The sequence below is a fragment of the Streptomyces sp. x-80 genome (assembly GCF_046549095.1).
GTDB lineage: Bacteria > Actinomycetota > Actinomycetes > Streptomycetales > Streptomycetaceae > Streptomyces > Streptomyces celluloflavus.
Map to the genome: position 1 here is coordinate 339,765 of NZ_JAJPWM010000002.1, position 55,192 is coordinate 394,956.

At 71.5% G+C, this 55,192-nt stretch carries 53 protein-coding genes, 1 tRNA gene and 1 pseudogene (2 of these 55 only partly in view); 22 read left to right on the forward strand and 33 right to left on the reverse strand.

Annotated features, from left to right (window positions below):
- The 3 genes from ACLJWH_RS04265 to ACLJWH_RS04275 form a co-directional block, all read left to right on the forward strand.
- Positions 1-79, forward strand: partial view of a CaiB/BaiF CoA transferase family protein gene (locus ACLJWH_RS04265; protein ID WP_411140186.1) — the 3' portion only. Its footprint begins 1,148 nt before the window's first position; the window shows 79 of its 1,227 coding nt (coding positions 1,149-1,227); its start codon lies off the left edge, out of view; the stop codon is at positions 77-79.
- Positions 80-162: 83 nt separating this feature from the next.
- Positions 163-1,497: a L,D-transpeptidase gene (locus ACLJWH_RS04270; RefSeq protein WP_411140187.1), complete on the forward strand. Its 1,335-nt coding sequence runs from the start codon at positions 163-165 to the stop codon at positions 1,495-1,497.
- Between the two features lie 504 nt (positions 1,498-2,001).
- Positions 2,002-3,204, forward strand: a complete 1,203-nt coding sequence (locus tag ACLJWH_RS04275) for an acyltransferase family protein (protein ID WP_411140188.1) — start codon at positions 2,002-2,004, stop codon at positions 3,202-3,204.
- A 34-nt stretch (positions 3,205-3,238) separates the two neighbouring features.
- Here ACLJWH_RS04275 and ACLJWH_RS04280 read toward each other — a convergent pair whose 3' ends face one another.
- Entirely contained in the window at positions 3,239-4,813 is a 1,575-nt protein-coding gene (locus ACLJWH_RS04280; protein ID WP_411140189.1) for an MDR family MFS transporter, read from the reverse strand.
- Positions 4,814-5,015: 202 nt separating this feature from the next.
- Here ACLJWH_RS04280 and ACLJWH_RS04285 point away from each other — a divergent pair, with 202 nt between their 5' ends.
- On the forward strand, positions 5,016-5,780 hold the full coding sequence (locus tag ACLJWH_RS04285; RefSeq protein ID WP_411140190.1) for a TetR/AcrR family transcriptional regulator C-terminal domain-containing protein: 765 nt from the start codon (positions 5,016-5,018) through the stop codon (positions 5,778-5,780).
- A gap of 89 nt (positions 5,781-5,869) precedes the next feature.
- Here ACLJWH_RS04285 and ACLJWH_RS04290 read toward each other — a convergent pair whose 3' ends face one another.
- Positions 5,870-6,736, reverse strand: coding sequence for an NAD(P)-dependent oxidoreductase (locus ACLJWH_RS04290; RefSeq protein ID WP_411140191.1), 867 nt, complete (start codon positions 6,734-6,736; stop codon positions 5,870-5,872).
- A 337-nt stretch (positions 6,737-7,073) separates the two neighbouring features.
- Here ACLJWH_RS04290 and ACLJWH_RS04295 point away from each other — a divergent pair, with 337 nt between their 5' ends.
- On the forward strand, positions 7,074-7,625 hold the full coding sequence (locus tag ACLJWH_RS04295; RefSeq protein WP_411140192.1) for a CchlQ: 552 nt from the start codon (positions 7,074-7,076) through the stop codon (positions 7,623-7,625).
- 173 nt (positions 7,626-7,798) lie between these two features.
- Positions 7,799-8,125, forward strand: coding sequence for a divalent-cation tolerance protein CutA (gene cutA / locus ACLJWH_RS04300; protein ID WP_411140193.1), 327 nt, complete (start codon positions 7,799-7,801; stop codon positions 8,123-8,125).
- Between the two features lie 187 nt (positions 8,126-8,312).
- Here the strand turns inward: cutA and ACLJWH_RS04305 are convergent, their stop codons facing one another.
- The 5 genes from ACLJWH_RS04305 to ACLJWH_RS04325 form a co-directional block, all read right to left on the reverse strand.
- Positions 8,313-10,415, reverse strand: coding sequence for a fructose-specific PTS transporter subunit EIIC (locus ACLJWH_RS04305; protein ID WP_411140194.1), 2,103 nt, complete (start codon positions 10,413-10,415; stop codon positions 8,313-8,315).
- A complete protein-coding gene (locus ACLJWH_RS04310; protein ID WP_411140195.1) occupies positions 10,408-10,620 on the reverse strand; it encodes a hypothetical protein in 213 nt (70 codons plus the stop codon). The genes ACLJWH_RS04305 and ACLJWH_RS04310 overlap by 8 nt, the downstream gene beginning before the upstream one ends.
- Positions 10,621-10,676: 56 nt before the next feature.
- Positions 10,677-11,624 carry a 1-phosphofructokinase gene (gene pfkB / locus ACLJWH_RS04315; protein WP_411140196.1) on the reverse strand — a complete coding sequence of 316 codons (948 nt, stop codon included), beginning with the start codon at positions 11,622-11,624 and terminating at the stop codon, positions 10,677-10,679.
- The gene (locus ACLJWH_RS04320; RefSeq protein WP_411140425.1) at positions 11,621-12,394 is read right to left on the reverse strand and encodes a DeoR/GlpR family DNA-binding transcription regulator; all 774 of its coding nucleotides are present in this window, start codon (positions 12,392-12,394) and stop codon (positions 11,621-11,623) included. Before ACLJWH_RS04320 ends, pfkB begins: the two co-directional genes overlap by 4 nt.
- A 603-nt stretch (positions 12,395-12,997) precedes the next feature.
- Complete coding sequence (locus tag ACLJWH_RS04325; protein WP_052859486.1) at positions 12,998-13,999, reverse strand: RNA polymerase sigma factor RpoD/SigA; 1,002 nt, start codon at positions 13,997-13,999, stop codon at positions 12,998-13,000.
- Between the two features lie 172 nt (positions 14,000-14,171).
- Here ACLJWH_RS04325 and ACLJWH_RS04330 point away from each other — a divergent pair, with 172 nt between their 5' ends.
- Both ACLJWH_RS04330 and ACLJWH_RS04335 read left to right on the forward strand, forming a co-directional pair.
- Positions 14,172-14,840: a GNAT family N-acetyltransferase gene (locus tag ACLJWH_RS04330; RefSeq protein ID WP_411140197.1), complete on the forward strand. Its 669-nt coding sequence runs from the start codon at positions 14,172-14,174 to the stop codon at positions 14,838-14,840.
- 164 nt (positions 14,841-15,004) lie between these two features.
- On the forward strand, positions 15,005-15,601 hold the full coding sequence (locus ACLJWH_RS04335) for a hypothetical protein (protein ID WP_411140198.1): 597 nt from the start codon (positions 15,005-15,007) through the stop codon (positions 15,599-15,601).
- 254 nt (positions 15,602-15,855) lie between these two features.
- Here the strand turns inward: ACLJWH_RS04335 and ACLJWH_RS04340 are convergent, their stop codons facing one another.
- Positions 15,856-16,281 carry a pyridoxamine 5'-phosphate oxidase family protein gene (locus ACLJWH_RS04340; protein ID WP_411140426.1) on the reverse strand — a complete coding sequence of 142 codons (426 nt, stop codon included), beginning with the start codon at positions 16,279-16,281 and terminating at the stop codon, positions 15,856-15,858.
- A 1,005-nt stretch (positions 16,282-17,286) separates the two neighbouring features.
- On the opposite strand from ACLJWH_RS04340, the gene ACLJWH_RS04345 reads away from it, so the two are divergent.
- Both ACLJWH_RS04345 and ACLJWH_RS04350 read left to right on the forward strand, forming a co-directional pair.
- The gene (locus tag ACLJWH_RS04345) at positions 17,287-18,027 is read left to right on the forward strand and encodes a hypothetical protein (RefSeq protein WP_411140199.1); all 741 of its coding nucleotides are present in this window, start codon (positions 17,287-17,289) and stop codon (positions 18,025-18,027) included.
- Positions 18,028-18,273: 246 nt separating this feature from the next.
- On the forward strand, positions 18,274-19,323 hold the full coding sequence (locus ACLJWH_RS04350; RefSeq protein WP_411140200.1) for a questin oxidase family protein: 1,050 nt from the start codon (positions 18,274-18,276) through the stop codon (positions 19,321-19,323).
- A gap of 284 nt (positions 19,324-19,607) precedes the next feature.
- On the opposite strand, the gene ACLJWH_RS04355 is transcribed toward ACLJWH_RS04350, so the two are convergent.
- The 5 genes from ACLJWH_RS04355 to ACLJWH_RS04375 form a co-directional block, all read right to left on the reverse strand.
- On the reverse strand, positions 19,608-20,549 hold the full coding sequence (locus ACLJWH_RS04355; protein ID WP_411140201.1) for an alpha/beta hydrolase: 942 nt from the start codon (positions 20,547-20,549) through the stop codon (positions 19,608-19,610).
- A 94-nt stretch (positions 20,550-20,643) separates the two neighbouring features.
- Entirely contained in the window at positions 20,644-21,651 is a 1,008-nt protein-coding gene (locus ACLJWH_RS04360) for an alpha/beta hydrolase (protein WP_411140202.1), read from the reverse strand.
- A gap of 50 nt (positions 21,652-21,701) precedes the next feature.
- Positions 21,702-22,145, reverse strand: coding sequence for a substrate-binding domain-containing protein (locus tag ACLJWH_RS04365; RefSeq protein ID WP_411140203.1), 444 nt, complete (start codon positions 22,143-22,145; stop codon positions 21,702-21,704).
- 35 nt (positions 22,146-22,180) lie between these two features.
- Entirely contained in the window at positions 22,181-22,312 is a 132-nt protein-coding gene (locus ACLJWH_RS04370; RefSeq protein WP_411140204.1) for a hypothetical protein, read from the reverse strand.
- A 210-nt stretch (positions 22,313-22,522) separates the two neighbouring features.
- Entirely contained in the window at positions 22,523-23,290 is a 768-nt protein-coding gene (locus ACLJWH_RS04375; protein WP_411140427.1) for a dioxygenase, read from the reverse strand.
- A 134-nt stretch (positions 23,291-23,424) separates the two neighbouring features.
- Between ACLJWH_RS04375 and ACLJWH_RS04380 the strand changes: the two genes are divergently transcribed.
- Positions 23,425-23,922, forward strand: coding sequence for a MarR family winged helix-turn-helix transcriptional regulator (locus tag ACLJWH_RS04380; protein ID WP_131125514.1), 498 nt, complete (start codon positions 23,425-23,427; stop codon positions 23,920-23,922).
- Between the two features lie 65 nt (positions 23,923-23,987).
- On the opposite strand, the gene ACLJWH_RS04385 is transcribed toward ACLJWH_RS04380, so the two are convergent.
- Together ACLJWH_RS04385 and ACLJWH_RS04390 are read right to left on the reverse strand one after the other, a co-directional pair.
- On the reverse strand, positions 23,988-25,517 hold the full coding sequence (locus ACLJWH_RS04385) for an MFS transporter (RefSeq protein WP_411140205.1): 1,530 nt from the start codon (positions 25,515-25,517) through the stop codon (positions 23,988-23,990).
- A gap of 177 nt (positions 25,518-25,694) precedes the next feature.
- Positions 25,695-26,366, reverse strand: a complete 672-nt coding sequence (locus ACLJWH_RS04390; RefSeq protein WP_411140206.1) for a TetR/AcrR family transcriptional regulator — start codon at positions 26,364-26,366, stop codon at positions 25,695-25,697.
- A 270-nt stretch (positions 26,367-26,636) separates the two neighbouring features.
- Between ACLJWH_RS04390 and ACLJWH_RS04395 the strand changes: the two genes are divergently transcribed.
- Positions 26,637-27,335 (forward strand): rhomboid-like protein, encoded by a 699-nt coding sequence (locus tag ACLJWH_RS04395; protein WP_411140207.1) that lies wholly within the window; start codon positions 26,637-26,639, stop codon positions 27,333-27,335.
- Between the two features lie 86 nt (positions 27,336-27,421).
- Entirely contained in the window at positions 27,422-28,672 is a 1,251-nt protein-coding gene (locus ACLJWH_RS04400) for a M6 family metalloprotease domain-containing protein (protein WP_411140208.1), read from the forward strand.
- A gap of 66 nt (positions 28,673-28,738) precedes the next feature.
- On the opposite strand, the gene ACLJWH_RS04405 is transcribed toward ACLJWH_RS04400, so the two are convergent.
- The 4 genes from ACLJWH_RS04405 to ACLJWH_RS04420 all read right to left on the reverse strand — a co-directional run bounded on the left by ACLJWH_RS04405 (position 28,739) and on the right by ACLJWH_RS04420 (position 33,526).
- Positions 28,739-30,475, reverse strand: a complete 1,737-nt coding sequence (locus tag ACLJWH_RS04405) for a pyruvate dehydrogenase (protein WP_411140209.1) — start codon at positions 30,473-30,475, stop codon at positions 28,739-28,741.
- A gap of 164 nt (positions 30,476-30,639) precedes the next feature.
- On the reverse strand, positions 30,640-32,073 hold the full coding sequence (locus tag ACLJWH_RS04410; RefSeq protein WP_411140210.1) for an acetyl-CoA hydrolase/transferase family protein: 1,434 nt from the start codon (positions 32,071-32,073) through the stop codon (positions 30,640-30,642).
- Entirely contained in the window at positions 32,070-32,933 is an 864-nt protein-coding gene (locus tag ACLJWH_RS04415; protein WP_411140211.1) for an HpcH/HpaI aldolase/citrate lyase family protein, read from the reverse strand. The genes ACLJWH_RS04410 and ACLJWH_RS04415 overlap by 4 nt, the downstream gene beginning before the upstream one ends.
- Positions 32,930-33,526 (reverse strand): MaoC family dehydratase, encoded by a 597-nt coding sequence (locus ACLJWH_RS04420; RefSeq protein ID WP_411140212.1) that lies wholly within the window; start codon positions 33,524-33,526, stop codon positions 32,930-32,932. The genes ACLJWH_RS04415 and ACLJWH_RS04420 overlap by 4 nt, the downstream gene beginning before the upstream one ends.
- 192 nt (positions 33,527-33,718) lie before the next feature.
- Between ACLJWH_RS04420 and ACLJWH_RS04425 the strand changes: the two genes are divergently transcribed.
- Positions 33,719-34,606: a LysR family transcriptional regulator gene (locus tag ACLJWH_RS04425; RefSeq protein ID WP_411140213.1), complete on the forward strand. Its 888-nt coding sequence runs from the start codon at positions 33,719-33,721 to the stop codon at positions 34,604-34,606.
- A gap of 144 nt (positions 34,607-34,750) precedes the next feature.
- On the opposite strand, the gene ACLJWH_RS04430 is transcribed toward ACLJWH_RS04425, so the two are convergent.
- A complete protein-coding gene (locus ACLJWH_RS04430; RefSeq protein WP_411140214.1) occupies positions 34,751-35,017 on the reverse strand; it encodes a LapA family protein in 267 nt (88 codons plus the stop codon).
- 176 nt (positions 35,018-35,193) lie between these two features.
- On the opposite strand from ACLJWH_RS04430, the pseudogene ACLJWH_RS04435 reads away from it, so the two are divergent.
- From ACLJWH_RS04435 to ACLJWH_RS04460, 6 genes and pseudogenes are all read left to right on the forward strand, one after another.
- Positions 35,194-35,596: pseudogene (locus ACLJWH_RS04435) on the forward strand (SHOCT domain-containing protein).
- 88 nt (positions 35,597-35,684) lie between these two features.
- Positions 35,685-35,918, forward strand: a complete 234-nt coding sequence (locus ACLJWH_RS04440; RefSeq protein ID WP_411140215.1) for a ferredoxin — start codon at positions 35,685-35,687, stop codon at positions 35,916-35,918.
- Between the two features lie 14 nt (positions 35,919-35,932).
- Positions 35,933-37,327: an NAD(P)/FAD-dependent oxidoreductase gene (locus ACLJWH_RS04445; RefSeq protein WP_411140216.1), complete on the forward strand. Its 1,395-nt coding sequence runs from the start codon at positions 35,933-35,935 to the stop codon at positions 37,325-37,327.
- A 53-nt stretch (positions 37,328-37,380) separates the two neighbouring features.
- Positions 37,381-38,796, forward strand: a complete 1,416-nt coding sequence (locus tag ACLJWH_RS04450) for a cytochrome P450 (protein WP_411140217.1) — start codon at positions 37,381-37,383, stop codon at positions 38,794-38,796.
- Positions 38,797-39,674: 878 nt separating this feature from the next.
- Positions 39,675-39,750: transfer RNA gene (locus ACLJWH_RS04455), tRNA-Arg, on the forward strand.
- 476 nt (positions 39,751-40,226) lie between these two features.
- Entirely contained in the window at positions 40,227-41,219 is a 993-nt protein-coding gene (locus ACLJWH_RS04460) for a nucleoside hydrolase (RefSeq protein ID WP_411140218.1), read from the forward strand.
- Here ACLJWH_RS04460 and ACLJWH_RS04465 read toward each other — a convergent pair.
- Complete coding sequence (locus ACLJWH_RS04465) at positions 41,209-43,446, reverse strand: tetratricopeptide repeat protein (protein WP_411140219.1); 2,238 nt, start codon at positions 43,444-43,446, stop codon at positions 41,209-41,211. The genes ACLJWH_RS04460 and ACLJWH_RS04465 overlap by 11 nt on opposite strands.
- A gap of 368 nt (positions 43,447-43,814) precedes the next feature.
- On the opposite strand from ACLJWH_RS04465, the gene ACLJWH_RS04470 reads away from it, so the two are divergent.
- The gene (locus tag ACLJWH_RS04470) at positions 43,815-45,047 is read left to right on the forward strand and encodes a hypothetical protein (RefSeq protein ID WP_411140220.1); all 1,233 of its coding nucleotides are present in this window, start codon (positions 43,815-43,817) and stop codon (positions 45,045-45,047) included.
- 57 nt (positions 45,048-45,104) lie between these two features.
- Here ACLJWH_RS04470 and ACLJWH_RS04475 read toward each other — a convergent pair whose 3' ends face one another.
- The 12 genes from ACLJWH_RS04475 to ACLJWH_RS04530 all read right to left on the reverse strand — a co-directional run bounded on the left by ACLJWH_RS04475 (position 45,105) and on the right by ACLJWH_RS04530 (position 54,038).
- The gene (locus tag ACLJWH_RS04475; protein ID WP_411140221.1) at positions 45,105-45,509 is read right to left on the reverse strand and encodes a hypothetical protein; all 405 of its coding nucleotides are present in this window, start codon (positions 45,507-45,509) and stop codon (positions 45,105-45,107) included.
- 123 nt (positions 45,510-45,632) lie between these two features.
- Positions 45,633-45,761, reverse strand: coding sequence for a hypothetical protein (locus ACLJWH_RS04480; RefSeq protein ID WP_411140222.1), 129 nt, complete (start codon positions 45,759-45,761; stop codon positions 45,633-45,635).
- Between the two features lie 306 nt (positions 45,762-46,067).
- On the reverse strand, positions 46,068-47,192 hold the full coding sequence (locus ACLJWH_RS04485; RefSeq protein WP_411140223.1) for a hypothetical protein: 1,125 nt from the start codon (positions 47,190-47,192) through the stop codon (positions 46,068-46,070).
- The gene (locus ACLJWH_RS04490) at positions 47,189-48,100 is read right to left on the reverse strand and encodes a lactate/malate family dehydrogenase (protein ID WP_411140224.1); all 912 of its coding nucleotides are present in this window, start codon (positions 48,098-48,100) and stop codon (positions 47,189-47,191) included. The genes ACLJWH_RS04485 and ACLJWH_RS04490 overlap by 4 nt, the downstream gene beginning before the upstream one ends.
- Positions 48,097-49,275 (reverse strand): hypothetical protein, encoded by a 1,179-nt coding sequence (locus ACLJWH_RS04495; protein ID WP_411140225.1) that lies wholly within the window; start codon positions 49,273-49,275, stop codon positions 48,097-48,099. The genes ACLJWH_RS04490 and ACLJWH_RS04495 overlap by 4 nt, the downstream gene beginning before the upstream one ends.
- 158 nt (positions 49,276-49,433) lie before the next feature.
- Positions 49,434-50,270: an endonuclease/exonuclease/phosphatase family protein gene (locus ACLJWH_RS04500; protein ID WP_411140226.1), complete on the reverse strand. Its 837-nt coding sequence runs from the start codon at positions 50,268-50,270 to the stop codon at positions 49,434-49,436.
- 181 nt (positions 50,271-50,451) lie between these two features.
- The gene (locus ACLJWH_RS04505) at positions 50,452-50,610 is read right to left on the reverse strand and encodes a hypothetical protein (RefSeq protein ID WP_411140227.1); all 159 of its coding nucleotides are present in this window, start codon (positions 50,608-50,610) and stop codon (positions 50,452-50,454) included.
- A 142-nt stretch (positions 50,611-50,752) separates the two neighbouring features.
- Positions 50,753-51,568, reverse strand: a complete 816-nt coding sequence (locus tag ACLJWH_RS04510) for an SAM-dependent methyltransferase (RefSeq protein WP_411140228.1) — start codon at positions 51,566-51,568, stop codon at positions 50,753-50,755.
- Entirely contained in the window at positions 51,555-52,445 is an 891-nt protein-coding gene (locus tag ACLJWH_RS04515; protein WP_411140229.1) for a hypothetical protein, read from the reverse strand. The genes ACLJWH_RS04510 and ACLJWH_RS04515 overlap by 14 nt, the downstream gene beginning before the upstream one ends.
- A 56-nt stretch (positions 52,446-52,501) precedes the next feature.
- Entirely contained in the window at positions 52,502-52,636 is a 135-nt protein-coding gene (locus ACLJWH_RS04520) for a hypothetical protein (RefSeq protein ID WP_411140230.1), read from the reverse strand.
- A gap of 596 nt (positions 52,637-53,232) precedes the next feature.
- Positions 53,233-53,565 carry a hypothetical protein gene (locus ACLJWH_RS04525; RefSeq protein WP_411140231.1) on the reverse strand — a complete coding sequence of 111 codons (333 nt, stop codon included), beginning with the start codon at positions 53,563-53,565 and terminating at the stop codon, positions 53,233-53,235.
- Positions 53,562-54,038 (reverse strand): hypothetical protein, encoded by a 477-nt coding sequence (locus ACLJWH_RS04530; RefSeq protein ID WP_411140232.1) that lies wholly within the window; start codon positions 54,036-54,038, stop codon positions 53,562-53,564. Before ACLJWH_RS04530 ends, ACLJWH_RS04525 begins: the two co-directional genes overlap by 4 nt.
- Before the next feature lie 250 nt (positions 54,039-54,288).
- Between ACLJWH_RS04530 and ACLJWH_RS04535 the strand changes: the two genes are divergently transcribed.
- Positions 54,289-55,192, forward strand: partial view of an XRE family transcriptional regulator gene (locus ACLJWH_RS04535; protein WP_411140233.1) — the 5' portion only. 359 nt of this gene lie beyond the right edge of the window; 904 of the gene's 1,263 nt are visible here — the first part of the coding sequence; its start codon is at positions 54,289-54,291; its stop codon lies off the right edge, out of view.

A 55,192-nucleotide genomic window follows, 5' to 3' on the forward strand; every position in this document is an offset into this window, starting at 1 on the left:
CCGCCTGGACGAGCACGGCACGCCGCTGCGAACCTGGCTGTCCGGACCGTCCGACCAACCACTGCCACCGCTAATGTGACCTTGGCCACAAGGTAGTGCCATTCGCAACCAAACCCGTCAGTAGGTGCTGTTTACCAGCACGCCATCACCACACCCTTGTATATGGAGCAGCTCGTGACATCGCCGGACACCTCCGCGCCCGCTCGGTCCCGCACCCCGCACCAGCTCCTCCAGCCGCACGGGCAGCAGCAGGAGCCGGGCGCCCCCCGCCGCTCCCGCCGGCTGCGTCGCACCATGGCCGCGACGGCGCTGCTCGCGGCGGGCGCGCTGGCCCTGTCGGCGTGCGGCGGCAGCGCCGAGGCGGGCGGCCACGACGACGGGAAGAACGGCCAGGCGGGTGCGGACGCGGCGGCCGCCAAGGACGCCTCCGACGCCAAGATCAAGGTCTCGGCGAAGAACGGCGGCACCGACGCCAGCATCAACGACACCGGGGTGCAGGTCACCGGCGGCAAGCTGACGGACGTGAAGCTCACCGTGGCCGACTCGGGCGCCGACGTGGCCGGTGCCATATCGCCCGACGGTTCCTCCTGGAAGCCCAAGGCCCAGCTGGAGCGCGGCACCAAGTACAAGCTGGTGGCGAACGCCAAGGACGACAAGGGCCGTTCGGCGACCGAGAACTCCACGTTCACCACGGTCTCCAACGCCAACAGCTTCATCGGCAGCTACACCCCCGACGGCGGCAAGACCGTCGGCGTCGGCATGCCGGTGTCCTTCAACTTCGACAAGCGGATCACGAACAAGAAGGACGTCCAGTCCCACATCACGGTGTCGTCCAGCGGCGGCCAGGAGGTCGTCGGCCACTGGTTCGGCGACCAGCGTCTGGACTTCCGTCCGGAGAACTACTGGAAGGCCGGCTCCAAGGTCACCATGAAGATCGACCTGGACGGTGTGAAGGGCGGCAGCGGCATCACCGGTGTGCAGTCCAAGACGGTCTCCTTCACCATCGGGCGCTCCCAGGTCTCCACGGTCGACATGAACACCCAGACCATGACGATCCAGCGGGACGGCAAGACCTACAAGACCATCCCGATCTCCGGCGGCAGCGCCGATCACCCCACCTACAACGGCCAGATGGTGATCTCGGAGAAGTTCACGCAGACCCGGATGGACGGCTCGACGGTCGGCTTCGGCGGCGAGTACGACATCAAGGACGTCCCGCACGCCATGCGCCTGTCGTCCTCCGGCACGTTCATCCACGGCAACTACTGGGGCGACTCGTCGATCTTCGGCCGCGCCGGCACCAGCCACGGCTGCGTCGGCCTGCGGGACGCCAAGGGTGGCGGCGGTGACACCCCGGGCAAGTGGTTCTTCGACAACTCACTGGTCGGCGATGTCGTCATCGTGAAGAACTCGCCCGACAAGACGGTCAAGCCGGACAACGGCCTGAACGGCTGGAACCTGTCCTGGGCGGAGTGGAAGGCGGGCAGCGCGTCCTGACCGACGCCCCCTGACCACGGACATGATGGCCGGTCCCCGCTCGGGGGCCGGCCACCGTTTTTGTGCCGCCCACTTGTGCGGCGCGGGGGCCGGACCGGCCGGCCGGACGCACCGCCACCGACCTGGGTCCGCCCTTTGCCGTACCCGGCCCGAGCATCCGGAAAGGGCGGTTTCGGCACCGCGGCCACCATCCCCTACGGTGACAACACCTGGACGGCCACGCGGAGTTCACCTGATGCACCTGCCAGGGCGGTGGAACTCGTCCGGCCGGGCCCGATACCGATGTCGGGCCCGGTATACGCGAGCGGGGACCGGGAGCGGTGTGGACCGAAACGCCGGCTTCCGCTCGCGCTCCCGCCTGTGAGCATCACCACACACCATGGGCGAGCCGCTCACTTGCCCAAGAAAGTATGAATAACACACAACTTACTCACGGGTTTTGACACCTTGTGAGGCTCTTCCGACGTAAAGCGCCCCTGACCAGGGCGCCTGGGGGGATGCGTAATGACCGAGCGCCGCTCGGGGAACAGGCTTGCCGCACTCGACGGACTGCGGCTGCTCGCCGCACTGATGGTGGTCTTCTACCACTACGTCGCCCTCGCCCGGCCGTGGGGCCATGCGACGGACACGATTTTCCCCACCGCCCACAGAGCGGCCCAGTACGGGTGGCTCGGGGTGGAGGTTTTCTTCCTGATCAGCGGCTTCGTCATCTGTATGAGCGTGTGGGGCCGCACATTAGGCGAGTTCGCCGCCTCCCGCATATCCCGCCTGTTCCCCGCTTACTGGGCCGGCATCCTGCTCACCGTGGCGGTGGTGAAAACGTGGCCGGAGGTCACGTCCATCCGCGGCTGGAACACGGTGATCACCAACCTGACCATGTTGCAGGGCGGCAACAACACCCCCAACGTCGACCCGGTGCACTGGACGCTCTTCGTGGAGCTCAAGTTCTACCTGATCATTGCCGTGGTCGTACTGTTCGGCGTCACCTACCGCAACTGCCTGATCCTGTGCGGAGTGTGGACCGCGGCCGCCGCCCTCGCGCCGGTCCTGAGGACCCCGCTGCTCACCGCGTTCGCGATGCCGCAGTACGCACCGTTCTTCATCGCGGGCATCGCCTTCTACCTGATGCGCCGCCACCGGCCCAACGCGGTCCTGTGGGCGATCGTGATCCTGCAACTGCTGCTCGCCCAGCGCTACATCCCCTACCGCCTGGCCACCAGCGTCGGCAGGGCCGCCGCGGAGGCCCTGCCCACCTGGCCCGCCCGCGTCGTCATCATCGCCGCCTTCGCCCTCGTCGGCGCGATCGCGCTCGGCGCCTGCGACCGGATCCAGTGGAAGTGGCTCACCACCGCGGGAGCGCTCACCTACCCGCTCTACCTCATCCACCTGAACATCGGGATGACCCTCATCCACCACTTCCGGAACAGGATCCCCGGCCCGGTCCTGGTGGCCTCGGTGACCGCGCTCATGCTGGTCACCGCCTGGCTCATCCACCGCCTCATCGAACGGCCCCTCGGAAAGTGGCTCCGCACCACCATGCGGCGAGGCATCGACGATGTCCGCCGCCACGTCACACCGCGCCGCAGACACGCCCGGCGCACCGCACCGCCCACGCCCACCGTGCCCCACGCGGCGGCGGACGGCCACGCGCCACCGCCCGCCCGCACCTTCGAGTCGGCCTCGGCGGCGGACTCGCGCACCGGCTGACGGCGTACGGGCGGCGCACGGTATCCGGACGGCGTCAGCCGCTGTCCGGACGGTCGCGCAGCGGGACCTCCCGGATGAACCAGGCGACCACGAAGCCCACGGCGGCCAGCGCGGCGGCGCCGACGAGGACGCCGTGCAGGCCGCTGGTGACCGCCGCCCGGTAGGCGTCCCGCAGCGGCGCGGCCAGTGCGTGCAGCGCCTGCGGCGTCGGCTGCTCATCGCCCGCCGCCAGCCGCCGGGCGGCCCCCGCGCCGAGGCGGTCGGCCAGTTCGCCGTGCAGCCGGCCGGTGAAGACGGCGCCCAGCAGGGCGACGCCGAGCGAGCCGCCGAGGGTCCGCAGCAGGGTGACGGTGCCACTGGCGGCGCCCATATCGCGCGGCTCGGCACCGTTCATCGTGATGATCAGGGTGCTCTGGAGGACGAGGCCGATACCCGCCCCGGCCACCACGGTGAGTGCGGAGGCAACGGTCGTATCGGTGTCCGTCCCGAGCGGCAGCAGGAGGAGCGCCCCGGCAGTCAGCACCGCGCCGCCGAGGATCGGATAGACGCGGTAGCGGCCGTTGCGGCTGATCAGCCGTCCGGTGGCGAGCTGCACCACGAGCATCCCGAACATCAGCGGCAACAGCAGCATTCCGCTCTCCGTCGACGACCGGCCGCGCACGAACTGGAGGTACTGCGGCAGGTAACTGGTCGCCCCCACCATCACCGCACCGACCAGGAAGCTCAGGATCTGCGCGACCGTGAAGTTGCGGCTGCGGAACAGCCGGGGCGGGATGACCGGTTCGGCGGCCCGCCGTTCGACCCGTACGAACCAGGCCAGCGCGACGGCGCCCACGGCCGCCAGGCCCAGGATCTGCGGCGAGGTCCAGCCGTACCGGCCGCCGCCCCAACTGGCCAGCAGGGTCAGCGCCAGGATGCCGGCGGAGAGCAGCAGCGCGCCGGGGTAGTCGATCCGTGCCGGGTTCCGCTCGGTGCGGTCCAACCGGATCCCCAGCGCGACGATCAGCAGCGCGACCACACCGACGGGCACGTTCACATAGAAGGTCCAGCGCCAGCTCAGCTGGTCCGTCAGAAAACCGCCCAGCAGCGGCCCGCCGACGAAGGCGACCGGCATCAGACCGCCGATCATCGACTGCATCCGGCCGCTCTCGCGCGGCGGCACCAGCACCCCGATGATCGACAGTGCGCCGACCATCAGCCCGCCCGCGCCCAGCCCCTGGAGAGCCCGGAAGCCGATCAGCTGCCCCATGTCCTGTGCGAGTCCGGACAGCATCGACCCGGCCAGGAAGATCGCGATCGCGGTCATGAAGACGCCCTTGCGGCCGTACAGATCTCCCAGCTTCCCCCAGATCGGGGTCGCCGCGGCGGTGGTGAGCAGATAGGCCGTCACCACCCACGACAGCTGGTCGAGCCCGCCGAGATCCCCCACGATCGTGGGGAGTGCGGTGCCCACGACCGTGCCGTCCAGCATCGCCAGGAACATGCCGAGCAGCAGCCCGAACACCCCGATGTACCGCGCCCGCCGCCCGGCCGGACTCCTCCCGACGGCCCCGCTGTCCGCCGCCCCGTCGGCCGTCGCCCTCGCCGCCGTACCGTCCCGCGCCGTCACCGCGCCCTCCCTCTCCCCGGTCCGGGCGTCACGTCATCGCATGTCATCGCGCGCCATCGGACGTCATCGGATGCCGCGGGGCCGCGTACGCCCGTCGCCTCGCGTGTACGCCGTATCGAATGGATACAACGTACACATCACCGTGTACGCCGTCTACCACTGATACGTTGTACGCACACCCTGCGGGAAGGAACCGAGACCCATGGCCAGGCAGAAAGCGCAGCCGTCCGCCCCCGGCCCGGACCCGGCGGAACCGGCGCCGGTCTCTCTCTGGGAGCGGCTGGCACGCCCCGCACCGGCCCCGCGTACGACCCTGACCCCGCAGAAGATCGCCGCGGCCGGTATCCGGATCGCCGACACCGAGGGCATCGACGCCGTGACCATGCGACGGCTGGCCACCGAGCTGGGCGTCGCGCCGATGGCCGCCTACCGCTACGTCTCCGGCAAGAGCGACCTCCTGGACCTGATGACCGACGCGGTCTACGCGGACCTGAAGCCCGCCGACGACATCGACAACTGGCGCGACGTCCTGCGCACCGGCGCCCTCCGAAACCGCGAGATCGTGCTGCGCCACCCCTGGCTCATCCAGATCTCCTCACCCCAGGTGCTGCGCGCGCTGACCCCCAACCGGATCGCCGCGGCCGAGCGTGCGCTGTCGTCCCTGGACGGCCTCGGACTGGACATCGACGCGATGATGGCCGTCGTGGGCACCGTCAACTGCTATGTCCACGGGGCGGTTTCGGCCGAGTGCGCCCATTACCTGCTGATGCGGGAAGAAGGCTGGACCACCGACGACGACCTGCGGACCGCCTTCGCCCCGCAGATGCGCTACCTGATGGGCACCGGCCGCTACCCGACCTACCACCGCTACCTCCACGACGGAATCCACAAGGACGACCCGCTGTGGCGCTTCGAAACCGGCCTGGACAGCGTGCTGGACGGTATCGCCGCCCGCATGGGCATCTGAGGCCCGCCGCCCGGCGACAGTGCACACCGGCCAACGGGTGCACGCCGGACCGGCGGGGTACGCGCAGCCGGCGGTGCATCGTCCCGGCCTCAGCGCCGGTGCAGCAGTTCCACCACGCTCGCCACGTCCTCGTCCCCGTGGCCGTCGGCCACCCGCCGCGTCATCAGGGAGTGCACCGGCTCCCACAGTTCCGGGCTGACGCCCTGGTCCCGGCTCACCTCGCCGATGGCGTCGTGCGAGACCTGCATGGCGAGGCTGGACCCGGTGGTGGCGTATTCGCCGGAGTCGGTCTGCGCCGCCATCGCGGGCAGGGCGCCGGACATCGCGTGCAGCCACGGCACCAGCAGCGTCGTGGTGAACTCCGCGACGGAACCGCCCGCCGACCGCACCAGCGCCGCCGCGTGCAGGAAGCCGCCGAACATGCCGTACATGCCACTGAGCAGGGCGAGGTCGTTCAGCGGCGCCAGGCCGGGGTCCTCCCCCAGGTAGTGGCTGCGGGCGAAGGCGTCCAGCGTGCCGCGGTGCGCCTCGAACGCCTTGGTGGAGCCGCTGTAGAGCACGAAAGCCTCGGGCCGCCCGATGAGCGCCGGGACCGCCATGATGCCGCCGTCGAGGTATTCGGCCCCGAGCGCCGCCACCCGCGCCGCCATGGCACGGCCGTCCTCGGGCGAACCATTGGTGACATTGACGACGACGCGCCCCGCCAGCGCCTCGCCCGCCTGCCGCTCCAGCAGCGTGCCGACATCGGCGTAGTCCAGGATGCAGACGATGACCAGTTCGGCGGCGGCCACCGCCTCGGACACGGAGTCCGCCCGGCGCGCACCCCGCTCGACGAGCCCGTCGGCCCTGGCGGCCGTACGGTTCCACACCGTCACCCGGTGCCCCGCCGCGAGCAGCGCCTCCGCAAGCGCCGCACCCATGCTGCCGAGCCCGAGGACCGCCACATCGTTCTTCATGAACAGACACTCCATACAGAGAGGGAAGGTTGAGAGGAAGCGGCCACCGCCCCACCGCACGTTCCACAGAGAACAGCTCACGGCCCTCGGTCAACGGCCCTTGTGCGGCGGCCACGTCACCAGTCTTGACGGGCGAGCGAATCCGGACAAGTACCCACTATTTTGTGCGTACTTACCTCAAGGTGAGTGGGTCGGCCGCACGCGCGCCGCAGAGCCCGCCACCGCCGCTCCCGACCCCGGCCGTGCGCCCCGGGCACCTCTCTGACCAGCCCTTGTTCTCCGCGGCCGGCTGCGCGTAGATTCCAGGCTCCGACGTCGGGACCGCTGGGGGCAGACCGTGGACTGGGGCACACTCATCGCGACGGTCAGCGGTGGCTCCATCGCCATTGCCGGCACGATGCTGGCCGACTTCCTGCGCCGCCGCCACGAGGACGACCGCAGTGTCGGGACCCGCAGACGCGCGGTGTACATCGAGTTCATCGCCGCCGCCGGAACGTGCCACACGCGGTTGCGCCATATCGCCCAGGACCCGGCCGCCGAACCCGACCTGGAGACGGTCACCCGCGCGGCACTGAGCGATGCCGAGATATACGAGGCCCGTGAAAGGCTGTTCATCGACGCGGCCGCCGGCGTCGCCAGCGCCGGGCAGGCGATGTTCGAGCAGCTCCGCGCCCTGCAACGCGCCGTCGCGGCAGGCGCCTCCCTGAGGTCACCGGCCTTCCACGACGCCTACCACCCCTACATCGGCGCGGTCTGGGCGTACCGGGTCGCCGTACGCGAAGAACTTGAGGGACGCTCCCTGTCACCTGCGGCCTTCGGGTGGGACGGATGGGACGGTACGGACCGGTGCCCGATGTGCCGACAGGCGGCAGTGCCCCCGGGAACCTGAGGGCTGTCCCGTCATACCTGGTGGATCGGCGCCCGCCAGGTATGACGGAACAGCCCTTGGCGAGAGCCGCGCCGGCCTCCCCTGTCTCGTCCCTGCCACGGTGGGACGCCAGGGGCGTGCCCTTCGCCCTGCGGTACGGTCGGCCGCACGACCGAGCCGACAAGAGGGGCACCGTGGCCGACGCCGAATTCCTCACCGTACTCACCACCGCCGGCAGCGAAGAAGCGGCGCAGCACCTCGCCACGACCGCCGTCGCGCAGCGGCTCGCGGCCTGCGCGCAGCTCGATGGGCCGGTCCGGAGCGTGTACCGGTGGCAGGGAAAGATCGAGGACGACACCGAGTGGCGCGTCCTCTACAAGACCACCGCCGCCCGGTACCCCGAACTCGCCCGCCACATCGAGGCGGTCCACCCCTACGACACCCCCGAGATCATCGCCACGCCGATCACGGCGGGCAGCGACGCGTACCTGTCGTGGCTGCGTACCGAGACCATGGGCTGACGGTGTGAGTACGGGCTGACGGCGGAAGCGCGGGCTGACGGCGTGAGCGCGGCCCGCGGAGGATGCGGGGGTGTCCGGCATCCGTCCGCTTCTGCCGCTTCCCGCGTCCGCACGGCGGCGGGGCCGCCACCCGTATCGGGTGGCGGCCCCGCCGCTTGCCGTTCCCGGCCCGGTGTTTCGGCGGCCGTCAGGCGGTGACGGTCACCTTCGTTTCGCCGGGCGGGGTCTCGGCCGGGCCCGTGGCCGGGGTGCCGGGGGACTTGCGGAGACCCTTGAGGAGGATCACCAGGGCCGCCGTGACGCACGTACCGGCGGCGATGGCCACCAGGTAGAGCAGCGGCTGGCCGATCAGCGGGACCACGAAGATGCCGCCGTGCGGGGCCCGCAGGGTGCAGCCGAAGGCCATCGAGAGGGCGCCGGTGACGGCGCCGCCCGCCATCGCGGACGGGATGACCCGCAGGGGGTCGGCGGCCGCGAAGGGGATCGCGCCCTCGGTGATGAAGGAGGCGCCGAGCACCCAGGCCGCCTTGCCGTTCTCCCGCTCGGTCTTGGTGAACAGCTTGCCGCGTACGGTCGTGGCCAGCGCCATCGCCAGCGGCGGGACCATACCGGCCGCCATCACCGCGGCCATCACCTTCAGGCTGCCCTCGTTGGGGTTGGCGAGGCCGCCGACCGCGAAGGCGTACGCGACCTTGTTGAGCGGGCCGCCGAGGTCGAAGCACATCATCAGCCCGAGGATCACGCCGAGGATGATCGCGTTGGCGCCGGAGAGGCCGGAGAGCCAGTCGGTCAGGGCCTTCTGGAGCGCGGCGACCGGCTTGCCGATCACCAGGAACATCAGGAAACCGACGATCGCCGAGGAGATCAGCGGGATCACGACCACCGGCATGATGCCGCGCAGCACCGGCGGGATGGTGACCCGTTGGATCGCCATCACCACCGCGCCCGCCAGGAGACCGGCGATCAGGCCGCCGAGGAAGCCCGCGTTGATGGTGAGCGCGATGGCGCCGCCGACGAAGCCCGGGACCAGGCCGGGCCGGTCGGCCATGCCGTACGCGATGAATCCGGCCAGGATCGGGACGAGGAAGCCGAAGGCGACACCGCCGACCTGGAAGAGCAGGGCCGCCCAGCTCGTCGAGTCGGTCCAGACGAAGTGTTCGGCGACGGACGGCGCCTTGTCGATCGTGTAGCCGCCGATCGCGAAGGCGAGGGCGATGAGCAGACCGCCGGCCGCGACGAACGGCACCATGTAACTGACGCCGGTCATCAGCCACTTGCGCAGCCGGGTGCCGAATCCGTCGGCCGCGTCGCTGCCCTTGTCCATCGGCGCGGTGGTGCGCGCCGGGGCGCTCGCGTCACCGCGCGCGGCCTTCGCACGTACCTCGGTGATCAGTTCGGCGGCGCGGTTGATGCCCGCCTTCACCCCGACGTCGACGGTCGGCTTGCCGGCGAACCGGTCCTTGTCCCGCACCTCGACGTCATGCGCGAAGATCACGCCGTCCGCGTCCGCGATGAGCTGCGGGTCCAGCCGCTTGAACCCGGCCGAGCCCTGCGTCTCGACGTGCAGTTCGACGCCCTCGGCCTTGCCCGCCTTCTCCAGCGACTCGGCGGCCATGTAGGTGTGCGCGATGCCGGTGGGGCAGGAGGTGACGGCGACGATACGGAAGGGGCGTGCGGCGGCCGTCGGCTCGGGGGACGGGGCGGACGACTCCGGGGACGGAGTCGCGGACCGGGTCGGGGTCGGGGTCGGGGTCTCGGGCTCCGCCTCGGCTCCGGCCTCGGCCGCCGGCTTCCCGTCCGCTTCCGGCTTCGCGCCCTCGTCCGCTGCCGCCGCCGCTTCCGCCGCCGGCTCGTCGCCGCGGATCAGGGCGGCGGCCTGTGCCGGCTCGGTCGCCGAACGCAGTGCGCCGGTGAACGTCTCGTCCATCAGGTGGCGGGCGAGCGACGCGAGGATCGTCAGATGGTCGGCGTCGCCGCCCGTGGGGGCCGCGATCAGGAAGATCAGGTCGGCCGGGCCGTCCGGCGCCCCGAAGTCGATGCCGGACGCGCTGCGCCCGAAGGCCAGCGTCGGCTCCGTGACATGCGCGCTGCGGCAGTGCGGGATGCCGATGCCCCCGTCCAGGCCGGTCGGCATCTGGGCCTCGCGCGCGGCCACATCCGCGAGGAAGCCCTCCAGGTCGGTGACGCGACCGGCCGCCACCATCCGCTCGGCCAACGACCGGGCGGCGGCTTCCTTCGTTTCTGCGGACAGGCCGAGGTCGACCAGTTCCGCGGTGATCAGCTCACTCATCGCGGGCTCCCTTGCGCGCGGTACCGCCGTGGGGGCGGTGAGGATGGGACAGGGGGTGGCAGGGGATCGGGTGGATCCGATGGGCCGGGTGGACCCGGTGGATCCGGTGGTGCGAGTCGATCCAGGGGTGCGGGACGGTGGGCCCGGCCGCGGGCGGGGTGACCGTCGGCCGGGTCGGGTTGGCGGGGATGGCGTGGGTAACCAACTGCCGTATGGCAGAAGTAAGTTGGCCGACTCCCAGGCCGTCGCCGCCGCGCCGCATCATGGGACCGGCTCCGTCAGCGGACGGCCGAGGGGGACGTTGTCCGTCGTGGTGACCGCCGCCGGAACCAGGTCCGACGGCGTCGGCATCAGACTGCCCGGCAACTGGACGGCGGCCGCGCCATGGGCGACCGCGGCGGCCAGCGCCCGTACACCCGTGCCGCCGGCCGCGAGGAAACCGGCCAGCGAGGCATCCCCCGCGCCGACGTTGCTGCGGACGACGGCGACGGGGGCGCCGCCGAAGTGTGCGCCGCCGTCGTCGACCAGCAGCTGCCCGTCGGCGCCCAGTGAGGCCAGTACGGCGCGGGCGCCCGCCGCGCGCAGTTCCTCCGCGGCCTTGACCGCGTCGCCGAGGGTGGCGAGCGGGCGGCCGACGGCCTGCGCCAGCTCCTCGGCGTTCGGCTTGACGACGTCCGGGCGCTCGCGCAGCGCCGCGGTCAGCGACGGGCCGGAGGTGTCCAGGGCGATCCGGGCGCCCGCCCGGTGGGCCCGCGCGACCAGCTCCGCGTACCACTCGGGCGGCAGTCCGCGCGGCAGGCTGCCGCAGCAGGCGACCCAGTCGGCACCGACCGAGCGCTCGCCGACCGTCGTCAGCAGCGCCTCCGACTCGGCGGCGGTCAGTTCGGGACCGGTCGCGTTGATCTTCGTGAGGGTGCCGTCGGGTTCGGCGACCGCGATGTTGGAGCGGGTCTGGCCGGCCACCGGCACGCCCGCCACCTCGATGTCCGCGGCGCCCAGCAGCTCGGCCAGCGCGGCGCCCGCGGGGCCGCCCAGCGGCAGCACCGCGAGAGTGCGGTGACCGGCCGCGGCGAGGGCCCGCGAGACGTTGACGCCCTTGCCGCCCGGGTCGATCCGGTCGGCGGTGGCCCGGAGCACGGCTCCGCGGTCCAGCGCCGGGATCTCGTACGTACGGTCCAGGCTGGGGTTGGGGGTGACGGTGAGGATCATGCGCGCACTACTTCCGTGCCCGCGCGCTCGATGGCGAGGGCGTCGTCGGGGCTCAGCCCGGTGTCGGTGATGAGCAGGTCCACGTCCGACAGCTCGCCGAAGCGGGCGAAGTGCTGCTGCCCGAACTTGGCGGAGTCGGCGAGGAGGACGACCCGGCGGGCGGCGGCGACCAGCGCCCGCTTGACCGCGGCCTCCGCGAGGTCGGGGGTGGTCAGGCCGCCTTCGAGGGAGAAGCCGTTGGTGGCGAGGAACAGCACATCGGCGTTGATCTCGCGGTAGGCGCGCAGCGCCCAGTCGTCGACGGCGGCGCGGGTACGGTGCCGGATCCGGCCGCCGACGAGGTGCAGGGTGAGCCCGGGGTGGTCGGCCAGCCGCGCGGCGACCGGCAGGGCGTGCGTGACGACGGTCAGCTCGGCTTCCAGCGGGATCTCGGCGGCGAGCCTGGCGGAGGTCGTACCGGCGTCCAGGATCACGCTGCCGGGGCCGCTGCCGCCGCCGGGCAGCTCGGCGAGGGCGGCGCGCGCGATGCGCTGCTTCTCGTCGGCGGCGACGGCGTCCCGCTCGGCGAGGTCCGGCTCGAAGTCGAGGCGGCCGGCCGGGATCGCGCCACCGTGCACCCGGCGCACCAGACCGGCGCGATCCAGGGCCTTCAGATCGCGCCGTACGGTCTCGGCGGTGACCTGGAACTCCTCCGCGAGGGACAGCACATCCACCCGCCCGCTCTCACGGGCGAGCCGCAGGATCTCCTGTTGGCGCTCCGGTGCGTACATCAGCGTTTGTGTCCGTTCCATGCCCGAACCTGTGGTTTCACGACCAAGCTACGCCCAGATTTCCGCAAAGTAAACACATATGGGCGTTGGACGGACTCAAACGGACATTGGAGGGGGGAGAGGGGCTGCGGGAGGAGACGGATGAGGGGAGGGATGAGGGGAGGGATGGAGAGCGCGGTGGTCGCGTGCGGCGGCACTGCGGAGGGGCATGTGCGGTGCGCGGGGCGGGCGCGGCGGACGGGGCGCTTACGTCGGACGGGGCGCGTGCGCGGACAGGGAGGGTACGGCGGCCATGGAGGGCGCGGCGGGCGCACCGGGTGGGCACCGGCGGACGCATAACGAGCCCCGACGCCGGGGGGCATCGGGGCTCGGTCTTCAGGGGGCGGCGGCCGGGGCCGGGCGCGAGGCGGCGCGAACGGCCGGTTACGGCGCGTGCGTCACAGCGCGTACGTCACGAACGGCCGGTACGGCGCCGTGCGTCACAGACGGACGGCCACTACGGCGCGTGCGCCACGGACAGCCGGTACGGCGCGTGCGTCATAGACCAACGGCCACTACGGCGCGTGCGCCACGGACAGCCGGAACGGCGCGTGCGCGGAGCGGTTACGCCGCCGCGTCGAAGCCCGTATCGCGCGCCATCCGCTTCAGCTCCAGCAGGGCGTGCTTCTCGATCTGCCGGATCCGCTCACGGGTGAGGCCGTGCTGCTTGCCGACCTCGGTCAGCGTGCGCTCGCGACCGTCCTCGATGCCGTAGCGGGCCTTGATGATCGAGGCCGTGCGGTGGTCGAGGCGGTCGATGAGATCCTCCAGCTCCTCGCTGCGCAGCAGCGTGAGCACGGACTGCTCGGGCGAGGCCGCGGAGGTGTCCTCCAGCAGATCGCCGAACTGGGTGTCGCCGTCGTCGTCCACCGACATGTTGAGGCTGACCGGGTCGCGCGCCCAGTCCAGGACGTCCGTGACACGGGCGGGCGTGGAGCCCAGCTCGTCGGCGACCTCCGCCGGCTCCGGGTCGCGGCCGTTCTCGCGGTTGAACTCCCGCTGTACCCGGCGGATACGGCCCAGCTCCTCGACGAGGTGCACGGGCAGCCGGATGGTGCGCGACTGGTCGGCGATGGAGCGGGTGATGGCCTGGCGTATCCACCACGTCGCGTACGTCGAGAACTTGAAGCCCTTGGCGTAGTCGAACTTCTCCACGGCGCGTACCAGGCCGGCGTTGCCCTCCTGGATCAGGTCGAGCAGCGGCAGGCCCGCGCGCGGATAGCGGCGGGCGACCGCCACGACCAGGCGCAGGTTGGAACGGATGAAGACGTCCTTGGCCTTCGCGCTCTCCGCGGCGAGTGCCTCAAGCTCCGCACGGTCGGCACCCGCGGCATTGCCGTCGGTGACCACGCCGTCCAGGATCTGCTGGGCGTACACACCCGCCTCGATGGTCTGGGACAGCTCGACCTCCTTGGCGGCGTCGAGCAGGGGCGTACGTGCGATCTCGTCGAGGTACATGCCGACCAGGTCGCGGTCGGCGATCTCGCCGCCTACGGCGCGAACACTGTGGGCCCCGCCAGAACCGCGGCTGCTGGTCTGACGACGGGCGACGGCACGGGTTGCCATGCGTGTGCTCCCTTTGCGATGAGTCGGTCGCGGGACAATGGAGCGGGAAACCCGGTGGGTGACCAAGTACCCGTCCGAAGGAAACAACGGCTGGAATCCGGACAGAATTCCCATCCCGCTCCCCTATTTTTCTGATCATGCAGTACCCTGCGGCCCCACCCCAGGAGGTCACATGCGCCCCAGGCGCGGGGAAGTGCAGGTCAGGGCGGGCACCGAGGCGGATCCCCCGGCCCTCACGGAGCTGTACAACCACTACGTCCGCGAGACGCCCGTCACATTCGACACGGAGCCCTTCTCCCCCGAACGGCGCCGCCCGTGGCTGCTCTCCCACCCCCAAGACGGCCCGCACCGCCTTCTGGTTGCCCGGGAGACGACAGAAGGGGCCAATACCTCCCACATCGGGGCGGCTACGGCGGAGGCGGCGGGCCCAGCGGAGACAGCGGAGACAGCGGAGACACCAGGCACTGCGGGGACGGCGGGGACGGCGGGGATACCGGGGACGGCCGGGACGGCGTTGCTCGGTTACGCGACCAGCAGCGTGCTCCGCCCGAAGGCGGCCTGCGCGACCTCCGTCGAAGTCACCGTCCACTGCGCCCCGCGCGCCGTCGGCCGCGGCATCGGCATCGGCATCGGCATCGGCACACTGCTCTACCAGGCGCTGTTCGACGCACTCGCCGACGAGGACGTGCACCGCGCGTACGCGGGGATCACCCAGCCGAATGAGGCGTCCGTCCGGCTGCACGCCCGGTTCGGCTTCCGGCACCTCGGTACGTACGAGGAGGTGGGCCACAAGTTCGGCCGCTACTGGGACGTCGCCTGGTACGAGAAGCGCCTGGGGTGACGGCAGGCCGCCTGGGCTGACAGCAGGAGCGGAGCCGGGTCCGGAACCGGCCTGCGACCGCCCGTCGATTCGCCCGTCCCGGCCGGCCTGGTGGGCTGATCCAGTTGACGGGGGCCGCGCCCGGGTGTCGCCTGGACAGGAGGGGCAGGCGAGAGGAGCCCGTCATGGATCTGCATGCTCACCGGCGTGGCCCGCGGGCCGCGCGCTCACACGGCGCCGTCGAGGTGGAACACGGTGCGACGGCCGTCGAGCCGCAGTCGCGCACGGCGGACGGGAAGGCCGGGCAGCCGCACCCCCAGGCCGGTCCCGGTACGGGAACCGGGGCGAGGACCGGGCATCGCGTCCCGCTCTCCTTGGCGCTGCCGGTCCTCGCGGCGATCGCCTTCGGCTGCTACACGATCTTCATCGACCACGCGAGCGGCGCCACGGGCGGCCAGGCCGTGCTGCTCGGGCTGATCGCGGCCGTCGTCTCCGGAACGCTCGGGGTGCTCCTGGTGCGCCAGCAGTCAACCCTGATCACCGAGGTGCGGGCGCTGGCGTACGGCGCGCTCTTCGGCTCCGCGATGGGCTGGCTCTACAGCCTCGGCGGGCAGACCGTGCTCAAGTCGAGTACCTGGGGCCTGATCATGGGCACCGCGATGTTCCTCGTCTCGCTGTACCTCTTCCGCTCCCACCGCACCCGCGAACCGCACGGCCTGCACCGGCCACATCGGCCGCACCAGCCGCGTCATCCGCACGGACCTCACCAGGCCGCTCACTGAACTCCCCGCGCTTTCAACGGCGTTCACCCACTTCACCCTTCTTCTCGCGTCTCCTCGCACCGACGGTCGGCTCGCGCCGGCGGTCGGCGCACACCGACGGTCGGCGCACACCAGCGGCCGGGCTCGTCAGCCGGGCCCATCGGATAGCACCTGGGCCGAGGCCCAGCGCCGCCGCGCCCCGGCCCGATCCCCGCCCGTTCGCCCCGTACCGCCCGTTCGCCGCGCCTCTTCCGTCCCACTTCGCTCCACCCCGCTCAGTCCACCCGCAGCCTCGCGTACGCCGACCTGCGTCGGACCGTGCGCAGCGGCCGGCCCGGCTGCCAGCTCTCCAGCAGCAGATACGGGGCCTCGACCGACGTCCGTACCACCTCCGTCAGCTCCGCCCGGAACAGATGGAACGGCTCCGGCGGCCGCACCTCCGCCGCATAGCGCGCGATCACCCCGGGGTCGGTCACCTCGACCGCCCGCCCGGACACCCGGACATCGCCGCCGGCCAGATCCGCACCGGCGCCGGGGTTGGCGTGCAGCGAGAAGCGGGGGTCGCGCCGCAGGTCCAGTGCCTTGCGCGAGCCCGACAGCATGCCCAGCCACAGTTCCCCGTACCGGAAGTCCGCCTCCAGGCCGGACAGCCGCGGTGCGCCGTCCTTGCGGAGGGTGCCCAGGATGTGGTGCTTGAACATGCCGAAGCGGTCCGCCACCCGCCGCGCGAAGACCGGCTCCGCCTCCAGGACCCCCGCCCAGCTGACCGACCGGCCCACGGCACCACTGCCCGCCCGACCGGCACTCACGTCCCCGGCGCCTCCGCTGCCCTCGTGCTCCCCGCCATGCCCGTACTCGCCTGCGCCCGTGCTGTCACTCGTCATACCGCCACCTTCGCGGCAATACCCGACACCTGCTGTCCGGTTTTCCGGCGAGGGCGGATCTCCCGCGTCCCTGTGCCGTCAGCGGGCGGGCGGCGGGCGGGCGGCCGAGATCGGTATCGGCGGGCGCCCGGCCCGGACGCCCGCCGATCCGGCCAGCGAGATCCATCCCGTCCACGACAGTTCGGGCCGCCCACCCGCCTTCACCGTCACGGACGGGAACAGGAACCCTGGAACAGGAACCCTGGAACGGGAACGCAAGAACGGAAGCCCGGGAACGGAAACGCGGAAACGGAAACGGCTGCACGCGACTGCGCGCACTTCACCGCCGACTGCACGCAGTTCACCGCCGTGACGCAAGAGGCGCCGTCCCCGGGCGGGCCGATCCGAGGACAGCTTCCGGTCCGCGCGGCACGGGTACCGTCCCGGCGACGAAGGGGTGCGCGCCGGGCGGTCGGCCGGTCCGGCGGGGTCCTGCGTTCTCGGCTCAGCGGGAGCCGGTCCACAGCGTCCAGCAGTCGCTCTCCCGGATGGGGGCGCCGTCCGGGTACCTCGACGTCAAGACATCTCGTCGTCCGAGCGGCCGGGCGCAACCGCTGGAAGGTGCCGTCGGGGGCGGACGAACTCCCGCCCGGCATCGGGCGGTTCATGACGGCGTGCCACTGGCCGCGGCCTGGCCCTTCGCGTTCCCCCTGGCGTCCCGCCACTCCGCACACCGGTGTTAGCCGGGTGTTAGGGGAGCGGCAGCCTCGCGATAGTGGTCCCGGGCAGAGTGGGTGTCGTACCGAGGAGAGAACGACACCGACTGCCCGGGGGGAACCCGAAATGAGCTCCAACGCCACTGCCCGCACCGCTCGTCGCCGCACCCTGCGCCTCGCCGTCGCGGCCCTGACCGCAGCCGCCGGACTCACCCTGACCGCCTGCTCCGGCGCGGACGCCACCGGCACGAAGGCCGCGGGCCAGACGGACAAGGGCACGGTCGCCGCCGAGTCCGGCGGCACGGTCGCCGCCGCCGGAGCGCAGGGCTCCGACGCCCAGGCGGGCCCCGGTGCCAAGGCCGACACCAAGCCCAACACCAAGGCCGACACCAAGGCGGGCACTGCGGGCAAGCAGTCGAGCGGCGCACACGCCGCCGACGGCGGCAGGGCGGCATCCCCGGTCCGCACCCAGCCCCTGGTGGACGGCAGCAAGGCCGAGATCTACCAGCTCGGCGACCAGCACTACCGCGCCAAGATCGTCAGCCACGGTTCGGTTCTGGCCACGCTGGAGACGAACCAGCACGACGACGGGCTCGACGCCAACGACATGTTCGTCGTGCTCACGCTGGGCGGCCAGGTCCACTCCTGGATGGGCGGCGGACAGACCGGACCGGGCACCTTCAAGCTCGCCGGCGGTTGGACGGCCAAGGTCACGAAGATCGGCGAGCTGCGGTTCCGCGCGCAGATCCTCGGCAACGAGGGCGCTGTGTACGCCACGCTGGAGACGAACCAGCACGACGTCGGGCTCGACGCCAACGGCGTGTACATCGTGCTCAGCAACGGCGGTGTGATCAGCGCCCACGGGTGAACGCCCGCCCGGCCGCGCGGTGGAGCCGCCTCCGGTGGGGCGGCTCCGGCCGAGCGCACTCGTCGCCCGGAAGATCACCCCGCCCCGTACCGACCGGGCCGCGCCGCCCGCACATGAGTCACGCGACCCCTCGGACAGGACCTACACCCCGAGGCGGACCCCCCACCCCAGCCCCCGGCCGTACGACCCGCGGTGTAGGGCCACAGCCCGTTACGCCCGGCCGGGGCGCCGACCTAGCCTCGGGGCATGGATACGACGAGCGGCACCCTCGACGAAGCTCTGGAGCGTCTGCACGCCACCGGCCCCGAATTCCACGGCTATCTCTCCAATCACGGCCCGATGGCCGTCGAGGCGCTGGTCCGGCGCGGTCAGGCGCGCACCGTCCACCGCTGGGTCGACCACTACAGCACCAAGCTGGAGGACGTACCGGACGCCCGGACCCGCATCACGGACGCCAACTGGCAGGAGGCGCTGGGCGATCCCGGCCGGGTCACCGACTGGACCACGTACATGGCGCGGCAGGTCGCCGAGCGTCCGTGGCGAGCGGTACTGGCCGAGTGGTGGCCGCGGCTGCTGCCCGGCATCGTGGGCGCCGCGACGCACCCCGTCATCCGCGTCGGGCACGCCGTCCGCATCCTGCTGGACGACGGTGAAGAGGCGCCGCGCATCGCGGAGTTCGCGCACGCCCTCGGCTACTGGGCGGCCCGCCACACCACCCTGCCGGTGGCCGTACGACCCACCGGCGCGGCCTCCCCCGCCGATGCGCTCGCCGCCCTCCCGCCGATCGCCGACCAGCAGGGCGGCGTGCGCCACGGCCTGGCCCAACTCCCCGGCACCGAGGGCTGGCTGGCGGCGGCCGAATCCGTGGCCGCCCCGCAGGAACCGGACGCCGCCCGCGCCCAGCTGACCGCGCTCGTCCAGGCCACCGTCCACCGCTATCTCGACTACGGCCACGGCGAGGGGGTGATGCTCGTCCACTCCGCCACCGCCCCGAACGCCGTCCTGCGCGCCCTGCCCGCGCTCCCCCGTGAGCTGTGGGCGCCCTCGCTCGGTGCGGCCTGGGCGGCCAGCGCCGCGATCACCTCCTTCTACTCCCCCGAGACGGCGCTGCCGCGGCTGCGGGCCGGGGCACTCACCCCGGAGGAGGTCTTCGAACGGGCCGCCGCGCACGGTGACGAACATGCGATCAAGCTGACCGATACGGCGCTGGACGTGGCCTCCTGGACACCGGCGGGCGACGACCGCGCCCTGTCCGCCGCCCTGCGTTCCCTGGAGCTGATCCCGCCCGTCGGCTGAGGCCCGCGAACGGGACCCCCCGGAGGCCGTAGGCCGGAATACGCAGCCGCAGGCCGGGATACGCAGCCGCAGCCCGGGATTCCCAGCCCGCCGGCCGGGACCCCGGAGGCCGCAGGCCGGGACCCCGGAGGCCGCAGGCCGGGATACACAGCCCGCCGGCCGGCTGCGGGCCGCCGCCGGCCCGGCGCGGCATTCCCCCGTCGCCCCATCGCGGGTACGGGCTCCGGACCCAGGTTCCGTACCCGGGCCCCGCACACCGGTTCCGCACCCCGACTCCGTACGGATCAGGCGGTGCGGAGGCGTCGTACCGCCTCCGCGAGCGCCCGGCTACAGGTGTCGCGCCACTGTGCGGCCTCGGGAAGCATGGCGGTCAGGGAGTGCGTGCCGTGCAGCATGCCGGGCCACCGCTTGAGGGTGGTCCGCACACCGGCCTCGACGAGGCGGCGCGCGTACGCCTCGCCCTCGTCGCGGAGCGGGTCGAACTCGGAGGTCACGATGAAGGCGGGCGGCAGTCCGGTCAGGTCCTCGGCGAGCAGCGGCGAGGCGTACGGATCGTCCCTGCGTCCCGGGTCCGTGCCCAGGTACCAGTTGCCCATCCGGTCCAGGTCGGCCTTGCCCATGCCGTATCCCGTGCCCAGTTCGGTCCGGGAGGGCAGTGTGCCGCGCGCCTCGGTCAGCGGGATCTCCAGGAGCTGGAACCGGACGGCCGGACCGCCGCGGTCCCGGCTGACCAGGCAGAGGACGGCGGCGAGGTTGCCGCCGGCGCTCGCTCCCCCGACCGTCAGCCGGTTGGCGTCGGCGCCGAGTTCGGCGGCGTGGTCCCGGCACCAGAGCAACGCGGCGTAGCTGTCCTCGACCGCCGTGGGGTACGGGAACTCCGGCGCCAGCCGGTAGGCCACCGACACGATCACGCAGCCGGAGTCCCGTGCCCGGAACCGCAGTTCGTCGTCCACCATGGACAGCGTGCCCAGGCAGAACCCGCCGCCGTGCAGATACAGATGCAGTGGCCTGGGCCCCTCGCCCTCGGGTATGTAGACGCGGACGGTGACCGTGCCGCCCGCGACGGGAATCTCCCGGTCGGCCACCGAGGAGAGCTCCGGACCGGGCTCGACGACGCCGTCGAAGCCCATGGCGGCGCCCCACGCCCGCAGTTGCTCGACCGTCAGGTCCGGGTCGTGGGGCGGCAGCTGGCTGAGGTAGCACTCCAGGGCGGGGAGCAGCGGCATCCGGGTCTCCTTGGGTCGGCGGGGCGGCGGCATCGGCGAGGCGGCGGGGTGGCGGTACCGGCGGGACGGCGGTACCGGCGGCGTGGCGGGACGGTCAGCCGGTGGGGCGCAGGGCCGCGCCCAGGGCCGCGAAGAGGTCGGCGGTGCGCGCCGCCTGGGTCTCCGGGAGCGCCACCGTGTGCGTCGCCGGGTAGCGCCGCACGGTCGCGGTCACCCCGGCCCGCGCCAGGCGCAGCCCGTACAGCTCGGCGGGGCCGCGGAGCGGATCGTGGCTTCCGGTGCCGATGAAGGCTTCGGGCAGGCCCGACAGATCCTCGGCGCGGACCGGCGAGACCAGCGGGTCGCGGCGGTCCTGCCAAAGCGGGAGGTACAGGTCGATGCAGCGGCGGAACTCGTCCCAGAACTCACCGGGTTCGGAATCCAGGTGCACGCTGAGGTCGAGGGCGGGTGCCAGCAGCGCCTGGAAGCGGATCGACGGGGCGGCCCGGTCGCGGGCCAGCAGGCAGACCGCCGCCGCGATGGTGCCGCCGGTGCTGACGCCGGACACCGCGATCCGGCCGGGGTCGACACCGAACTCGGCCGCGTGCTCGGCCAGCCAGCGCACGGCGGCGTAGCCGTCCTCCACCGGCTGCGGGAACTTGTGCTCGGGCGCGAGCCGGTAGTCCACGTTGACGACGACGGCGGTGAGCCGGGCCGAGAGCCGGGCGCACAGCGCGCCGTCGAGCCGGCGGAGCACCGCGCCGTCGCCCATCCAGAAGCCGCCGCCGTGGAAGTGCACCACCGCCGGGAACGGGCCGTTCCCGCGCGGGAGGTGGACCTGCGCGGAGAGGGTGCCGTCGGCCGCCTCGATGGTGACCTCCCTGACGTCCGCGACCCTGTCCGCCGTGCCGTCCGACGGGTCGGCGGCGGGCGGCGCGGCCTCCGCCAGGGCGGCGGCGCCGTCCAGGACGCGCCGGTTGTGCACCGCGCGCAGCTCCGCGACCCGGGCCGCCCAGCCGGTCCGGTCGGCGGCGGGCTCCAGCCACGGCTCCGGCCATCCGAGGTCGGCGTGGGGGACGAGCCGGGCGACCTGTTCGACGAGGGCTTCGAGTGCGGGATCCATGGCGGGGTCCTTCCGGAGCGGAGGCGATCGGCGGACGGTGGCGGGAGCGGTCAGGTCGTCCGGCGCCCGGCCGGTTCGGTCCGGAGCGCGGTCTCCCGCACGGTCGGGCCGTCGGCGAGTCCGGTGAACAGCAACTGTGCGGCCTGGCACCCGGATTCCTCCAGGGGCCGGCGTACGGTCGTCGGCTCCAGGGCCTCGGCGAAGGGCCCGTCGCCGTATCCGGTGACGGCGACGTCCTCCGGTACGCGCGGCCCGCCGGCCCGCGGTTCGGCGACGGTCCAGGCCCCGGCGGCCAGTTCGTCCGAGAGCCCGAAGACCGCGGCCGGCCGGTCACCGGAGTCGGGCAGGCGCCCCACGGTGCGCCGGGCTCCGGCGATACCGGGCGCGTCGGCCTCGGCCCGCACCCGGTCCGGCCGGTCGAGGACGTGGGAGACCGTGGCGACGCCGGCCCCGGCTCGCCCGGCCACGGCCTGGATGGTGGTCTGCTCGCCCATGGCCGTCTCTTCGCGGGGAGGGATGGGACCGGGACCTACGACAGGCGGGCGTCCCGGGCGCGGCGGCGCGCGCCGCCGTAGTTGCCGTGGACCGTCCCCGCACCGGCGCGGCGGAGCCGGAACGCCCGCGGCGCGTCCAGGAAACCTCCTGGGCACAGGGCGGTCAAGCACTTCTTGTGAAGCACTTCGATCGCTACTCATGAAGCACTTCGATCGCTTCTCGTGAAGCACTTCGACGGCGCGCCCCACGGCAGGCACGGCGGTGGTCACACGCGGTCGCGGTCACCCGGGACGGCGAAGGCCGGGGGCCGTTGACCCCCGGCCGTACGCGGTCTCCCGTCGTACGCGGCCCCCGCACCCCTCGGCCGGGCGGCCCCTCAGCCGAATTGCACCGACCGCTTGGCCAGCCCCATCCAGAACCCGTCGATCACGCTCCGCCCGCTGTCCAGCTGCCCCTGGGCGTCCGCGGCCCCCAGGGTCACGAACAGCGGCGCGAAGTGCTCGGTGCGCGGATGCGCCAGCAGGCCGGCCGGGGCCCGGTGTGCGAAGTCGAAGAGGGCGTCGAGGTCCTGCGCCTCCAGCGCCCGCCGCCCCCAGTCGTCGAACTCCGCCGACCAGGAGGGCGGACCGTCGGCGAGCTGCCGCAGCGCCGCCAGGTTGTGCGTGAAGAAGCCGCTGCCGATGATCAGCACGCCCTCCTCGCGCAGCGGGGCGAGCTTGCGGCCGATCTCGAAGAGCCGGCGCGGGTCGAGGGTCGGCAGCGAGACCTGGAGTACGGGGATGCCGGCGGCCGGGAACATCTCGACGAGCGGTACGTACGCACCGTGGTCGAGCCCACGGTCCGGGATGTCCTGTACGGGCGTACCGGCCGTACGCAGCGTCCTGCGGATCCGCTCGGCGAGCCACGGCGCGCCCGGGGCCGCGTAGCGCACCTGGTAGTAGCGCTCGGGGAAGCCCCAGAAGTCGTGGACGAGCGGCACCGTCCCGGTGGCGCCGAGTGCGAGCGGGGCCTCCTCCCAGTGGGCGGAGACGATCAGCACGGCCCGGGGGCGCGGCAGCCCGGCGGACCAGGCGGCCAGTTGGCCGGGCCATACCGGGTCGTCCGCGAGCGGCGGCGCGCCGTGGCTGAGATAGAGGGCCGGCATCACGGACATCGCAACTCCACAGCCTCATGCGTGACATGGTCGATGAACTTTAAAGTTCAAGCTCTTGCCATTTCACAATAACCCTGCATTGTTAAAACTTCAAGAAACGCGGGAACGGTGAGAGACTGGATGGTATGAGCAACGAAGCCGCAGCCGAGCCGCGCTGGCTCAGCGACGAGGAGCAGAACGCCTGGCAGTCGTACCTGCACGCCACCACGCTCCTGGAGGACCACCTCGACCGCCAGCTCCAGCGCGACGCCGGGATGCCGCACGTCTACTACGGCCTCCTCGTCGAGCTCTCCCGCGCCCCCCGGCGCCGGATGCGGATGACGGACCTGGCCCAGAACGCCAAGATCACCCGCTCCCGGCTCTCGCACGCCGTCGCCCGCCTGGAGAAGAACGGCTGGGTGCGCCGCGAGAACTGCCCCTCCGACAAGCGGGGCCAGAACGCCGTTCTCACGGACGAGGGGATGCGCATGCTGGAGAAGTCCGCCCCCGGCCATGTCGCCGCCGTCCGGGCCGCCATATTCGACCGGCTCACCCCCGAACAGGTCGGCCAGCTCGCCGAGATCTGCCAGGTGATGGCCGAGGGACTCCAGCCGAAAGGCGCCGACCTCCCCTGGCTCCGCTGACGGCGGGAGGGGAGGCCGACGCCCTCGGCACACCTCGTTCGGTACGGGCGCTTCGCCCGTACCGGTCAGTGCACCATGACCGGGATCTGCGCGTCGGCGTTCTCGTCCGCGCTCGCGCCCTTGCCGTCGCCGGACGAGGCCGCCGGTGCACCGCCGCCCTGGTGACCGGTGTTGATGAGGGTGAAGGCGATCGCCGCCGCGAGGACGAGGATGCCGACCGCCCACCAGATGGCGCTGGTGTAGCCGTGCACCATCGACTGGAGCTTGAGCAGGTCGAGCGAGCGGGCGCCGGCCGCGTGCGAGGCGGCGTACGCGGTGGTGGCGCTGGCCGCGATGGTGTTCAGCAGAGCCGTGCCGATCGCGCCGCCCACCTGCTGTGAGGTGTTGACCATCGCGGAGGCGACCCCCGCGTCCCGCGGCTGGACACCGTGCGTGGCCAGCGACATGGCCGGCATGAACGCGGTACCCATACCGAGCCCCAGCAGCAGGAAGCCGGGCAGGATCAGCGCCGGGTAGGACGTGTCCAGGTCGATCCCGGTGAGCAGCAGCATGCCGAGCGCGGCGACCAGGAAACCGGGCGCCATCAGCAGCCGCGGCCGGACGCGGGTCATCAGCCGGGCGCCGATCTGCGTGGAGCCGGTGATCATGCCCACGATCATCGGGAGGAAGGCGAGCCCGGTCACGACCGGGGTGTAGCCCTTCACGATCTGGAGGTAGTAGGTCAGGAACAGGAAGAGACCGAACATGCCGATCACGGCCAGCCCCAGCGAGGCGTAGACACCCGCGCGGTTGCGCTCGGCGACCACCCGCAGCGGCAGCAGCGGGGCCTTCACCTTGGACTCGACCAGCACGAAGGCCAGCAGCAGCACGGCCGCCGCGGCGAACAGGCCGAGCGTCGGGCCGGCCACCCAGCCGTCGGACTCGGCGCGGGTGAACCCGTAGACGAGCGAGACCAGGCCGAGCGTGGCCAGGATGACACCGGGGACGTCCAGCTTGGCGGGGTTACGGCTGCCCGCGGGCTCGCGGATGACCAGGACGGCGCCGGTCGCGGCGACCACGGCGAACGGGATGTTGACGAAGAACGTCCAGCGCCAGTTCAGGTACTCGGTCAGCACCCCGCCGAGGATCAGCCCCACGGCACCGCCGCCACCGGCGATCGCGCCGAAGATGCCGAACGCCTTGGCGCGCTCCCTGGCCTCGGTGAAGGTCACCGCCAGCAGCGACAGCGCGGCCGGGGCCAGCAGCGCGCCGAAGACGCCCTGCAACGCCCGCGCGCCGAGCAGCATCCCCTGGTTGGCCGCGGCCCCGCCCAGCGCGGAGGCGATCGCGAAGCCGACGAGGCCGATGGTGAAGGTGCGCTTACGGCCCCACAGGTCGGCGAGCCGGCCACCGAAGAGCAGCAGCCCGCCGAAGGCCAGCGCGTAGGCGGTGATGACCCACTGGCGGTTGGCGTCGGTGATGCCGAGATCGGCCTGGGCGGAGGGCAGCGCGATGTTCACGATCGTGGCGTCGAGGACGACCATCAGCTGCGCGAGGGCGATGAATATCAGCGCTTTCCAGCGCCGGGGATCGACGGTCGTGGCTGTTTCAGGCATGGCGAGGTCCACCTAGTGGTGCGTGTGAGGAGCGATGAGCGGATTACGGGACGGGTGAGGTACGTGCGTGTGGAGGTGTGTAAGACGTGCGAGAGGCAGGACGGGAAGTACGGGACGGGTGACAGGAGGCGGGCGGCCGGGCGATGCGGCAGCCGCGCACGGGAACGGGTTCCCGGGTTACCGGCGGCGCCTCAGGTCGCCCAGGGTGGCGGCGGTGCCGGGGAGTTCGGAGCGCGCGGGCGCCAGCAGTCCGTCCAGGAACAGCTGAAGGTGCCGGTGCACGAACTTGTCGAAGTCCAGACAGCCCCCGCCCGGCAGCGGCCGGGTGAGCTGGGTGAGCGCGACCATCAGGTCACCGACGGCGATGTCGGTGCGCAATTGGCCGCTGTCGCGCGCGGCGGCCATGACGGCCTCGACGGCCGCCTCCAGGCGTTCGCGCGCCGCGAGCAGATCGGGATGGGCCGGGTCGATGCTCTCCGAGAGCAGCGGGCACAGGGCGCCGATCCGCTCTTCCACCGCGGCGTGGACGAAGCGCGTCAGCGCTCGGAAGGCATCGGACTCCTCGGCGAGGGCACTCTCCGCGCAGACCGCAGTACGGGACATGACGGAGAGCGTGACGTGGTGGATCAACTCCAGGCGATCCGCGAAGTGACGGTAGAGCGTCGCATTGCCGACACCCGCGCGTCGAGCGATTTCGTCGAGCGGGACCTCGGCCCCGAACTCGACCATCGTCTCGCGGGCGGCCGCGATGATCCGCTCCCGGTTACGCAGGGCATCGGCCCGCAGCCTGGGCTGCTCGGTCTTCGCACGGCGGTCGGTGGCGGTCACGGCGGCACACTCTCCTCTCATCGCTTCGGGGACACCTGTCGGGGACACCTGTCGGTCTTGGGCCCGCGCCAAGGGGGGAGACATTCCCCGTTTCGCGCGAACCACTGGTTAAACGGGGAGGCGGTCCCCGGATATTTCACACCCTGACGTGACCTGCGCCACTCCCGCCACTCCCGCACCACGCCCGGCCGCCGCCTGCCCCGCCCGGCCGGCGTCCGTCGCGCCCGGCCCCCTCCGGCACGCCCACCGCACCCATCCCGCCCCCACCACCACCTTGATACTTTGTCGCGCATGCCCCGAAGGTCCTGGTTCACCGCTCTCCACACCGCCGGGACCGCCACCTGGACCCACACCTGGGCATACGTCCGCCGCGCCCCCGGCACATACATCTGGCTCGCGCTGCTGCTCCTGACGTCGATGGTCGTGCGCCATCTGCCGCCCGATGTCGTCGACCGCCTTCTGCAACGCCGCTCGACCAACATCCACAACCTGGTGCGGTCCCCCGGCCGGGTGCTGCTGACCAGCGCCCTGTGGCTCGACGGCGGCGGCTGGCCCTCCTACGTCCTGCTCTACAACGTCGTCCACGTCCCCGCGGAACGCTGGCTGGGCACCAAGCGCTGGCTGGCCGTCCTGGTCACCGCGCACATCGGCGCGACCTACCTCAGCGAGGGCGTCCTGGCGCTCGCCATCCACGTCGGCGCCGCACCCCGCTCCGCCGTCAACACCCTTGACGTGGGCGTCAGTTACGCCCTCGCCGGGATCATCGCCGTCCTCACCTACCGCATCGCCCGCCCCTGGCGTTACCTCTACCTGCCGGGCGTCCTGGCCTTCTACGCCGCCCCGCTGCTCAGCGACCGCACCTTCACCGACGTCGGCCACTTCGCCTCCGTACTGATCGGGCTCGCCTGCTACCCGTTCGTCCACGACCGCCCGGACGAGTGGAGCCCGATATCCCCGCTGCACACCCGGCCACCGGTCCGGCACGCCTGACGGCCGGGGCGCCTGCCAGGGGGTCATGCCTCCAGATGACCTAATTCCGCGCGCGGGCGATCACCCGCCGACACAGGGTGATCGATATGAAGCACAAGATATCCGCGGCGCTGGCCGCCGGTGCGGCCTCCGCCGCGGCCGCCGCGATAGCGCTGGGCGCGCCGCCCAGCGCCGAGGCGATACCCCCGGCGGACGCCGCCCCGCCGAGCGGACCGTGTGCCCTGCGCGGCATCCAGGACAACGTCGCCGAGTCCGCGGCCACCCCCGCCGGCTACGCCCCCTCGCACGGCACGGTACGGGCGCTCACCCTCTTCATAGACTTCCCGGACGCCCCCGCGAAGCTCACCCCGAGCGCCCGCTTCGCCGAGTTCTTCCCGGCCGCCGCGGACTTCTTCCACGCCAGCTCGTACCACCGGCTCGTCTACCGCGCCACGCCCCTCCTGAAGTGGATCCGCATGTCCCGGCCGTTCGCGGCGTACGGCATAGGGCGCGGCGCCGACTTCGACCCGGCGTCGGACACCGGCTACCACGCCCTCTCCCGGGAGATCGTGCGCGCCGTCGAGGGCAAGGTGGACCTGCGCGCGTACGACGTCGTCAACATCCTGGCCACGCCCAACGCGGGCCCGCCCGCGGACCGTACGGTCCTGTCGGTCACCTTCAGCGGCGGCGACATGGGCCTGCGGACGGCCGACGGCACGCCCTTCCGGAACGCGACGTTCATCTGGAGCCGGCAGGCCGGGAAGAACGCCTTCCGGGTCCTCAACCACGAGAACGCCCACTCCTTCGGCCTCCCCGACCTCTACCACACGGACGGCCGCGGGGCCGCGTCCCTGGTCGGCCATTGGGACCCGATGGACGAGGACTGGGGGCCGAGCAACGACTTCCTCGGCTGGCACAAGTGGAAGCTCGGCTGGCTGGCCGCCGGCCAGGTGCACTGCGCGCCGCCGCGCGGGACGCCCGCGGAACACACCCTCACCCCGATCGCCACCCCCGGCGGCACCAAGATCGTCGTGATCCCGACCGGCGCCCACACCGCCCTCGTCGCGGAGGCCCGGGTCCGCGGCCCGCTCGACCCGACGGTCTGCCGTCCCGGCATCCTGCTCTACCGCGTCAACACCGACGTCCCCTCGGGTCACGGCCCGCTCCGCATCGTGGACGCCACCCCGCACAGCGGCGGCTGCTACACCGGGGACAAATACGTCGACCGCGAGCTGACCGACGCCACCTTCCGGCCCGGCGCCACCTACGCCGACCGCCGCAGCGGCGCCGCCGTCACCGTCCTCGCCGAGAACCGCGACGGCACCTACCGGATACGGGTGACCCCGGCGCGCGCCTAAGGGCCGGCCCTAGGGCGGACCGGGGTCCGGCTGCGTACCAACGGGCCGCGGGCTACGGGCCACGGGCTACGGGCGCGGGATGTTCCGCAGGTTGCTGCGCGCGAGATCGAGCATCCGGCCCACCCCGCCGCCCAGGGCGATCCTGCCGGTGGCCAGGGCGAAGCCCTTGAGCTGCGCGGCGGTGATCTTCGGGGGCACGGAGAGCGCGTTCGGATCGGTGACCACCTCGACCAGCGCCGGGCCCGGCGCGCCCAGGCTCCGCGTCAGCGCGCCCCGCAGCTCCGCCGGATCGGTGACGCGTACCGACGCGATCCCCAGCGCCGCGGCGACCGCCGAGAAGTCCACCGGCAGGTGATCGGTCTCGAAGTCGGGGATGCCGTCGACCAGCATCTCCAGCTTCACCATGCCCAGCGAGGCGTTGTTGAACAGCACGATCTTCACCGGGAGTTGATGCAGCCGCACGGTCAGCAGCTCGCCCATCAGCATGGCGAGGCCGCCGTCGCCCGACATCGAGACCACCTGCCGTCCGGGCTGCGAGCGGGCCGCCCCGATCGCCTGCGGCAGCGCGTTGGCCATGGTGCCGTGGCGCCACGAACCGAGCACCCGGCGCCGCCCGTTGGGGGTGAGATAGCGCGCCGCCCAGACGTTGCACATCCCGGTGTCCACGGTGAACACCGCGTCGTCGGCGGCGAGTTCGTCGAGCAGCGAGGCGGCGTACTCGGGGTGGACGGGGGTGTGGCGCTCGATGTCGTGGGTGTAGGCGGCGACCGCGTGTTCCAGGGCCTTGGTGTGACGGTGCAGCATCTTGTCGAGGAACCGGCGGTCGGTCCGGCGCTCCAGGAGGGGCAGCAGCGCGCGGATCGTCTCGCGTACGTCACCGTGCACGGCGACATCGACGGGCGTACGGTGCCCGAACTTCACCGGGTCGTGGTCGACCTGCGCGGTCCTCCCGCCGGGCAGGAAGTCGTCGTACGGGAAGTCGGTCCCCAGGAGGATCAGCAGATCCGCTTCCCGCGTCGCCTCGTAGCACGCGCCGTAGCCGAGCAGCCCGCTCATGCCCACGTCGTACGGGTTGTCGTACTGGATCCACTCCTTGCCGCCCAGCGCATGGCCGACCGGGGCCTGGAGATGCCCGGCGAGCCGCATCACCTCGTCGTGCGCGCCCCGCACCCCGCTGCCCGCGAAGAGCGTGACGGTACGGGCCTGGTCGACGGCCTCGGCCAGCGCGGTGAGCTGCGCCTGCGGGGGCACCAGCGCCGCCCGCTCGTAGCCGGGCCGGCCGTACGAGCGCGGGCCGGCCGCGGCGGCGCCCGCGATGTCACCGGGCAGGATCAGCACCGCGACGCCGGACCTGCCGATCGCGTGCTGCATCGCGATGTGCAGCAGCCGCCCGGCGTGCTCCGGGCTGTTGGCCAGCTCGCAGTAGTGGCTGCACTCCGCGAACAGCCGCTCCGGGTGGGTCTCCTGGAAGTAGTCGGTGCCTATCTGGCGCGAGGGGATGTGCGAGGCGATGGCCAGCACCTTCGCACCGTTGCGGTGGGCGTCGTACAGGCCCTGGACGAGGTGGGTGTTGCCGGGGCCGCAGCTGGCGGCGCAGACCGCCAGCCGCCCGGTCAGCTGGGATTCGGCGCCCGCCGCGAAGGCCGCGGCCTCCTCGTTGTGGACGTGCACCCACTCGATGCCCTCGGTGCGGCGTACGGCGTCGACGACGGGGTTGAGGCTGTCCCCGACGAGTCCGTAGATATGGCGGACGCCCGCCTCGCGCAGGGTGGTCACCAGGTGTTCGGCGACGGTCCGGTTCATTTCTTCCTGTCCTTCCGCGGTGGCCCGGACCGGCTCGGTGGAGCCGGTCCGGTGCAGCGGGGCTCGGTGGAGCGGCGCTGGGGGGAACGGGGCTGGGGGGAGCTGGGCCGCGTGCGGCGGGGCCGGTTGCGGCGGCGCTGCGGCGGCGCTCAGTGCGGCGGCGCTCAGTGCAGCAGGCCGGCCTTGCGCGCGTCGTGGCGCAGCCGGTCGCGGTGGTCCGGGTGGGCGATGGCGATCAGCGCCCGTGCGCGCTCGCTGAGGCTCTTACCGCGCAGTGCGGCGACGCCGTACTCGGTGACGATGTTGTCGACGGTGTTCTTGAGGGTGGTGACCACGCTGCCCGGGGTGAGCGAGACATTGATCCGGCTCACCCCCTTGCCGGTGGCCGAGTGCAGCACCAGGAAGCCCTGGCCGCCGGGCGAGTACATCGCACCCCTGGCGAAGTCGGCCTGGCCGCCGGAGGAGGACCAGTACCGCCCGGCGATGGTCTCGCTGGCGGCCTGCCCCAGGAGATCGACCTCGCTCGTCGCGTTGATCGACACGAAGCGGGGCTCGCGGGCCACGCGGCGCGGATCGTTGACCCGGTCCACCGGCAGCAGGCAGACCGCGCTGTTGTTGTCCAGCCAGCGCAGCAGCCGCCGGGAGCCGACGCAGAACGTGGCCACATGCTGATTGCGGTGCTGCACCTTGCGCGCCCCGGTGATCACACCCCGGTCGACCAGGTTCATGATCCCGTCGGAGAGCGCCTCGGTGTGCACGCCCAGATCGCGGTGCCCGGTCAGCGACGCCAGCAGTGCGTCGGGGATGCGGCCGACCCCGACCTGGAGGCAGGAGCCGTCGCCGATGCGCTCGGCGATGAGGCCCGCGATGGTGCGGTCGCGCCCGTCCGGCTCCGGCGGCGCGGTCTCGGGCAGTTCGCGGTCGGCGCGGCACCAGCCCAGCACCTGGCTGATGTGCACCTGGTTCTGCCCGAAGGTACGCGGCATGCGCGCGTTGGCCTCCAGGAAGAACGGGGCCTCACCGATGAACGCCGCGGTGTAGTCGGCGTTCGTACCGAGGCTGAAGTAGCCGTGCTCGTCGGGCAGGCTCGCACTCGCCAGGGCGATGGGCCGCTCGGTGGTCAGCCGCAGCACCCGCGGCATCTCGCTGAAGTGGTTGGGCACCAGCTCGCAGGTGCCCCGCCAGTACGCCGCGCGGGAGCCGGGGCCGAGGAAGTAGTCCACATGCCGCAGGTGGTCGCCGTACTCGCCCCGTATGTAGGCGCGTTCGGCCACCGGGTCCATCCGGTGCACCCGTACGCCGGAGAGCTCGCCGGCATGGGCCTCCAGGGTGTCCAGGAGGGTCACCGGCTCACCGAGCTGGATGGGGACGATCAGGTCGGCCCCGGGCCGCAGATGGGCGAGGAGGTCTTCCGGGCGCCCCGGTTCGTCTGTGGTGGTCATGCCTGCCGTTGTGGTGGTCATGTCTGCCGTCCGCTCGCCGATGTCCGCCGTGCCGAGGTCCGCCGTGCCGAGGTCCGCCATGGGGGTGCCCGCCGTGGCGGTGCCCGCCGTGCCGATGTCCGCCGTGGCGGTGTCCATGCCCGCCGGTCCGCTCATGCCCCGCTCCCGAGCAGCCGCCGGGCGAGTTCGACGCGCGGCCGGTCGATCATCTGGCCGTCCACGCGGATCGCGGAGCCGCCCGCTTCGCGCACCGCGGCCAGCACGCGTTCGGCCCACTCCCGTTCCCGCGGCGTGGGCCCGAACGCCGCGTTGATGCCGTCGATCTGCGCCGGATGGATGGCGAGCTTGCCGCCGAAGCCGAGCCCGCGCGCGGCCCGCGCATCGGCGGCGAGCACCTCGGGGGCGTCCAGCCGCGTGGTCACGCCGTCCAGGGGCGCCGCGATACCGGCCACCCGCGAGGCCAGCACCAGCCGGGAGCGCGCGTACCGCAGGGGCTCCGGTTCGTCCCGCGCGCCCACGTCCAGCGCGAAGTCCACCGAACCGAACGCCAGCCGGTGCACGCCCGGCACCCTGGCCAGGGCGGTGGCCTGGTGCACCCCGAGCGCGGTCTCGACCAGGGCGATCACCCGGACGTGCCGGGGCAGGGCCGCGATCAGCGCATGGAGCTGGTCGACCTGCTCGCTCTTGGGCAGCACCACCCCGCGCAGTCCGGGCGCCCCGGCGAGCGCCGCCACATCGGCGGCGTACTGCGCGGTGTCCGCCCCATTGATCCGCACGAAGGCGGAACCGCCGCCCTGGCCCGGTCCTTGCCCCTGCCCTTGCGTTCGCCCTTGCCGCTGCCCCGGGGCGAGCCGGCGGGCGACCGCGCGGCGCGCGGCATCCTTGTGCTCCGGGGCCACGGCGTCCTCCAGATCGCAGATCACCTCGTCGGCGCCGCTGCCGGCCGCCTTGGCGAACCGCTCGGGCCGGTCACCGGGCACGAAGAGCCAGGAGCGCTCCCGCCCCGCGGCGCTCACGACAGCGCCTTACGGGAGCGCTCGTCCCACACCGGGCGGACATCGGCGAAGCGGGGGCCGTGGCCGCGCCGGTAGACGAGCAGGGTGCGCTCGAAGACGATCACGACCGCACCGCGCTGGTTGAACCCCACGGTCCGTACCGTCACGACGCCCACCTCGGGACGGGACGCCGAACGGCGCGCCAGCAGCACCTCGGACTGCGAGTAGAGCGTGTCCCCCTCGAAGACCGGATTCGGCAGCCGCACCTTGTCCCAGCCGAGGTTGGCCATCACATGCTGGGAGATATCGGTGACGCTCTGCCCCGTCACCAGCGCGAGGGTGAAGGTGGAGTCGACGAGCGGCTTCCCGAATTCGGTCTGCGCCGCGTAATGCGCGTCGAAATGCAGCGGTGCGGTGTTCTGGGTGAGGAGCGTCAGCCAAATGTTGTCGGTCGTGGTGACCGTACGGCCGAGCGGATGCCGATAGACATCCCCGACGGTGAAATCCTCGAAATAACGCCCCTGCCAGGAGAGCGTCGGCTCGGTATCCGCCGATTCGGCACGCGTCCCGGCCCGCTCCCGCTCAACACCGCCGGGAACTCCCCCGTCACGCACTCCCCCCTCCTGTACGTCACTGACCGCACTCTCATGAACTTCATGTTCTTGCTGGTCGGACACTGTGGTCAGCCTCCTGAACCGGCCCCGGGTGGCTCCCGGGCGCCTGTGCCATAAAGACTCTTACGCACCTGCCCGTTTGAAAAATGACTACCGCGTACCGAGTTCATTCACCTGACGCATAATTGGCCGATGAACGTCGCTGAGCTGCGCTGGTTTCTCGTCCTGGCCGATACCGAGCACGTCACCGATGCGGCGGCAATGCTGCACATCACACAGCCCACGCTGTCCCGTGCTCTGCACCGCCTGGAAAAAGAACTGGGTACGCCGCTCTTCGACCGCGACCGCCACCGGCTCCACCTCAACCCGCGCGGCGAGGTCTTCCAGGAGCACGTCCGGCGCGCCCTCCAGGAGATCTCCACCGCCGAGGACCGGATCGCGACCATGCTCGATCCCCATCAGGGCACCATCTCGCTGGCCTTCCCGCACTCCTTCGGCCGCTGGCTGATCCCCGAACTCATCAGCGCGTACCGGCAGCAGGCGCCGGCCGCGCAGTTCCTGCTGCACTCCGACGCGGCCGACGCGGTGGTCCAGAGTCTGCGCGACGGCGGGTCGGACCTGATCATCACCAGCCCGGAGCCGGCCGATCCGGACCTCTCCTGGCACCCGCTGTGCGAGGAACGCCTCTGGCTCGCGGTCCCGGCGGCGCACCCCCTGGCCGACCGCAAGGAGGTGTCCATAGCCGACGCCGCGGCCGAGCAATTCATCACGCTCAGAGCGGAGTTCGGCCTCCGCCAGATCACCGACCTGCTGTTCTCCCGGGCCGGCCACACCCCCGCCATCACCATGGAGGCCACCGAGATCGCCACCATCAGGGGCCTGGTCGCCTCCGGTCTGGGCGTCTCCGTCCTCCCCCGCGACCCGGGCACCGCCGAACCCGAGGGCCTCACCCTCATCCCCCTGACGGACGCCGACGCCCACCGCACCATCGGCACCGCCTGGCATCGCACCCGCCCCACCACCCCCGCCGTCCGCAACTTCCGGGCCTTCGTCGCCGAACGGGCGGTGCGGCAGCGGTAGTTGACGTGACGGCGGCGGCGCGGGCGGCGAGATGGACAGGGGCGGGACGCCGAAGCGGTGAACCGTCCGGCTCCACTCGGCGCGGTGAACCGTCCGGTTCCACTCGGCGCGGTGAACCGTCCGGTTCCACTCGGCGCGGCGTCTCTACCTGGAGCCGCGCCGGCCCAGATACCAGCCGAACGCCACCGCCACCACCGCGGTGATCGCGAGCACCAGCCACAGCGGCGCCCACACCGTCGGAACCCACAGCCGGATCCGCACCGACTGGGTATTGCCCGCGATGAACCACACCGCGGCCACCGCCAGCACCACCAAGCCGACGGCCCTGCTGGTGATCGCCACACCCTTCACGCTGACCCACGGATGCGCCGACCGGTCACTCCTGGCCGACCGGCCACTCTTGCCTGCCATACCTCCATCGTGCCCCCGGCGCCCGCGGCCCGCACGCCGGTCTGCCTCCGACGGCGGACATCCGGCCTGCCTCCGATGGCGGACATACCGACGGCGAGCGTTCGCCGACGCACCGCACACCTGATAGGTCTGGCTTGTCCGCTTCTGTCGAGTGATTCCCTGCACGGGAGGCGACGGTGCACGACTACCCCTTGCTCAGCCTGACCTGGACCCTGCTGGAGTTCTTCCTGCTGATCCTCTGGTTCTTCCTCCTCTTCAAGGTCCTCAGCGATCTCTTCCGCAGCCACGACATGAACGGGTGGGCCAAAGCCGGGTGGATCATCGTGGTCATCGTGCTGCCCCTCCTGCGGCGTCCTGCTCTACGTGATCTTCCGCGGGAAGTCCATGGCCGCACGCGAGCGGGAACAGGCACAGCAGGCCGACGCGGCCGTCAAGCAGTACATCCGCGAGGCCGTCGCACCGTCCGCGGGTGGCCCGGTCTCGCACGCCGACGAACTGGCCAAGCTCGCCGACCTCAAGGCCGGCGGCGCGATCAGTGCGGAGGAGTACCAGAAGGCCAAGGACAAGCTCCTGTCCTGAACGGGAGCGGGAACACCCGATCCCCTCACCCCCACCCCCTCACCCCTCAGCTCACCCCCTCACCCCTCAGCGACGAAGTGGAGACCCGATGAGGCTTGTCGTCGATCTCAACCGGTGCCAGGGGTATGCGCAATGCGCCTTTCTGGCGCCCGACGTGTTCGCCATGCACGGAGAAGAAGCGCTGATGTACGACCCCCAGCCCGACGACGAACTGCGGGAGAACGTGCTGCGGGCGGCGCAGGCGTGCCCGGTCAAGGCCATCCTCGTGGAAGGTGCGGACGCGACGGCCGCGGCGACGGCAGGAGACTCCCGTGTCGGTTGAGGCAGGTGTCTCCCATGTCGGTTGACGGCTCCCTGGAAAAGCTCAGGCGCGAGGGCCACATCGTCATCGTGGGCGCGTCCCTGGCCGGTCTGCGGGCCGCCGGGACGCTGCGGGAGGAGGGCTTCACCGGCACCCTCACCCTCATCGGCGACGAGCCGCACGAGCCGTACGACCGGCCGCCGCTGTCCAAGCAGGTCCTGCTCGGCAGGGTGCCCGCCGACCACACGACGCTCCCCCGGCACCCGGCGCTGGACGCGAACTGGCGGCTCGGGGTGGCGGCCACCGGTCTGGACCCGGCGGCCCGGCGGGTGCACCTCGCCGACGGGAGCGCGGTGGACTACGACCGGCTGCTGATCACGACCGGCGTCCGCGCCCGCCCCTGGCCGAACGAGCTGGAGGCCGGCCTGGACGGGGTGTTCGTGCTGCGCACCAGCGACGACGCGGCCCAGCTGCACCGCCGGCTGAGCGCGGGCCCGCACCGGGTGCTGGTCATCGGAGCGGGGTTCACCGGCTCCGAGATCGCTTCGGCCTGCCGGGAGCGAGGGCTGGCGGTCACCGTCGTCGAACGGGGCTCGACCCCGCTGGTCGGCGCGCTGGGCTCCGTCGTCGGTGAGGTGGCCGCGAAGATGCAGCGCGCGAAGGGTGTCGATCTGCGGTGCGGAATCATGGTGACCGGGCTGGAGGGGGACCCCGCCGGACGCCTGCGGTGCGCGCACCTGTCGGACGGCAGCACGGTCGAGGCGGAGATGGCGGTCGTCTGCCTGGGAGCGACCCGGAACACCGAGTGGCTGGCGTCGTCCGGCCTCGGGGCCGGCCCGCGCGGCATCGCCTGCGACGCGGGCTGCCGGGCCTTCGACGTACGCGGCATCGTCACCGACGACATCTTCGTCGCGGGCGACGTCGCCCGCTCCCCGCATCCGCTGTTCGGCTACCAGTTCCTCTCCCTGGAGCACTGGGGCAACGCGGTCGAGCAGGCCCAGGTCGCGGCCCACAACATGATCAGCGCCGGCACGGACCGCCGCCCGCACGTGTGGACACCGTCCTTCTGGTCCGCCCAGTTCGGCGTCAACATCAAGTCGGTCGGCGTACCGCCCATGGCCGACAAGATCACCGTCGCCCAGGGATCGCTCGCCGAGGGCCGCTTCACGGTCGTCTACGGCTACCAGGGCCGCATCATCGCCGCGGCCGCCTTCGACCAGGCCAAATGGCTGGTGTTCTACCAGCAGCAGATCGAACGCGCCGCTCCGTTCCCACTCGGGTTCACCACCGTCGACCGGCGGCCCGAGGAGGCACAGCCGGTACCGGCCGGGTTCCCGGACCCCTCCCTTCCCAGCCACGGCCCCACGGTCACCCTCAGCGGCCATTCGCCCGGCGACCGGCGTATCTCGTTCACCCCGCTGCGCGCCTGACGCGGGCCCACCAGCACGGACGGCCCCGGCCGAAGACCCGGAAGGAATCCGCCATGACGTCGGTCGCGCTCCTGCGCCAGATCACCGACTACGCCCACCGCGCCGACCCGTACCCGCTGTACGCCGAGCTCCGCAAGACCCCGGTGGTACGGGACGAGGACGGTCCCTACCTGGTCAGCACGTACTGGGAGGTCCACAGCCTGCTCCACGACCCGCGCGTCAGCTCCGACATCCGCAATCTGGACCCCAAGGCGGCCAGGACCGCCGCTCCGGACGAGGACCCGAACCTGCCGCCGGCCTTCCTCAAGCTCGATCCCCCCGAGCACGACCGGCTCCGCCGACAGGCGATGCGGCCGTTCGGACCGCCGCACACCCCACGGCGGGTGGACGGCATGCGCGGCGAGCTCGCCGAGATCGTCAACGGCCTCGTCGACGGCTTCGTGGACGGGGGCGGGGCCGGGGGCGGGGCCCGGGGCGGGGCCGAGGCTGGGGCCGGAGGCGGAGGCGGAGGCGCGGCCGGGGCCGGAGGTGCGGCCGGGACCGAGGCCGGAGCCGGGACCGAGGCCGGGAGCGGGAGCGGGACCGAGGCCGGAGCCGGGACCGAGGCCGGGGCCGGAGGACAGATCGATCTGATCGATCTGGTGGACAGCTTCGCCTACCCCTTCCCCGTGACGGTGATCTGCCGGCTGCTCGGCATCCCGCACGAGGACGAACCGCGCTTCCACGGCTGGGCCGACACGCTCGCCGCCAGCCTCGATCCCGTGGGCGGCTCCGCCCAGGACCGCGAGGCGCAGCGGGAAGCCGTCCGCCAGGCACGGTTCGAGCTCGCCGCCTACCTGTCCGGCCTGATCGAGGAACGCCGCCGCTCCCCGCGCGACGACATGCTCTCCGCCATGGCCACCGACCAGGGACCGGACGGCCGGATGACTCCGCTGGAGATGGTGAGCACCTCGGCCCTGCTGCTGATCGCCGGCCACGAGACCACCGTCAACCTCATCACCAACGGCATGCTCACCCTGCTGCGCAACCCCACTGCCCTCCAGCGGCTGCGGGACGACCCCGGCCTGGCCGCCCCACTCGTGGAGGAACTGCTCCGCTTCGAACCGCCGGTACAGATGCTGCCCCAGCGCACCGCGCTGGCCGATATCGACATCGCCGGGACCACCATCCCCAAGGGCGCGTCGCTGTACCTCATGGTCGCCGCCGGCAACCGGGACCCCCAGCGCTTCCCCGACCCCGACCGTTTCCTCCCCGACCGCCCCCACAACGAGCACCTGGGCTTCGGCCACGGCATCCACAACTGCTTCGGCGCCCCCCTCGCCCGGCTGGAGGCCCAACTGGCCCTGACCGCCCTGGCCCGCCGGCTCGACAACCCCCGCCTGACCGAGGACCCACCGCCCTACCGCCGCAACGCGGTCCTGCGCGGCCCCCGGCACCTGAACATCACCTTCGACGGCCTCACGCCCTAGCCATCAACCGGGCGACGCGGCTCGCACCACATCGCCCACCGCACCGATCCCCCGCCCGACAGCCACACCTCCGCACGCAGGGGGCCGCCCGGTGTGCTCTCAGAAGGGGAGGCCGGACGGTTCGGAGAACTCCGGAGCCCCGGGCAGCCCCACCGTGCCGACCTTGACCGGCTCCGAGCACAGCCGGCCGTCCCCGTGCCCCTGCCTCTGGGTGGCCGGGCGGGCATTGCCGGGTGGAGATCGCGGCGAAGAGAGCTCGACGGTCTCCGGCCTCCGACCTCCTGGTCCGCCCGGCGCGGGTCATCCCGAAGCAGGGCGAGCGGGCGATACGCAGCGATGGTCTCCAGCCACACCAGCAGGACATGACCCAAACGGAAAGGCTGGGCGGAGCTGCCGCCAGGGGCGATGGCCGCGTCGCCGCCGGCACGGGCAGTGGACCAAGGCCGACGGCGTACGGCCCCGGCACCGCCGCGGCCCCGGCACCGCCGCAGCCTCGGCCAGGGCGTGGCCGCGGCCCACGGCGTGGCCTGGACGCGGTACGGGGTGGTCGCGGTACGGATTGGTGGCAGTACTGGCTCGTCGCGGTACGGGCTGATAGCGATACGAGCACACCGGCGACACCGAACGGCACCGACCCCGATCACGGCCTGCCCTAAACATCACCGCCCCCACCACCGGCCCTCCCCGACGACACCTCAGCATCAGGCCGGTCCCCGCAAGCTGAGCCGAGAACCGAGACAACAACCACCTCCCCACCACCCCACCCCCATCCGCTACCCTGTCCTGGGCTGCCCTCAGCGGCAGCCCAGGCCCTTGCCCAGACCGGATGCGATCTCCCCCGGAGCTTTCCTCCACGTCATCCGCAAGGCCGTTTCCCCGCCTCCGTAGCTCAGGGGATAGAGCACCGCTCTCCTAAAGCGGGTGTCGCAGGTTCGAATCCTGCCGGGGGCACCAGCGCTACCAGCGCAAAAACCGATAGAGGCCCAGGTCAGAGAGATCATCTGGCTTGGGCCTCTGCCGTGTCTCCCGTTCCGCGCACGGTCTCCCACGCTCCGCCCACGGGCTCGACTCACCATCGCGTCTCCCAAATATCTCCCAAATGATCATGCAACGCCGCAGGTCGTAGACCATACGCCGCGTGGGCCCCCTCCCACACAAGAAGGGAGCCCGACGGACTCCCTGTGCCGAGCGCTAGCGAAGGTGCCGCCTGCACTGGAGCACGGCATCTGGATCGTCCGCGCGGCCTGGCGCCCAAAGCTCTGGGCAAGATGCGCCGTCAGCCCCGAAGCGGACTCCCGGCACGCTGGTAACCCTGATGCCTGTGGGGAGGGATTTGCCAGTGTTTACCTGTTGAGCAACACGGTAAACACTGTTGTCCGTTTCGTACTTGGAGCAGACTCGCGGGTCTACAGCAGCCCCGAGGAGGCCCCATGACGTCCGCACCCGGCATACCGGCTACCGAAGACCGCCCGAGACTGTCCATCGTCCTCGACACGGACCCCGGAGTGGACGACGCCTGGGCGATCTTCTACCTGGCCGCACAGCCCGATGTGGAGATCGTCGCGGTGGGAGCGATACACGGGAACGTGCCGACGGCCCAAGCGGCCGCGAATGCGCTGCGCATCCTCGATGTGGCCGGCCTGACGGACGTGCCGGTCGCAGCCGGGCACCCCACGCCGCTCCAGCAGCCGTTGATGACAGCCGAGACCGTGCACGGCGCGGATGGGCTGGGTGGGCAGGCCGGCCCACCTTCGTCTCGGAGACCGGTGGCGGAGTCCGCGGCTGAGCAGTTGGTGCGGCTGGCGCGCCAGCGGCCCGGAGAGCTGACGGTTCTTTCGCTCGCGCCGCTGACGAATATCGCGCTCGCACTGCGGCTGGAACCTAAGCTGCCGCAGCTGCTGCACGGCATTGTCTACATGGGCGGGGCCTTCAGCGTCCCCGGCAACACCTCGGGCTGGGCCGACGCCAATACCTGGCACGATCCCGAAGCGGGCGAAGAGGTCATGCGGGCCGGCTTCAACTTGACGATGGTGCCGATGGATGTCACGCAACTGGCGTGGGCGGACGGGGAATGGCTGGATGAGATAGCCGCGATGGACACCCCCGCAGCGCGGTACGCCTCTCAGGTACTGGACACCTACGTGGGGATCTACAGCCAGCTCGGTGGCCGGCGCGGATGTGTGATGCACGATCCGCTGGCCGCGGCCATCATGGTCGACCCCAGTCTGGCCACCTACGAGGAGCGCCAGGTCGTGGTCGAGTTGGTAGGCCATTGCCGGGGTGCGACGCTGGTGGATGCCCGTGTCGGATTCCCGCCGGAGATGTCCAGCATCACGGATGGGCGGCAGTCAGTGCGGATCGCTGTGACAGCGGATGCGGCGACCGCCATGGAACGCGTCCGCAGGGCGCTCGTCAGCCCGTAAGCCGCTCGCGGACGACCGTAGCCCGGGGGTCCGCAAGCCGGTCGAACAGTTCCAGTGCCTCTTCCCACGACTGCTGCGCCTCGTCGGGTCTGCCGAGCAGAACGAGTGCCTCGGCGCGGCGGTCCAGGGCGTCGGCCACGCCCCAGTCGTCGCCGGCCGTGCGCCGGCTGCTGATGCTGCTATCGAGGCAGCCGATGGCGTCCGCGTACTCGCCGAGCTGGTGGTGGGCGCCGGCGCGGCGTGCCCAGAGGGCGCCCTCGGCGTAGTCGTCGCGGAGTGCGCGGGTGAGGTGGAGGCCGGCGTCGAAGGACTGCTGCGCGAGGTCGCGGTGCCCGAGGAGGGCGTGTGCTTCGGCCAGGCAGGCCAGGACGACTGCTTGGCCGTGCCGGTCGCCGGTCTCCTCGAAGAGGCGTAGCGCTCGTTCGAACTCCGGGAGTGCGTGGTCGGGGTCGTCCTCGTCTGCTGCGGTGAATCCGAGGCAGGTACCGGCCCATGCTTGCCCGTGGAGGTCGCCGAGGCGGCGGCGGAGGTCGACAGACTGCTGGAGGAGGTCTCGGGCGCGATCGGTGTCTCCGGGGCCCTGACGGTATGCCTCACCCAGGTTCATGGACAGCCATGCCTGGCCCGCGGTGTCGCCGGCTGCTGTGGCGGCGGTCAGCCCGGCCTCGTGGCTGTCGATCCAGATGCCCCACGGCTTGCGGAGCAGGAGCCAGTTCCACAGGCGCGCGGGTATCTCCCATGCTGCGGGCAGCTCGTGCCGGGCGGCGAGCCGGATGACGGGTACGAAGGAATCGGCCTCGGCATCGCACCACTCGCCGGCCGCGTCAGCTGTTGAGAAGTCGAGCGGGTGCACGTCCGCGGGCGGTTCGGCGAGGCGGTCGATGGGGCGGTTGGGGGCGAGCGTCCAGCAGGCGTGGTCGATGGTGTGGGCGTACCAGGAGGTGAGTCGGCGCGCCGCGGCCGAGCGGTCCGCGTCGCTGTCGATTTCGGCGGACCGTTCGGCGGCGTAGTCGCGCAGCAGGTCGTGACGGCGGTAGAGGTCGGGGCCGGTCTCTTCCAGCAGGTGGAGGGCTACGAGGTCGTCCAGGCAGTGGCGGGCCTGTATCGCGGTGCGGGCGAGCAGTGCGCCGGCTGCGGCTGCGCTGATCGTGGTGCCAGGGTAGAGGCCCAGGAGCCGGAATTCGCTGGCCGTCGCCGGTGGCAGTTCGCGGTAGGAGCAGGCGAGTACCGCGCGCATGGCCAGGTGTGGGTCGTCGGCGTCCGTGAGTGCGTCCAGGCGGGCGGACGCGTGGGCAAGGTCAGCGGCGGCTTCGCTGATGCGTCGGTAGGAGTGGGTGGCGAGCCGCTCGGCGACGATGCGCAGGGCGAGCGGCAGATGTCCGCACCGGTCGGCCAGTGCGCGGGCAGCGGTCAACTCGGCGGCGACGCGATCGGTGCCGAGGACCGTGCGCAGCAGGGTGGCTGATTCGTCGGGCGAGAGGGGGCCGACGGTGATCCGGTGGGCACCGGCGGTGGCGGCCAGTCCGGTGAGGCGGCGCCGGCTGGTGATGACGGTGACACTGCCCGGAGCGCTGACGAGCAGGGGTTTGACGTGCTGGGAGTCGGCGGCGTTGTCCAGAATGATGAGGGTGGGGCGTCCGCTGGCGAGGGTGCGGAAGCGGGCGGCCCGTTCACTAACGTCGGGGGGAATCGTTTCTGCCGCCAGTCCGGCGGAGAGGAGAAAACGCTCCAGCGCGCGGGCAGCACCGACCGGGTGCCCGTCCGGTGTGTATCCCTGAAGATCTACGAAGAGGACACCGCCCGGGAACTGGTCTGCGATCGTGTGTGCCCAGTGCACGGCGAGGGCGCTCTTGCCCGCTCCGGCCGGACCGTCGATCGCCAGCGTGAGGGCAGTGCCGGCCTGTTCGGCGGCTGCCAGCAGGGCGTTGAGGTTGTCAAGGACCTGGTGCCGTCCCACGAATTTTCCCGTGTCGGGCGGGAGTTGCGCGGGGCGGAGGAGACCGTGGGCGTCGGGCTGGGCAGCCTGCGCCAGCGCCACCAGTTCGCCCGCCGCCCCCAGAAGGGCGTCACACCTGGAGGCGAAGTCCAGCGTCGGCGCTACTTTGCCGGTCTCGATCCGGCTGATCCAGCCCGGACTGTAAGCGAGGGCCTTCGCGAGCCCCCGCAAGGACAGCCCCGCCGCGCCACGGCGCGCCCTCAGTACAGTGCCGAAACTCTGCGGTCCCATGATGCGCCCCCGTCGCCGACACGCGGGGAAGCAGCGCTCCCCCTGCGGCCACCCATTGTCATATGCCGATCCCATACCCACCAGATGGGCACGCAAGTTCTATTCACGTGAGGCGTGGGACCGAAACCACCTGACCGCGATTGGGGGGGCGCGGGGCGCGGAGGAGGGCGTGCGGTTGCGCGGGGCCGTCGCAATGGGGTGGAAGGGGTAGTTCCTCGGAAGGACGAGTTTTCTTCCCTCCAGGGCAGGGGCTGGCCGGTGTGGTCGTAGTGGACGGTCGGGCCCGGCGTCTGGCGGGCCAAGGGTTCAGGCGTTTCTCAGCGTGTTCGGCCGCACGACCGGAGCGGCCCCGTCGAAGGAGAAGACCTGTGAAGACACCATGGACATCCAGTGGCCGGAGAGAGCTACGGCGGCTGCCCGCCGTGTCCGCGGCCTTCGTGATCCTCGCAGCGACGGCGGGAGCACTCGCCGCGCCGTCCCCCGCAGGGGCGGCCGACCGCACAGGTCGGCAGACATCCCGTCAAGCGGCGCAGCCCCACGGGCAGCAGGAGTACATCGGGCCGTTCTTCGGCAGCTTCACCGTACCCGCCGGGGTCACCCAGCTGACGTTCGTCCTCGTCGGGGCTGGCGCCCCCGGCGGTCCTGGCGGCGGTGGGGGCGGGGGCGCTGGAGGCGGCGGCGGAGGCAGCTGGACCATCCTCGGCGCCGGCAAAGGCGGCGGAGGAGGCGGCGGTGCCGGCGGCGGAGGAGGCGGCGGCGGGGGCGGGGGCGGCAGCGGGGCCTTCCTCACCTGCACCGTGACGGTCCCTCCAGGCGACACCCTGACCGTCAACGTCGGAGGCGCCCCAGGCATCGACAGCACTGGCTCCGGCGGCGGTGCCGGGCTCGGCGGCCGTGAGGCCGCCACCCTCAAGCCGTCACACCCGGGCACGAACGGCACCGCCGGGACAGCAGGCCCCGACTACCGCATCCCAGTATTCGGCGTCGAGGTCTTCGACAACAGCGCCGACGTCGCCGCCTTCGTCAACGGTGGTATGTACGGCGGGCTCGCCGGCGTCGGGTCCGGTGGTGGCGGCGGCGGACGCGGGCTGACCGCCGACGGCTCCCACGGCGGCGCGGGCGGGGCCGGCGGCACCGCTGCCGCCGGCGGCAGAGCGGGCTCCGGCGGAGCCGGCGGAGCCGATCCCACGGAGGACGGGTGCGGATCCGACACCGGCAACCTCAGCGGTGCTCCCGGCAGCGCCGGCGGACAGGGCCAAGCCGGGACAGCCAGCCAGGCCGCGCTGCCGGGCGGTGCCGGTGCTGACGCGATCCCCGGCGGACCGGTGGGCGGCAGCGGCGCCGCCAGCCGCGGAGGCGCCGGCGGCGCGGGCGCTACGGGCGGAGTCCCGCAGGTGCCCTCCACGGTCACCCTGCCCGCCGGTGTGGGCCAAGGCGGCAACGGAGCCACCGGCGGCAGCGGCAGCAGCGGCGGAAACGGCGGCCACGGCGGTGGCGCCAACCCCAACCCCCAGGCCACCCCCGGAGCGAACGGCACCAACGGCAATGCCCCCGGCACCCCCACCTCGGGAGGCCCCGCCTACGTCCTCATCACCTGGTAACACCAGTGGGCTCCTGGCGAGCGTTTCTCGCCAGGGCCCCTTTGCGTCATGGCACAGCTAGGTGGTTGCCCCGACCAGTTCACCGCCCCGGCTTCGCAGCACATCGCGGGCTTGCTCCATGAGGTTGGGGATATCGAGACTCATCCGCCCCACGTGCAACTTCTGGTGCCCGTAGATCGGCTTGGCAGGCTCTGTGGACGCGTCGACCTCCAGCGACCACTTCGTGTCAGGAAGCTCCAGCGTCCCTGGCTTCGGCACGACCCGACTGCTCCAGCCGGTGCACAGCACCCAGTCCGTAGCCTGCGGCGAGTGACGGGCCCCGACGTCCATCAGATGGACGTCCGGCACCTCCGGGACGGGGACGTATCCCACGATGGCCGTATCGCCGAAGTGCCCGGCCGTCGTGTAGGCCACCACGCCGAAGGTGTCTGGCCAGAGATGCAGCAGGGGGAATACGGTCACGCGACCTACGCCGTCCATCGTCCTTGCCATGGCTCTCCTCACATCGAAACGGCCCCACGCTAGTCTCCCAGCGTGGGGCCGTCCGACCTAGCTGATCATGGTCGAACTACGGTCAGGTGTCACCTAGTTGTCGCCGCAGCCCTGGTTGGGGTTGCCTTCCTGGCCGTCGCTGCCAGAACCGGTCTCACCCTGCGAATTCTCTTCGTCGCCGCCGTACTCGTACATCGTGCTCAGCCCTTCAGGGTCCATCACAGGTTCCCTTCTCTGCTGTGCCGCGCCGGGGACATTCCCCTTCACGTGGTGCACGTACCGACCAGCCGCCACGCTTGCGGCGGCCAGTCGCCCCGCGGCGCCTCAGCGGTGCTCGGCGGCGCGGAAATCATGGGCGCGGAGCCAGGGACCGTCGGGCGGAGCCCATAGTGTGGGATCGGGCTCGGCCGTGGCACGGGGCCTTTTCGGACAAGTGGGCAGGGCCACCACCGCGGCCGGAACGACGTGGTCAGTCGGCGGGTGCTTCGGAGACCTTGCTGCCGGACGGGGCTCTTCCGTCTCGGTCGTTCAGGACCCTTCCGACAGGTTCAGCCCCTCCGCGGTCTTGGTGAGGAAGTCGGAGTTGGCTTTTGCGTCGTGTCCGAGGATCACGGTTCGTGTGGGGAGCGCTGTCAGCAGTTCGCGGACGGCTGTGGTCTGTGAGCGGGTGTGTGTGGTGAGTCCGAAGATGTCGGGGTAGCGGTCCTCGGTCTTTCCGGTGAAGAAGTCGTCGTCGGTCAGTGCGGACTCCGGGCCCGTCTCCGGGGCTGTTGCGCTGGGGGTGACCTGTGGGAAGAGCAGGGCGGCTGCGGTGCCTTCGGTGGCGAGGGTCAGGCCGAGCCAGGTGTGCAGTTGGTCGGGGAAGAACTGGGGCTTGAGTTCCTTTCCGGTGTTGTTCCACAGCGGTTCGCGCTGGCCGGCTTTGAGTGCGTCGGTGACGCGCTGGTGCTGGGTGGGGTGCAGTTCGTCGCCGTCGAGCACGCGTTGGCGCACCGGGGTGTAGAGGTCGAGGGCGTCGAGGAGGCCGAAGCCGATGGCGGCGGCGGACGGCCAGGGCAGTACGCGCACGCCGCCGTTGTTGTCGGGGCGGGCGAAGACGCGGTCGTTGGCGAGGAGTGCCCATCCGGCGCGGGCGAGGAGGAGGGCGGTGGTGGTCTTGCCGGCGCCCTTGGGGCCGAACGTCAGGAGTGTCTTGCCGTTCTGGACGACGGCGGAGGCGTGCAGGATGCTCCAGCCGTCCCGTAGTAGTTGGCCGCGGATCATTTCACGGGCCAGGCGGGCGGCGGCCAGTGCCAGGGGCAGGTCGTGATGCCCGGAGATGGTCAGGCGGCTGCGGTCGGGTGCGGCGTCGTAGGAGAGTTGGTCGGCGGGCTGTGCTGCGTAGAGGTGGCCGTCGTGGTCCTGGCCGACGAGGGTGCGGGTGTTCGCGTAGGTGGTCTCGTCGTGCTGGACGTTCTTGACGATGTCGGCGATGTGGGCTGCGTGTCCGGGGTCCACGTTCGCAACGACAGTCGGGGCCGCTTCCTCGGTGGTGGGGGCGGCGTTCCACCAGGGGCCGAAGTAGCGGCGGGACCATTCGGTGACGGCCGGGCGGTTGCTGGATACCGTCACCTGTGCTTTACCGGTGGCGATTCGGGTAGTGGTCGTTGTCATGAGGGGCCTCCTGTGAGGTGGCGGTAGGCGGTGTGGAGCTTGCGGGCTGCGGCGGCCAGTTGTCGGGCCTCGCCGGTGCTGAGCTGGGGAAGGCAGACCGTCGGGGTTGCGGCGGTGAAGTGCAACGGGATTCCGTACCAGTTCCCGTCGTGGTTGACGGACAGTTCCTCGATGCCGTCTTGCAGGCCGAGGGTTTTGCGCAGGGTGGCAAGGACGGCTCCGGCCGGGCCGGAGCGGGTGCGGCCGATGCCGGCGTTGATCCGCTGGGGACGGTCGGTGAGTTCCTTGCGTACCTGTTCGACGGGGATGGCGGCGGGTTTGCCGTTGATGGTGGTGGCCGACGCGCAGATGACGGCGTCGTCCCCGTGCTCGCCGATCACATGCCCGTCCACGGCGGTGGGCGGGACGCCCAGGAGGCGGGCGAGGGTGAGGCGGTAGCGGGCGGTGTCGGTGTTGGAGCCGACTCCGTAGACCCTTCGGCAGCCGGAGGTCTCGGCGAAGAGGCGGGTGAGGATGTCGACCGGATTGGTGACCATCACGACCACCCCCGCGTAGCCGGCGAGGCATTCGGCGAGGGCGGCGATGACGGGGGCGTTGGCGCTGATGCCGGCCATGCGCACATCGGTGGCGGCGGTGTTGGTGAAGGTCTCGCGGGGGCAGATCACGATCGCCTGGCACTCCGCGAGATCCTTGGTCGCTGCCGCGGTGGCTCGTACGGGCGATGCGGTGACGGTCCCCATGTCCTCCAGGTCGGTGATCAGAGCGGAGACTCGGGCGGGGCTGCGCGAGGTGATGAGGACGCGGTCGCACCAGCCTGCGGCGACCAGTGCGGTGGCCACGGTCTGGCCGACCGCGCCTGCCCCCACTACGCCGATGGCGCCGGCTCGCGGCGGCCACAGGGCGGTCACCGGGCTGCCTTTGCGATGTCGGAGAGCGCCAGGCGCAGTACGGCCCGCGCAGGGGTGCCGGCCGCAAGGGCGGCGGAGGTGCGGTCCAGGAGCACGCAGACGGTGGCCGCGCGGTTGATGACGGCGGTGGCGTGTTCGGGCAGGGGCAGGGGTGCCGGGGCGCTGAGGTAGGTGGTGAGGATGTTGACCGTGTCCATCAGCCAGGTCACGAGCAGCTGTCGTAACCACGCGGTGTGCATTCCGCGTTCGACCGAGCGCAGCTGGTCGTGGACGAAGGTGTGGAGTCCGGCGGCGACTGCCACGGCGGTGGCGTGCTGTGGAGCGGTGGTCAGGAGGTTGAGCGCGGTACGGGAGATGAGCTTGGCGGTGTCGGAGCACCCATGGCCGCGGGCGAGCCCAGGGTCGATGTACGTGGGTGTTTCTTCGGGGCCCTCGGGGAACAGGACGTGTTCGGGCTTGAGGTCGCCGTAGCTCACCACCGGGCAGCGGGCTTGTGGGAAGGCCCGGAGCCGCACGAGCCGCTGGACCACCGTGATCAGGACCTTGCGGATCTGATCGCGGGCCTCGGCGCTCTCCATCCGGTCCTCGCCCAGCCGGCTCAGATAGGTGTGGCCGCTGATTCCGTTGAACTTCCGTCCGAACGTGCCCGCGATGCTCCGCTCCGGTATCCGCATGCCTTCCACCCGGTCGGCCATCACCGGGCCCTGGATGCGCCCGAGTTCCGCCATCGAGCGCGCGAGCAGATCCGCGGTCCGGTCAGGGCTCTTCACCAGCATCTCGGCCAGCGTGGGACCGGCGACGGGTTCCGTGAAGAGCACGCCGGTGCGGTAGCCGGCGACGGCGCACACGCTCAGCCGCTGGCGGCGCAGCAGACGCAGTTGGGCGCTCTCGCGCTCCAGCAGCGAGCCGGGAGTCGCGATATAGGCGGCCTGCGCCGCGCGTACGGCCGGCCAGTCCCCGCATCCGCCGCGCAGGACGGACACCAGCGAGACGCCGAGGAACGAGTACTTGGCGTACAGGGTGCGGTCGCCGACCGAGACCGATCGGACGTACCCGGTGACCGAGGGGACATGTACGCCGAGCCGGACCGGCGTGCCCGGCCAGCTCTCCTGCGCGACGCGCTGGATCTTCTCGGCTGCGTAGTTGAACAGATCACCGACGGTTGGCGTCAGCATGCGATCTCCACGTTGTGGGGCCGGTTGTGTGTCCGGGAGGAACTGTTCTTGGGCTCGGCGCGACATCCGCGACGGGAGCCGTGTCTGCTCCGGGGAGTCGTCCGCCGCCATGGCCCGGAGTGCGGTGGCCGGGAGGCGTCGGGCTTTTGGTGCGGTGTTCAGGCCGTGTCGAGGACGACGGCCCGGTGATCGCTGACTCGGTCCACCTCTGCGGTGGCGAGGGTGGTGTACGACCGGGGCCGGATCTGTTTCCCTGCGATGAGGATGTGGTCGAAGTGCTGCGGGGTGGGCTCGTTGGCGTACTTGAAGCCGACGGTTGCCGCCCGCGAGGTGCCCAGCTGGTCCTGAGGGTCCTTCCACCCCGCTTTGAGCAGGACCCCCATGGCCCGGCGGTCGCTGCCATCGAACGTGCCCTCGGGCAGGACCAGGCGGTAGCGGGCGTGCATGTTCGCCGGGACGTCTGTGTCCCAGTTGGGCTCCGGGCCGTCGAGCCGGTCCACGTTCCCGTCCATGAGGAGGACGGCGTTGTCCGGACGGCCCGGGAACGTACCGGCGTTGTCCGTCAGCCACCGCACCTCGCGCAGCCGCTCGTCGCCGTCGACGTAGGACAGATGCGTGGCACAGACCATTGTGTCGACGCCCTCAACGTCCATGTGGGCGGCGAGCAGACCGTGGTGGAAGACACCGGCGCCGAAGCTGGGGTCAGCACCGAGGACCGTGGCCGGACCCGGGCGGTACAGCAGCGCCGTGTAGTTCTCGCCGTCACCGAGACGGGACTTCACCGGGTCCATTGCCAGCGCCATGCCCAGGGCATTGGCAAGCTCGTACAGCCGCCGGAACCTGTTGTGGCGCCAGCCCCGCGCCTCCTGGATGGCCAGGATCGTGGGCTGTGGATCGAGCTGCGCCAGGACCTCGATCTGGTCGTGCCGGCGCTTCTCGGACCCGTCGGGGTCGATGCCGCCGTTCCACACATTCCATGTGACGAACCGTGCCATTACGTGTCCTCCTTGGTCGCGAAGCGTGGGTTACGGGGTCCGCTCCGGCCGGGATCCCTGGTTCGGTTCCATCCGGCAGGAGCGGAGATTTTGGAGGATCTCCGGGGGCACCGATCTCTTATCCGGGTGCCGTCCCGACCGGTCGCCGGTACGAGGCGACGGCGACCGGTCGGGAGAGTGCTCACTGGTTCTTGAGGCGGTCCGCGAAGCCCTCTGCGAGGTCTCGCGCGACTTCTCGCTCGCTGTCCGAAAGGCTTGGGTCGTTCGATGCGTTCGTGGCGGCGCCCAGTCCCGCGATCAAAGAGAGGTCACTGTCGTCATCGTCTTTCTGAGCTGGCATGGCACCTGTCCTTTTTCTGTGTCGGTCCCGGCCCGGTTGGGCTCGGGGCGGCCTTTCCGTCGCGACGGTGTTGTGATCCGGGTCGGTCTCGGGCCGGGCGGCGGGCGGCAGCGGTGTTCGACGATTCGGCTGCTGTGACGTGTCACGTTGCTGCTCCGGGCGGAGCGTTCGGGGGCTTCACGGCGATGCCGGCGTAGGCGCCGGAGACATGTGGTGCGCGCTGGGCATGCAGGTGATCGGTGTGCCAGCGCCCCGTGGCCACGACTCCGGGCCCGAGCTGCGGCCACCCGGCGAACAGGGTGCTGATGTGGTCCCGGCTGCGCGGCCGGTAGGCGATCCGGGCCTGGCGGTACAGGGCCGTCACGGTGTCCATCGCGGCTGGGCTCAGGTCGGCTGTGGCGTGGGTGATGGACAGTGCGCTGCCGGGTGGCAGCCATGCCCGCAGCGTGGCGAGGGCCTGGTCGACGGCGTCGTCATCGGCGATGTAGGGCAGTACATCGTGGCTCAGGACGGCGATGGGCCTGTCGAGGTCGAATTCCTGGATCGCCGGCGCGGCCAGGAGGCGCACCATGTCCGTGATATCTCCCTGGAAGCACGTCCAGGTGCCCAGTGAGCGGAACAGGGCTTTCCCGTGGGTCACGACGCCCTTGTTGCTGTCCACGTAGACGACGCGGGCACCGGGATGAATCGCTGTGGCCACCTCGTGCACATCCGGCATGTCTGGTTCCCACGAGGGATATCCGCAGCCGAGGTCGAGGAACTGGCTGAAGCCGAGCCGGGACAGGCAGGCGGTGGTCAGGGCCCCGTGGACGCGGTTGATCCTGACAGCGGCCGGCAGCCACGGCACCTCGTCGAGCAGCTGGCGGACGAGTTCCCTGTCCTGGGCGTAGTTGTCACGTCCGCCGAGCAGGGCGTTGTAGACGCGGCACCCGTCCGGGGCGATCTCATACCACTCCATGAATGCTCCGCAGCTGTTGGGCGAGTTGCATCGCCGTCGGGCGCCGCGTCGCCTCGGCGGTGAGCACCGTGCGCAGCACCGTCGTGAACGCCGGCCAGACGTCGGTGGTGGCGATCTTGAACCGGCGGTCGGCGATCATCTGGCGCAGCACTCTCGCCGCGAAGGCGTGGGGATCTATGGCGGCTGCCTGGTAGTCCAGCGGAAACTGGCCGGTTGCCGCCCACCAGAGCCCCGCGGCCAGGGCGTAGACCTCGTCTCGTTGTGAGGTGATCGCCGGGCGGGCCGCGGCGATCGATGCGGCGGCGAGTTCCGGCGACAGCAGATGTGCCAGTCCGCCGACGTGGACATCGGACGGGGGAAGGTCGCGGGCCCACGACCAGGAGCAGCCGATCAGCTGCACGGGGCCGCCGTCGGTGTGCAGGCTGTGGTGCGGCTGGAGATCGCCGTGTACCCAGCCGTACCAGTGCATCGAGCCGACGGACATGCACAGGTCCACTGCTGCGTTCAGCGCCCGCTCGTGGCTGTCGGGCTGCCCGTCCCGTATGGGCTGGAAGACCTCCCAGGTCGTCGGGCCGGCCAGCCACGGCCGTATCAGCCAGGCCATGCCCTGGGTGCACCCGTGATGGGTGGTCTTGCCGTATGCCGTCGCCGGGACGCCGGCGGACCGCATGGCCTCCAGCGCTGCGGTCTCGCGCGCCACCACAGCGGCGGCGGGGCCCGGCCCGGTCTTCAGCGCGACGTCCATGCCCGGTCCGGTCACCTGCCACACGGCCTCGCCGCCGCGCCGGCCGACTACGAGCCGCCAGCTCGCCGGCGACCCCGACAAGCGCTCGGCTGCCAGTCGTGCCTCGTCCGGGCACCCCGTCAGATCGTTCATGTCCATCCTTCGCGGTCCTGTGTCGCTTCCGTGCTCGAACTGGCGGCTGGTCTGGGTCAGAGCTGGTGGCTGCGGAGCACCCCGACGCCGACGACGACCGTGGTGGTCAGCAGGGCCATTGCGGCTTTGAGCGCGACCTTGAGTCGCTCCTTGCGGCGTTTCACGTCGGGCGGCTTCACGGGCTGCGGCATGCGCTTCCCCATCAGAGAAGGAGGGAGGGAGGAAGGAAGGAAGACGATTCGGGAGTGGTGGCTGGCCGCCCTCCCGCCTGGCGGGAGGGCGGCCGGGGCGCGCTGCTCGCGTCGTCTGACAGGGACGGCACGGTGGCGCCGCTCCTCCGCCCGCGGCATCCGCGGGCCAGCCCGTGCGACACCTCACGATGGCCTCGGCGGAGACGAAGGAACCCGTCTGAGCCACCTCCCTACGCGGCAGGGTCGGCGCGCCGGGAAGTGACCGGTCTGGGGAAGGCGAGGTCAGATGCGGGCGGGTGTCGATGCCAGGGTCAAGGCGACGACGCCGACCGCGATGAGGACGACCAGGGCGATCACGGCCAGGCGTTCGCTCACGGGAGGCCCCTCCACAGTGGGCGGACCCAGTCGAGGGCCTGCCCGATGGTCTCGGGCACCACGCCGGTCTCGGGAGTGGTGGTGTGGTGTTGGCGGGGCGGCAGGCCCGGCGGGGCACCCCACACCCACACCCGCCCCCGCTCCCCGCGGCGCGGGCGCAGCCTCGGGCAGCGGCGAGAGCGCGCCCGGCTCGCGCCGAGGCGCCGGCAGCTCCGCGTGATTCATACCGGCACGTCCATCTGATGCAGGAGGTGGACGGTGCAGACGACGAGGTGGTGAAGGTGCGCAGCCGGCCTCGTCCAGGTCTGGTCCTCCAGGCAGTGACGGGCGCTGCTGATCGCCGTCGCGAAGAGGGACCACTCGCGGCTGCCGCGGTTGAGGCGGTCGGCGCGCTGCTCGGAGGCAGGAAGCACCTCGGCACGCAGCGTCTCCTCGACCTTGAGGATCAGCGTCTGCGCCTCGTCGTCCCACACCTGACCGCTCTTGCTGCGCACCCGGGCGAGGTGCACGGTTCGGGCGGCCACGGAGAGGTCGACGCTCACGTCGGCGCTCATTGCACACCCGCCTGTGGGTCATCCGCGGTCGAGGTGCCGGCCTTGCCTTCCTCGGTGAGGTACTCGGTGCTCGCCCCTACCGATACGGCCCACGCGGCGAACTCCCCCTGCTCGCCGGGCGTCGAGGCGATGTGCGCGACGGACGGAGCCACCACCCCGTCGGCACCGTCCTTGCGCAGTATCTCGGAGACCTGGCACCACCCGGGCCGCGCCCGACGGTGGACGTCGGGCTCACCGACGTCGTGGATGGACCGGACGACGGTCCACAACCGCGCCGTGGCGTATTCGCGCAACTCGCCCATTACCGGGGGCGCCTGGTCGACGTCGGCGACGTTCGCGTAGAGGACGACCCGCTTGCGGCGCGACTCCGCGGCGTTCACCGCAGATCCGCCTGCGGCGAGTGCAGAGGGTGCCTCCGTCGCGGCGTTCACGAGCACACCGTCCGGGATGACATGAGTGGGGGGTCTCGTCATCGGGTGTTCCCCTGGTTCGAACTGGTGGAGGGCATGGCGCATCTCCTGCTTCTGTGGGCCAGCGACGGGGACCGCCAGCGAGAAGTGAGCTAAGCCCTTGGCCGCTGGCGGGCTACCAAGTGAACGGCTGTTGAGGACCCGTGAACAGGAAAAGCTGGTAGGCATCTGCCCGCGAGCAACCGGAAATCCTATCTCTTGACATTTCCTGCACTCTGGTGCAGTGAGCGAGGGTGTGGCTACTCTCGGTTGTATGGGAGTTAATGCCGCCCTCGCGAGCAAGATGGCAGAACACGGTTTGACCCAAGCCGAGTTGGCACGTCAACTGAATGCTGCTATCGAGAAGCTCACCGGGATATCGGGGGACGTCTCCGACCGAACCGTTCGCAATCTGCTTACCGGCGCGACTCGACGCCCGATCAAGCGGACCCGCGATGCGCTGGAGACGGTCTTCGGTTGTTCCGTCGAGACTCTAGGGTTCACCGCGCCCAGCAACGCCGCCCCACCGGAGGATCCCGTGGACCGACGAACCTTCATCAGCTCGGCCACGGGGGTCGCTGCTGTGGCAGCGACCCCGCTCCTCGCTCCGAATCAACAACGGGTAGGACTGAGTGACGTCGAGCGCCTCGCCAAAGGACTCGATCGCCTTACCACACTGGATGACCAGCGCGGTGGCCACGCGGCGCTGGAAAAGGCAGCACTGGCCGGCGCACGGCGCGCTCTAGACCTCCAGCAGGGCAGCGCCACCGAACGCGTCCGGCAACGTCTCTACGGAATGGCCGCCGACTACATCGCCTGGGCAGCGTGGTCGTGCGTCGATGCACACCAACTCGACCGCGCCCAGAGCCACCTGGACCAGGCGATGACGCTCGCCGGTATGGCCCGAGACAGCACGGCGCAGTTCCGGGTGTGGAACGCCATCGCTATGCTCGCCCGTCAGCGGACACGCCACGCAGATGCGGTGGCGGCTGGGAAAGCAGCCCAGGCCCTCGCCGTGTCGCGCCGCGACCCGCTATTTGCATCCCTCGCTCAAGCGCGGACTGCGGTCGGCCTCTCCTACCAACACGACAGGAATGCTGCCCTCCGCAGCATCGGCCGCGCACAAGAGTCCCTTGCCAAAGCCAGGCCAGGTGAGCAGCACCGGCCGAACTGGACCG

What these genes read in the sequence shown, in the direction of transcription:
- ACLJWH_RS04305 (WP_411140194.1), bottom strand. Translation starts at nt 10,415, where the DNA reads ATGAGTGAGCTGATCACCGCGGAACTGGTCGACCTCGGCCTGTCCGCA.
- ACLJWH_RS04515 (WP_411140229.1), bottom strand. Translation starts at nt 52,445, where the DNA reads ATGAACGATCTGACGGGGTGCCCGGACGAGGCACGACTGGCAGCCGAG.
- ACLJWH_RS04505 (WP_411140227.1), bottom strand. Translation starts at nt 50,610, where the DNA reads ATGCCAGCTCAGAAAGACGATGACGACAGTGACCTCTCTTTGATCGCG.
- ACLJWH_RS04400 (WP_411140208.1), top strand. Translation starts at nt 27,422, where the DNA reads ATGAAGCACAAGATATCCGCGGCGCTGGCCGCCGGTGCGGCCTCCGCC.
- ACLJWH_RS04330 (WP_411140197.1), top strand. Translation starts at nt 14,172, where the DNA reads ATGCGCCCCAGGCGCGGGGAAGTGCAGGTCAGGGCGGGCACCGAGGCG.
- ACLJWH_RS04510 (WP_411140228.1), bottom strand. Translation starts at nt 51,568, where the DNA reads ATGGAGTGGTATGAGATCGCCCCGGACGGGTGCCGCGTCTACAACGCC.
- ACLJWH_RS04355 (WP_411140201.1), bottom strand. Translation starts at nt 20,549, where the DNA reads ATGCCGCTGCTCCCCGCCCTGGAGTGCTACCTCAGCCAGCTGCCGCCC.
- ACLJWH_RS04385 (WP_411140205.1), bottom strand. Translation starts at nt 25,517, where the DNA reads ATGCCTGAAACAGCCACGACCGTCGATCCCCGGCGCTGGAAAGCGCTG.
- ACLJWH_RS04335 (WP_411140198.1), top strand. Translation starts at nt 15,005, where the DNA reads ATGGATCTGCATGCTCACCGGCGTGGCCCGCGGGCCGCGCGCTCACAC.
- ACLJWH_RS04465 (WP_411140219.1), bottom strand. Translation starts at nt 43,446, where the DNA reads ATGGGACCGCAGAGTTTCGGCACTGTACTGAGGGCGCGCCGTGGCGCG.
- ACLJWH_RS04340 (WP_411140426.1), bottom strand. Translation starts at nt 16,281, where the DNA reads ATGTTCAAGCACCACATCCTGGGCACCCTCCGCAAGGACGGCGCACCG.
- pfkB (WP_411140196.1), bottom strand. Translation starts at nt 11,624, where the DNA reads ATGATCCTCACCGTCACCCCCAACCCCAGCCTGGACCGTACGTACGAG.
- ACLJWH_RS04530 (WP_411140232.1), bottom strand. Translation starts at nt 54,038, where the DNA reads ATGACGAGACCCCCCACTCATGTCATCCCGGACGGTGTGCTCGTGAAC.
- ACLJWH_RS04390 (WP_411140206.1), bottom strand. Translation starts at nt 26,366, where the DNA reads ATGAGAGGAGAGTGTGCCGCCGTGACCGCCACCGACCGCCGTGCGAAG.
- ACLJWH_RS04350 (WP_411140200.1), top strand. Translation starts at nt 18,274, where the DNA reads ATGGATACGACGAGCGGCACCCTCGACGAAGCTCTGGAGCGTCTGCAC.
- ACLJWH_RS04500 (WP_411140226.1), bottom strand. Translation starts at nt 50,270, where the DNA reads ATGGCACGGTTCGTCACATGGAATGTGTGGAACGGCGGCATCGACCCC.
- ACLJWH_RS04405 (WP_411140209.1), bottom strand. Translation starts at nt 30,475, where the DNA reads ATGAACCGGACCGTCGCCGAACACCTGGTGACCACCCTGCGCGAGGCG.
- ACLJWH_RS04365 (WP_411140203.1), bottom strand. Translation starts at nt 22,145, where the DNA reads ATGGGCGAGCAGACCACCATCCAGGCCGTGGCCGGGCGAGCCGGGGCC.
- ACLJWH_RS04270 (WP_411140187.1), top strand. Translation starts at nt 163, where the DNA reads ATGGAGCAGCTCGTGACATCGCCGGACACCTCCGCGCCCGCTCGGTCC.
- ACLJWH_RS04345 (WP_411140199.1), top strand. Translation starts at nt 17,287, where the DNA reads ATGAGCTCCAACGCCACTGCCCGCACCGCTCGTCGCCGCACCCTGCGC.
- ACLJWH_RS04425 (WP_411140213.1), top strand. Translation starts at nt 33,719, where the DNA reads ATGAACGTCGCTGAGCTGCGCTGGTTTCTCGTCCTGGCCGATACCGAG.
- ACLJWH_RS04450 (WP_411140217.1), top strand. Translation starts at nt 37,381, where the DNA reads ATGACGTCGGTCGCGCTCCTGCGCCAGATCACCGACTACGCCCACCGC.
- ACLJWH_RS04275 (WP_411140188.1), top strand. Translation starts at nt 2,002, where the DNA reads ATGACCGAGCGCCGCTCGGGGAACAGGCTTGCCGCACTCGACGGACTG.
- ACLJWH_RS04485 (WP_411140223.1), bottom strand. Translation starts at nt 47,192, where the DNA reads ATGACAACGACCACTACCCGAATCGCCACCGGTAAAGCACAGGTGACG.
- ACLJWH_RS04395 (WP_411140207.1), top strand. Translation starts at nt 26,637, where the DNA reads ATGCCCCGAAGGTCCTGGTTCACCGCTCTCCACACCGCCGGGACCGCC.
- ACLJWH_RS04460 (WP_411140218.1), top strand. Translation starts at nt 40,227, where the DNA reads ATGACGTCCGCACCCGGCATACCGGCTACCGAAGACCGCCCGAGACTG.
- ACLJWH_RS04440 (WP_411140215.1), top strand. Translation starts at nt 35,685, where the DNA reads ATGAGGCTTGTCGTCGATCTCAACCGGTGCCAGGGGTATGCGCAATGC.
- ACLJWH_RS04520 (WP_411140230.1), bottom strand. Translation starts at nt 52,636, where the DNA reads ATGCCGCAGCCCGTGAAGCCGCCCGACGTGAAACGCCGCAAGGAGCGA.
- ACLJWH_RS04360 (WP_411140202.1), bottom strand. Translation starts at nt 21,651, where the DNA reads ATGGATCCCGCACTCGAAGCCCTCGTCGAACAGGTCGCCCGGCTCGTC.
- ACLJWH_RS04445 (WP_411140216.1), top strand. Translation starts at nt 35,933, where the DNA reads ATGTCGGTTGACGGCTCCCTGGAAAAGCTCAGGCGCGAGGGCCACATC.
- ACLJWH_RS04430 (WP_411140214.1), bottom strand. Translation starts at nt 35,017, where the DNA reads ATGGCAGGCAAGAGTGGCCGGTCGGCCAGGAGTGACCGGTCGGCGCAT.
- ACLJWH_RS04290 (WP_411140191.1), bottom strand. Translation starts at nt 6,736, where the DNA reads ATGAAGAACGATGTGGCGGTCCTCGGGCTCGGCAGCATGGGTGCGGCG.
- ACLJWH_RS04285 (WP_411140190.1), top strand. Translation starts at nt 5,016, where the DNA reads ATGGCCAGGCAGAAAGCGCAGCCGTCCGCCCCCGGCCCGGACCCGGCG.
- ACLJWH_RS04320 (WP_411140425.1), bottom strand. Translation starts at nt 12,394, where the DNA reads ATGTACGCACCGGAGCGCCAACAGGAGATCCTGCGGCTCGCCCGTGAG.
- ACLJWH_RS04325 (WP_052859486.1), bottom strand. Translation starts at nt 13,999, where the DNA reads ATGGCAACCCGTGCCGTCGCCCGTCGTCAGACCAGCAGCCGCGGTTCT.
- ACLJWH_RS04525 (WP_411140231.1), bottom strand. Translation starts at nt 53,565, where the DNA reads ATGAGCGCCGACGTGAGCGTCGACCTCTCCGTGGCCGCCCGAACCGTG.
- ACLJWH_RS04380 (WP_131125514.1), top strand. Translation starts at nt 23,425, where the DNA reads ATGAGCAACGAAGCCGCAGCCGAGCCGCGCTGGCTCAGCGACGAGGAG.
- ACLJWH_RS04495 (WP_411140225.1), bottom strand. Translation starts at nt 49,275, where the DNA reads ATGCTGACGCCAACCGTCGGTGATCTGTTCAACTACGCAGCCGAGAAG.
- ACLJWH_RS04375 (WP_411140427.1), bottom strand. Translation starts at nt 23,290, where the DNA reads ATGCCGGCCCTCTATCTCAGCCACGGCGCGCCGCCGCTCGCGGACGAC.
- ACLJWH_RS04410 (WP_411140210.1), bottom strand. Translation starts at nt 32,073, where the DNA reads ATGAGCGGACCGGCGGGCATGGACACCGCCACGGCGGACATCGGCACG.